At 57.3% G+C, this 57671-nt stretch carries 54 protein-coding genes, 4 tRNA genes and 1 rRNA gene (2 of these 59 running past the window's edge); 20 read left to right on the forward strand and 39 right to left on the reverse strand.

All coding sequences use genetic code 11. From position 1 onward, the window contains the following. From U9O48_RS21720 to pepQ, 5 genes are all read right to left on the reverse strand, one after another. Positions 1-138: ribosomal RNA gene (locus U9O48_RS21720) — 16S ribosomal RNA — on the reverse strand (it extends 1404 nt beyond the left edge of the window). Between the two features lie 380 nt (positions 139-518). Beyond that, positions 519-1061 (reverse strand): menaquinone-dependent protoporphyrinogen IX dehydrogenase, encoded by a 543-nt coding sequence (gene hemG, locus U9O48_RS21725; RefSeq protein ID WP_285145501.1) that lies wholly within the window; start codon positions 1059-1061, stop codon positions 519-521. Between the two features lie 11 nt (positions 1062-1072). Continuing rightward, on the reverse strand, positions 1073-2524 hold the full coding sequence (gene trkH / locus U9O48_RS21730; protein ID WP_095283848.1) for a Trk system potassium transporter TrkH: 1452 nt from the start codon (positions 2522-2524) through the stop codon (positions 1073-1075). 39 nt (positions 2525-2563) lie between these two features. Beyond that, positions 2564-3178 carry an IMPACT family protein gene (locus U9O48_RS21735; RefSeq protein WP_285145502.1) on the reverse strand — a complete coding sequence of 205 codons (615 nt, stop codon included), beginning with the start codon at positions 3176-3178 and terminating at the stop codon, positions 2564-2566. Beyond that, on the reverse strand, positions 3178-4509 hold the full coding sequence (gene pepQ / locus U9O48_RS21740; RefSeq protein WP_324724425.1) for a Xaa-Pro dipeptidase: 1332 nt from the start codon (positions 4507-4509) through the stop codon (positions 3178-3180). Before pepQ ends, U9O48_RS21735 begins: the two co-directional genes overlap by 1 nt. A gap of 188 nt (positions 4510-4697) precedes the next feature. On the opposite strand from pepQ, the gene fadB reads away from it, so the two are divergent. Beyond that, positions 4698-6887: a fatty acid oxidation complex subunit alpha FadB gene (gene fadB, locus U9O48_RS21745; protein ID WP_285145503.1), complete on the forward strand. Its 2190-nt coding sequence runs from the start codon at positions 4698-4700 to the stop codon at positions 6885-6887. A gap of 9 nt (positions 6888-6896) precedes the next feature. Next, a complete protein-coding gene (gene fadA / locus U9O48_RS21750) occupies positions 6897-8060 on the forward strand; it encodes an acetyl-CoA C-acyltransferase FadA (RefSeq protein WP_282493944.1) in 1164 nt (387 codons plus the stop codon). A gap of 131 nt (positions 8061-8191) precedes the next feature. On the opposite strand, the gene fre is transcribed toward fadA, so the two are convergent. Together fre and ubiD are read right to left on the reverse strand one after the other, a co-directional pair. Then, positions 8192-8893, reverse strand: coding sequence for an NAD(P)H-flavin reductase (fre, locus tag U9O48_RS21755; protein ID WP_282493943.1), 702 nt, complete (start codon positions 8891-8893; stop codon positions 8192-8194). Positions 8894-8923: 30 nt separating this feature from the next. Beyond that, positions 8924-10429: a 4-hydroxy-3-polyprenylbenzoate decarboxylase gene (gene ubiD / locus U9O48_RS21760; RefSeq protein ID WP_282493942.1), complete on the reverse strand. Its 1506-nt coding sequence runs from the start codon at positions 10427-10429 to the stop codon at positions 8924-8926. 170 nt (positions 10430-10599) lie between these two features. Here ubiD and rfaH point away from each other — a divergent pair, with 170 nt between their 5' ends. Further along, entirely contained in the window at positions 10600-11091 is a 492-nt protein-coding gene (gene rfaH / locus U9O48_RS21765) for a transcription/translation regulatory transformer protein RfaH (RefSeq protein ID WP_282493941.1), read from the forward strand. Here the strand turns inward: rfaH and tatD are convergent. The 9 genes from tatD to udp all read right to left on the reverse strand — a co-directional run bounded on the left by tatD (position 11088) and on the right by udp (position 18999). Continuing rightward, complete coding sequence (gene tatD / locus U9O48_RS21770; RefSeq protein ID WP_285148761.1) at positions 11088-11870, reverse strand: 3'-5' ssDNA/RNA exonuclease TatD; 783 nt, start codon at positions 11868-11870, stop codon at positions 11088-11090. The genes rfaH and tatD overlap by 4 nt on opposite strands. Before the next feature lie 41 nt (positions 11871-11911). Continuing rightward, positions 11912-12682, reverse strand: a complete 771-nt coding sequence (gene tatC, locus U9O48_RS21775; RefSeq protein WP_100778465.1) for a Sec-independent protein translocase subunit TatC — start codon at positions 12680-12682, stop codon at positions 11912-11914. A 2-nt stretch (positions 12683-12684) separates the two neighbouring features. Next, entirely contained in the window at positions 12685-13230 is a 546-nt protein-coding gene (gene tatB, locus U9O48_RS21780) for a Sec-independent protein translocase protein TatB (protein ID WP_285145505.1), read from the reverse strand. Positions 13231-13233: 3 nt separating this feature from the next. Further along, positions 13234-13488 carry a Sec-independent protein translocase subunit TatA gene (gene tatA / locus U9O48_RS21785; protein WP_282493938.1) on the reverse strand — a complete coding sequence of 85 codons (255 nt, stop codon included), beginning with the start codon at positions 13486-13488 and terminating at the stop codon, positions 13234-13236. A 75-nt stretch (positions 13489-13563) separates the two neighbouring features. Next, entirely contained in the window at positions 13564-15204 is a 1641-nt protein-coding gene (gene ubiB / locus U9O48_RS21790) for a ubiquinone biosynthesis regulatory protein kinase UbiB (RefSeq protein ID WP_282493937.1), read from the reverse strand. Continuing rightward, the gene (gene ubiJ / locus U9O48_RS21795; protein ID WP_282493936.1) at positions 15201-15806 is read right to left on the reverse strand and encodes a ubiquinone biosynthesis protein UbiJ; all 606 of its coding nucleotides are present in this window, start codon (positions 15804-15806) and stop codon (positions 15201-15203) included. Before ubiJ ends, ubiB begins: the two co-directional genes overlap by 4 nt. Before the next feature lie 13 nt (positions 15807-15819). Then, a complete protein-coding gene (ubiE, locus tag U9O48_RS21800; RefSeq protein ID WP_282493935.1) occupies positions 15820-16575 on the reverse strand; it encodes a bifunctional demethylmenaquinone methyltransferase/2-methoxy-6-polyprenyl-1,4-benzoquinol methylase UbiE in 756 nt (251 codons plus the stop codon). A gap of 66 nt (positions 16576-16641) precedes the next feature. Then, the gene (rmuC, locus tag U9O48_RS21805) at positions 16642-18099 is read right to left on the reverse strand and encodes a DNA recombination protein RmuC (RefSeq protein ID WP_285145506.1); all 1458 of its coding nucleotides are present in this window, start codon (positions 18097-18099) and stop codon (positions 16642-16644) included. Between the two features lie 138 nt (positions 18100-18237). Further along, positions 18238-18999: a uridine phosphorylase gene (udp, locus tag U9O48_RS21810; protein ID WP_154128911.1), complete on the reverse strand. Its 762-nt coding sequence runs from the start codon at positions 18997-18999 to the stop codon at positions 18238-18240. Between the two features lie 251 nt (positions 19000-19250). Between udp and U9O48_RS21815 the strand changes: the two genes are divergently transcribed. From U9O48_RS21815 to U9O48_RS21850, 8 genes are all read left to right on the forward strand, one after another. Next, positions 19251-20054, forward strand: coding sequence for a dienelactone hydrolase family protein (locus tag U9O48_RS21815; protein ID WP_285145507.1), 804 nt, complete (start codon positions 19251-19253; stop codon positions 20052-20054). 271 nt (positions 20055-20325) lie between these two features. Further along, positions 20326-20994 (forward strand): cysteine hydrolase family protein, encoded by a 669-nt coding sequence (locus tag U9O48_RS21820; RefSeq protein WP_285145508.1) that lies wholly within the window; start codon positions 20326-20328, stop codon positions 20992-20994. A 116-nt stretch (positions 20995-21110) separates the two neighbouring features. Next, a complete protein-coding gene (gene fdrA, locus U9O48_RS21825) occupies positions 21111-22667 on the forward strand; it encodes an acyl-CoA synthetase FdrA (protein ID WP_324723194.1) in 1557 nt (518 codons plus the stop codon). Next, positions 22664-24085 (forward strand): DUF1116 domain-containing protein, encoded by a 1422-nt coding sequence (locus tag U9O48_RS21830; protein ID WP_324723196.1) that lies wholly within the window; start codon positions 22664-22666, stop codon positions 24083-24085. Before fdrA ends, U9O48_RS21830 begins: the two co-directional genes overlap by 4 nt. Next, positions 24082-25041 (forward strand): carbamate kinase, encoded by a 960-nt coding sequence (arcC, locus tag U9O48_RS21835; RefSeq protein WP_285148767.1) that lies wholly within the window; start codon positions 24082-24084, stop codon positions 25039-25041. Before U9O48_RS21830 ends, arcC begins: the two co-directional genes overlap by 4 nt. A gap of 21 nt (positions 25042-25062) precedes the next feature. After that, complete coding sequence (locus U9O48_RS21840; RefSeq protein ID WP_285145512.1) at positions 25063-25452, forward strand: glutamyl-tRNA amidotransferase; 390 nt, start codon at positions 25063-25065, stop codon at positions 25450-25452. A 24-nt stretch (positions 25453-25476) separates the two neighbouring features. After that, positions 25477-26697, forward strand: coding sequence for a cytosine permease (locus U9O48_RS21845; RefSeq protein WP_285148768.1), 1221 nt, complete (start codon positions 25477-25479; stop codon positions 26695-26697). A 78-nt stretch (positions 26698-26775) separates the two neighbouring features. Next, positions 26776-27681 carry a LysR substrate-binding domain-containing protein gene (locus U9O48_RS21850; protein WP_324723197.1) on the forward strand — a complete coding sequence of 302 codons (906 nt, stop codon included), beginning with the start codon at positions 26776-26778 and terminating at the stop codon, positions 27679-27681. Between the two features lie 144 nt (positions 27682-27825). Here the strand turns inward: U9O48_RS21850 and metE are convergent, their stop codons facing one another. Next, positions 27826-30087, reverse strand: a complete 2262-nt coding sequence (gene metE, locus U9O48_RS21855; RefSeq protein ID WP_324723198.1) for a 5-methyltetrahydropteroyltriglutamate--homocysteine S-methyltransferase — start codon at positions 30085-30087, stop codon at positions 27826-27828. Between the two features lie 116 nt (positions 30088-30203). Between metE and metR the strand changes: the two genes are divergently transcribed. After that, the gene (gene metR, locus U9O48_RS21860; protein WP_282493928.1) at positions 30204-31157 is read left to right on the forward strand and encodes an HTH-type transcriptional regulator MetR; all 954 of its coding nucleotides are present in this window, start codon (positions 30204-30206) and stop codon (positions 31155-31157) included. On the opposite strand, the gene U9O48_RS21865 is transcribed toward metR, so the two are convergent. From U9O48_RS21865 to pldB, 3 genes are all read right to left on the reverse strand, one after another. Then, complete coding sequence (locus U9O48_RS21865; RefSeq protein WP_282493927.1) at positions 31045-31944, reverse strand: carboxylate/amino acid/amine transporter; 900 nt, start codon at positions 31942-31944, stop codon at positions 31045-31047. The two genes, metR and U9O48_RS21865, sit on opposite strands and share 113 nt — an antisense overlap. 82 nt (positions 31945-32026) lie before the next feature. Beyond that, complete coding sequence (gene yigL / locus U9O48_RS21870; RefSeq protein ID WP_324723200.1) at positions 32027-32827, reverse strand: sugar/pyridoxal phosphate phosphatase YigL; 801 nt, start codon at positions 32825-32827, stop codon at positions 32027-32029. A gap of 25 nt (positions 32828-32852) precedes the next feature. After that, positions 32853-33845 (reverse strand): lysophospholipase L2, encoded by a 993-nt coding sequence (gene pldB / locus U9O48_RS21875; protein ID WP_095283874.1) that lies wholly within the window; start codon positions 33843-33845, stop codon positions 32853-32855. A gap of 109 nt (positions 33846-33954) precedes the next feature. Here pldB and rhtB point away from each other — a divergent pair, with 109 nt between their 5' ends. Beyond that, the gene (rhtB, locus tag U9O48_RS21880; RefSeq protein WP_112012613.1) at positions 33955-34575 is read left to right on the forward strand and encodes a homoserine/homoserine lactone efflux protein; all 621 of its coding nucleotides are present in this window, start codon (positions 33955-33957) and stop codon (positions 34573-34575) included. 50 nt (positions 34576-34625) lie between these two features. On the opposite strand, the gene rhtC is transcribed toward rhtB, so the two are convergent. The 3 genes from rhtC to pldA form a co-directional block, all read right to left on the reverse strand. Further along, on the reverse strand, positions 34626-35249 hold the full coding sequence (gene rhtC, locus U9O48_RS21885) for a threonine export protein RhtC (protein WP_095283876.1): 624 nt from the start codon (positions 35247-35249) through the stop codon (positions 34626-34628). A 61-nt stretch (positions 35250-35310) separates the two neighbouring features. Continuing rightward, complete coding sequence (gene recQ / locus U9O48_RS21890; protein WP_324723203.1) at positions 35311-37140, reverse strand: ATP-dependent DNA helicase RecQ; 1830 nt, start codon at positions 37138-37140, stop codon at positions 35311-35313. A gap of 90 nt (positions 37141-37230) precedes the next feature. Then, on the reverse strand, positions 37231-38100 hold the full coding sequence (gene pldA, locus U9O48_RS21895; protein WP_282493922.1) for a phospholipase A: 870 nt from the start codon (positions 38098-38100) through the stop codon (positions 37231-37233). A 161-nt stretch (positions 38101-38261) separates the two neighbouring features. Here pldA and yigI point away from each other — a divergent pair, with 161 nt between their 5' ends. Both yigI and rarD read left to right on the forward strand, forming a co-directional pair. Further along, a complete protein-coding gene (yigI, locus tag U9O48_RS21900) occupies positions 38262-38729 on the forward strand; it encodes an acyl-CoA thioesterase YigI (protein ID WP_095283881.1) in 468 nt (155 codons plus the stop codon). 51 nt (positions 38730-38780) lie between these two features. Continuing rightward, a complete protein-coding gene (rarD, locus tag U9O48_RS21905) occupies positions 38781-39677 on the forward strand; it encodes an EamA family transporter RarD (protein ID WP_285148774.1) in 897 nt (298 codons plus the stop codon). An 83-nt stretch (positions 39678-39760) separates the two neighbouring features. Here rarD and corA read toward each other — a convergent pair whose 3' ends face one another. From corA to lptM, 8 genes are all read right to left on the reverse strand, one after another. Further along, a complete protein-coding gene (gene corA, locus U9O48_RS21910) occupies positions 39761-40711 on the reverse strand; it encodes a magnesium/cobalt transporter CorA (RefSeq protein ID WP_285145519.1) in 951 nt (316 codons plus the stop codon). 150 nt (positions 40712-40861) lie between these two features. Continuing rightward, positions 40862-40918: a YsgD/CorL family protein gene (ysgD, locus tag U9O48_RS21915; protein WP_212743980.1), complete on the reverse strand. Its 57-nt coding sequence runs from the start codon at positions 40916-40918 to the stop codon at positions 40862-40864. Between the two features lie 149 nt (positions 40919-41067). Then, on the reverse strand, positions 41068-43230 hold the full coding sequence (gene uvrD / locus U9O48_RS21920) for a DNA helicase II (RefSeq protein WP_285145520.1): 2163 nt from the start codon (positions 43228-43230) through the stop codon (positions 41068-41070). A gap of 40 nt (positions 43231-43270) precedes the next feature. Continuing rightward, positions 43271-43987 carry a 5-amino-6-(5-phospho-D-ribitylamino)uracil phosphatase YigB gene (gene yigB / locus U9O48_RS21925; protein WP_282493919.1) on the reverse strand — a complete coding sequence of 239 codons (717 nt, stop codon included), beginning with the start codon at positions 43985-43987 and terminating at the stop codon, positions 43271-43273. Continuing rightward, a complete protein-coding gene (gene xerC, locus U9O48_RS21930) occupies positions 43987-44889 on the reverse strand; it encodes a tyrosine recombinase XerC (protein WP_282493918.1) in 903 nt (300 codons plus the stop codon). Before xerC ends, yigB begins: the two co-directional genes overlap by 1 nt. Continuing rightward, positions 44886-45593: a DUF484 domain-containing protein gene (locus U9O48_RS21935; RefSeq protein ID WP_285145521.1), complete on the reverse strand. Its 708-nt coding sequence runs from the start codon at positions 45591-45593 to the stop codon at positions 44886-44888. The genes xerC and U9O48_RS21935 overlap by 4 nt, the downstream gene beginning before the upstream one ends. Then, the gene (gene dapF, locus U9O48_RS21940; protein ID WP_095283888.1) at positions 45590-46414 is read right to left on the reverse strand and encodes a diaminopimelate epimerase; all 825 of its coding nucleotides are present in this window, start codon (positions 46412-46414) and stop codon (positions 45590-45592) included. The genes U9O48_RS21935 and dapF overlap by 4 nt, the downstream gene beginning before the upstream one ends. A 34-nt stretch (positions 46415-46448) precedes the next feature. Next, positions 46449-46652: an LPS translocon maturation chaperone LptM gene (gene lptM / locus U9O48_RS21945; protein WP_282493916.1), complete on the reverse strand. Its 204-nt coding sequence runs from the start codon at positions 46650-46652 to the stop codon at positions 46449-46451. Positions 46653-46789: 137 nt separating this feature from the next. Here lptM and cyaY point away from each other — a divergent pair, with 137 nt between their 5' ends. Continuing rightward, entirely contained in the window at positions 46790-47110 is a 321-nt protein-coding gene (gene cyaY / locus U9O48_RS21950; RefSeq protein WP_285145522.1) for an iron donor protein CyaY, read from the forward strand. Between the two features lie 100 nt (positions 47111-47210). Here the strand turns inward: cyaY and cyaA are convergent, their stop codons facing one another. Then, positions 47211-49754: a class I adenylate cyclase gene (cyaA, locus tag U9O48_RS21955; RefSeq protein WP_282493912.1), complete on the reverse strand. Its 2544-nt coding sequence runs from the start codon at positions 49752-49754 to the stop codon at positions 47211-47213. Positions 49755-50101: 347 nt separating this feature from the next. Between cyaA and hemC the strand changes: the two genes are divergently transcribed. Genes hemC through hemY form a run of 4 tightly spaced genes read left to right on the forward strand, consistent with a single transcriptional unit; the run spans position 50102 to position 54185 of the window. After that, positions 50102-51043, forward strand: coding sequence for a hydroxymethylbilane synthase (gene hemC, locus U9O48_RS21960; RefSeq protein ID WP_324723206.1), 942 nt, complete (start codon positions 50102-50104; stop codon positions 51041-51043). Next, complete coding sequence (hemD, locus tag U9O48_RS21965; RefSeq protein WP_282493910.1) at positions 51040-51780, forward strand: uroporphyrinogen-III synthase; 741 nt, start codon at positions 51040-51042, stop codon at positions 51778-51780. The genes hemC and hemD overlap by 4 nt, the downstream gene beginning before the upstream one ends. 21 nt (positions 51781-51801) lie before the next feature. After that, positions 51802-52989 carry a uroporphyrinogen-III C-methyltransferase gene (hemX, locus tag U9O48_RS21970; RefSeq protein WP_282493909.1) on the forward strand — a complete coding sequence of 396 codons (1188 nt, stop codon included), beginning with the start codon at positions 51802-51804 and terminating at the stop codon, positions 52987-52989. 2 nt (positions 52990-52991) lie between these two features. Next, on the forward strand, positions 52992-54185 hold the full coding sequence (hemY, locus tag U9O48_RS21975; RefSeq protein WP_282493908.1) for a protoheme IX biogenesis protein HemY: 1194 nt from the start codon (positions 52992-52994) through the stop codon (positions 54183-54185). Between the two features lie 569 nt (positions 54186-54754). Here the strand turns inward: hemY and U9O48_RS21980 are convergent. From U9O48_RS21980 to wzyE, 7 genes are all read right to left on the reverse strand, one after another. Continuing rightward, positions 54755-54831 (reverse strand) — tRNA-Pro (locus U9O48_RS21980). A 43-nt stretch (positions 54832-54874) separates the two neighbouring features. After that, a tRNA-Leu gene (locus tag U9O48_RS21985) sits at positions 54875-54961 on the reverse strand. Positions 54962-54983: 22 nt separating this feature from the next. Next, a tRNA-His gene (locus U9O48_RS21990) sits at positions 54984-55059 on the reverse strand. A 65-nt stretch (positions 55060-55124) separates the two neighbouring features. Beyond that, positions 55125-55201, reverse strand: a tRNA-Arg gene (locus U9O48_RS21995). Between the two features lie 105 nt (positions 55202-55306). Continuing rightward, positions 55307-56689, reverse strand: a complete 1383-nt coding sequence (gene thrP / locus U9O48_RS22000; RefSeq protein WP_282493907.1) for a bifunctional threonine/serine APC transporter ThrP — start codon at positions 56687-56689, stop codon at positions 55307-55309. A gap of 194 nt (positions 56690-56883) precedes the next feature. After that, positions 56884-57624: a lipopolysaccharide N-acetylmannosaminouronosyltransferase gene (gene wecG / locus U9O48_RS22005; protein WP_282493906.1), complete on the reverse strand. Its 741-nt coding sequence runs from the start codon at positions 57622-57624 to the stop codon at positions 56884-56886. A gap of 12 nt (positions 57625-57636) precedes the next feature. Then, positions 57637-57671: the final stretch of an ECA oligosaccharide polymerase gene (gene wzyE, locus U9O48_RS22010; RefSeq protein ID WP_285148780.1), read on the reverse strand. Its footprint extends 1315 nt past the window's final position; the window shows 35 of its 1350 coding nt (coding positions 1316-1350); its start codon lies beyond the right edge, outside the window — the gene reads right to left on this strand; the stop codon is at positions 57637-57639.

Below are 57671 nucleotides of genomic sequence, written 5' to 3' on the forward strand. Positions count from 1 at the left end.
CAGGCAGTTTCCCAGACATTACTCACCCGTCCGCCGCTCGTCACCCGGAGAGCAAGCTCTCCTGTGCTACCGCTCGACTTGCATGTGTTAGGCCTGCCGCCAGCGTTCAATCTGAGCCATGATCAAACTCTTCAATTTAAGTTTGATGCTCGTGAATTAAACTTCGTAATGAATTACGTATGTTCACTCAGAGACTTTGGTATTCATTTAGCGTCTTTCGACGTTTAGAATCCATGTCACTTTGAGTGCCCACACAGATTGTCTGATAAATTGTTAAAGAGCAGTGCCGCTTCGTTTTTCTCAACGGCGCGGGGTGTGCATATTACGCTTTCCCGCTTTAGAGTCAAGCTTTATTTTCGCTTTTCTCTGTCGGTCTTCATCGCTGAACCCCGCTAACCCGGCGGCCTGTAAGCCGTTGTTCCGTGTCAGTGGAGGCGCATTATAGGGAGTTCTTCGGAAGTGACAAGCATAAAATTCAAAAAACTTATCGTTCGCTTATTTTTCAAACTCGACGTTGATTAAACAGGCGAATTGCCGGTTAATTGCGCGATTTCCCGGGCAAAACCGGCCACCTGCGGCCAGTCGGTATACACCACTTCTTTACGCGTATCGGTTTCGCCGCCAGTCATCTTCATAATCAAGCGGATCATAAAGCGGTCATACCAGCTATAACGTGGATAACGCAGCGCCCCCGCAAAGACGGCGCAGAGTTCTGGCTGCCACGGCGAGTTCAGCAGGAACTTACGCGTATAGCTGTTGGTCTGCGGCGTGCGCTTTTCTGGCTTGCGCGCAACGAGGTTCACGGAATAGAACGCCCCCGGCAGACTCTTTAAGGTGTCGAGGTGCTTTTTCACAAAGCGATCCAGCGCCGGATGGAAATGGCCGTAACGTATAGAGGCACCAATCACCACGCGATCGTAATCCGCCCAGTGGATCTCTTCGGTACGATTGAGATTCACCACGTCAGCATATATGCCCAGCTCTTTCAATTCAGACGCCAGATAAGAAGCAATCTCGCGCGTCTGACCGTCACGCGTCGAGAATAAAATTAATGTCTTCACCAGATAATTCCTTACTCGCGCCAGAATGTTGGGGTAAACAGCACCAGCAGCGTAAACACCTCCAGACGACCAAACAGCATGTTGGCAATCAGGATCCATTTCGCGACCGGATTCATGCTGGCAAAGTTATCCGCCACCACGCCTAGCCCTGGGCCTAGGTTATTGAGCGTCGCCACCACGGAAGCAAACGCCGAGAAATCATCCACGCCGGTGGCGATAATCGCCAGCATGCTGACGATAAAGACCAGCGCGTAGGCAGAAAAGAAGCCCCACACCGCTTCAAGGATACGTTCCGGCAGCGCACGGTTGCCAAGCTTTATGCTGTAAACCGCATTCGGGTGCACCAGACGTTTCAGTTCACGGTTGCCCTGCTTGAACAGGAGCAGAATACGGATGACCTTCAACCCCCCGCCCGTCGACCCCGCACAGCCCCCGATAAAAGCAGAACACAGAAGCAGGACCGGCAGGAACAGCGGCCAGCGGGCGATACTGTCGGTGGTAAAGCCCGCGGTAGTTGCCATCGACACTACCTGGAAGAAGGCCTGGTTAACGGTCGTGACCGCCGAGCTGTAAACATCGTGGAACCACAGCACCAGGGTGCAGATGATCACCAGCGTCAGTTGGACGCCGATAAACATTCTGAATTCCGGGTCACGCCAGTAGACCCTCAGGCTGCGCCCGCTTAATAAAGAGAAGTGCAGGCCGTAGTTACACCCCGAGATCAGCAGAAAGATAGCAATAATGGTGTTGATGGTCGGGCTATCGAAGTAGCCGACGCTGGCATCGTGAGTCGAGAACCCACCAATCGCAATCGTCGAGAAGCTGTGACCAATCGCATCGAAAGCAGGCATCCCGGCAAACCACAGGGCCAGCGCGCAGGCGACGGTCAGTAATACGTAGATAAACCAGAGCGTTTTTGCCGTCTCGGCGATACGCGGGCGCATCTTGTTATCTTTCAGCGGCCCCGGCATTTCAGCGCGATAGAGCTGCATCCCCCCGACGCCCAGTATCGGCAGGATCGCCACGGCCAGCACGATGATCCCCATCCCGCCGAACCACTGCAGCATCTGGCGATAGAAGAGAATGGCGTGCGGCAACGAGTCCAGCCCCACCAGCGTGGTGGCGCCCGTGGTCGTTAACCCGGAGAAAGATTCAAAAAAGGCGTCGGTGACGGTCAGATTTGGCTGTTCCGCGAAGATAAACGGCAGAGCACCCACGCTCCCCAGCACGGTCCAGAACAGCACCACAATGAGAAAGCCCTCGCGGGACTTAAGCTCCCCCTTCTCACGGCGGTTAGGCCACCAGAGAATCGAGCCAATCACCAGCGCGGCGAAGAAGGTCTGCGTGAACGCGCGCCCCGCGCCGTCCCGATAGATAAGCGCTACCAGCCCTGGGAGGATCATCGTCCCGGAAAAAAGTATGACCAGCAGTCCAACGATTCGGGTTATGGCACGAAAATGCATCTCTGCCGTTCCTTTGGTATTCAAAAAGTAAGGTGGGGATTATTCTTCAATCGGCAGTAATTGCAACGCACCACGACTAAAATCAGCCAGTTTTGCTGAAAAAGCCGCCCGTTCCGCCTGAGGAAGCGCCACGCGTAATTGGACCGTCGCCTGGTAATCACTCTGCACAATCACGCCGTTAAATTGCTTAAGCAGCGTTTCGACGCCAGATAACTGAGCGTAATCACACAACAAAGTATATTCGGTCAGTGGCGTTTTGCGGACTGTCTTCAGCAGATTAAGCGCCTGCTGCACACCTCCGCCGTAGGCTTTGACCAGCCCACCGGTTCCTAACAGGATGCCGCCGTAGTAGCGAACCACTACCGCGGTGATCTCTCCGACGCCGCTTCCCATCAGTTGAGAGAGCATCGGTTTCCCCGCCGTGCCTGCGGGTTCACCATCATCAGAAAAGCCAAGCTGCTGAGAATCATTCGGCGGACCGGAGACCCACGCCACGCAGTGGTGACGGGCATCGGGGTGCTCCGCGCGAACGGATTCGACAAACGCCTTCGCCGCCTCCACGCCGTTGGTATGGGCCAACAGCGTGATAAAGCGGCTCTTTTTGATCTCTTCGACGAAGATGACCGGCTCAGCCGGTATCAGCCAGCTATCCATCACGCCAGTTTCTGATCTCGCGTCATGTTCTCGATGCTGTTTTCGTGGATCACCACGTTATCTTCGATACGGATGCCCCCGAACGGTTTCAGCGCTTCAATTTTCTGCCAGTTGAAGTGTTTGCTGAACTGGCCTTCACGCCACGGCTGCAGCAGCGAATCGATAAAGTAAATCCCCGGCTCGATGGTCAGTACCATGCGCGGTTGCAGCACGCGGGTGCAGCGCAGATACGGATATTTCGACGGTGCTGCCAGATGGGTACCGGTATCATCCTGCATAAAGCCCGCCACATCGTGAACCTGCAGACCCAGCGGATGACCAATCCCGTGCGGCATAAATGGCCCAGTGAGATCGTTTTCGACCATCGCCTCTTCGCTGATGTCCGTCACAATCTGGTGCTTACGCAGCAGTTTGGCGATGCGCTGATGGAACTGAATATGGTAATCGACGTAGCTGGTTCCCGCTTTCAGGGTGCTGATAAGCGCCAGCTGCTCGTCATTCACGTCTTTGATCAGATGCGCGAAATCGGTGTCCGCGTTCGCTGCCCAGGTACGGGTCAGGTCGGCCGCATAGCCGTTGTACTCAGCGCCCGCATCCAGCAGGAAGCTGCGCATCTCGGCCGGGGCGCGGTGATCCAGTTTGGTGTAATGCAGCACGGACGCGTGCTCGTTCAGCGCCACGATATTGCTGTAAGGCACGTCGGTGTCACGATGGCCTGTGGCAGTCAGATACGCCTGATTGATGTCGAACTCGCTCATCCCGGACAGGAAGGCTTCATGAGCCGCCTGATGACCGTTCACCGCCGTTTTCTGCGCTTCACGCATGCAGGAAAGTTCATAGTCGGTCTTATACGAGCGGTAATAGTGCAGATAATCGATCACGCCTTTCGGGTTGATGTTATCCGCCGAAATCTCCAGACCCAGGGCACGTTCCGGCACCGGACCGATATAGCCGATATTACCGCGCGCAGCAGGCAGCTGGCTGCCGATCCCGTCGGCTTTTGGCAGGGCAATCACCTCCACTTCTTCGGTCCAGAAACTGGTCGGCAGCGGTTCGACGTTGTGCCAGTAATCCACCGGCAGATAGAACCACAGCTTCGGCTTGTTCACGCCATCCACCAGCAGCCAGCAGTTCGGCACCTGTGTCACCGGCACCCAGGCTTTAAACTGTGGATTGACCTTGAACGGGTACGGATGGTCGTCCAGGAAGACGTTGACCAGCTCACCGGAGTGAATCAGCAGCGCATCGAGCTTGAAGCGAGCCAGGACATCGCGGGTACGTTCCTGTAACGTAACAATATGATTTTTATAAAGTGAGGCCAGTGAGTCCATCATTCTTCCTTTCTTTATTGAGCTCAAGTCTTCGCATCTTAGCACACCTCGCTTTTACTGCGTGATTTCCACCGAGCGTGATCAATGCAGCAATTATTTAATGAGTGATTTGCATTTTATTAACATAAATTCCACACTCGACTTCATCTGGTATGACCAGATCCAATTGCTGGATTCAGGAGACTGACATGCTCTACAAAGGCGACACCCTGTACGTAGACTGGCTGGAAGATGGCATCGCCGAACTGGTGTTCGATGCCCCCGGCTCAGTCAACAAACTCGACACCGCGACGGTGGCCAGCCTCGGCCACGCGCTGGATGTCCTCGAAAAACAAGCTGATTTGAAAGGGCTGCTGCTGCGTTCCGAGAAAGCGGCCTTTATTGTCGGTGCCGACATCACCGAATTCCTCTCTCTGTTCCAGGTGCCGGAAGAACAGCTCAGCCAGTGGCTGCATTTTGCCAACAGCGTCTTTAACCGCCTGGAAGATCTTCCTGTCCCGACCATCTCTGCCGTCAACGGCTACGCGCTGGGCGGCGGCTGCGAATGCGTGCTGGCGACCGACTACCGTCTCGCCACGCCGGATCTGCGTATCGGTCTGCCGGAAACCAAGCTGGGCATCATGCCAGGCTTTGGCGGTTCCGTACGTATGCCGCGTATGCTGGGCGCGGACAGCGCACTGGAGATCATCGCTGCGGGTAAAGATGTGGGAGCGGAGCAGGCGCTGAAAATCGGCCTGATCGACGGCGTGGTGAAGCCGGAAAAACTGCGTGACGGGGCCATCGCCATTTTACGTCAGGCAATTAAGGGCGATCTCGACTGGAAAGCCAAACGCCAGCCGAAGCTCGAGCCGCTGAAACTCAGCAAAATTGAGGCCACCATGAGTTTCACCATCGCCAAAGGCATGGTGATGCAGACGGCAGGCAAACACTATCCGGCACCGATCACCGCGGTGAAAACCATCGAAGCCGCTGCACGCTTTGGGCGCGAAGAAGCCCTGAAATTAGAAAACCAAAGCTTCGTCCCGCTGGCTCACACCAGCGAAGCGCGCGCTCTGGTCGGCATTTTCCTCAACGATCAGTTCGTGAAAGGGAAAGCCAAACAGCTCACCAAAAATGTGGAAACGCCAAAACACGCGGCGGTTCTCGGCGCAGGCATTATGGGCGGCGGCATCGCCTACCAGTCGGCCTGGAAAGGCGTGCCGGTGGTGATGAAAGATATCAACGAGAAATCCCTGACGCTCGGCATGAACGAAGCGGCCAAACTGCTCAACAAGCAGCTCGAGCGCGGCAAGATTGATGGCCTGAAACTGGCGGGCGTGATTGCCACCATCCAGCCGACGCTGGACTACAGCGGTTTCGATCGCGTGGACGTGGTCGTTGAAGCGGTCGTTGAAAACCCGAAAGTGAAAAAAGCAGTGCTGGCCGAAACGGAAGAGAAAGTGCGCCCGGATACGGTTCTGGCGTCCAACACCTCGACGATTCCGATCGGCGAGCTGGCAAGCGTGCTGCAGCGCCCGGAAAACTTCTGCGGGATGCACTTCTTTAACCCGGTCCACCGTATGCCGCTGGTTGAAGTGATTCGCGGGGAAAAAACCTCCGATCAAACCATCGCCAAAGTGGTGGCGTGGGCCAGCAAAATGGGCAAAACCCCGATTGTGGTCAACGACTGCCCGGGCTTCTTCGTCAACCGCGTGCTGTTCCCGTACTTCGCCGGATTCAGCCAGCTGCTGCGCGACGGCGCGGACTTCCGCAAAGTCGACAAAGTGATGGAAAAAGTGTTCGGCTGGCCGATGGGCCCGGCTTACCTGCTGGACGTGGTCGGCATCGACACCGCGCACCACGCGCAGGCCGTCATGGCCGCTGGTTTCCCACAGCGTATGCAGAAAGATTATCGTGACGCCATCGACGCGCTGTTCGACGCCAGTCGCTTTGGGCAGAAAAACGGTCTGGGTTTCTGGCGCTATAAAGAAGACAGCAAAGGCAAGCCGAAGAAAGAGGACGATGCCGCCGTTGAAGATCTGCTGGCAGGCGTAAGCCAGGCCAAACGTGACTTCAGCGACGAAGAGATCATCGCCCGCATGATGATCCCGATGGTCAACGAAGTGGTGCGTTGTCTGGAAGAAGGCATTATCGCAAGCCCGGCCGAAGCGGATATGGCGCTGGTCTACGGCCTCGGTTTCCCTCCGTTCCACGGCGGCGCGTTCCGCTGGCTGGATACGCTCGGCAGCGCGAAGTATCTCGACATGGCGCAGCAATACCAGCATCTCGGGGCGTTGTATGAAGTGCCGGAAGGCCTGCGCGCTAAAGCGCGTCATAACGAACCGTACTATCCCCCAGTTGCGCCTGCCCGTCCGGTCGGCGAGCTGAAAACGGCTTAAGGAGTCACAATGGAACAGGTTGTCATTGTCGATGCAATTCGCACCCCGATGGGCCGTTCAAAGGGCGGCGCATTCCGGAATGTGCGCGCGGAAGATCTCTCCGCGCACCTGATGCGTAGCCTGCTGGCGCGTAACCCCGCGCTGGAAGCGGCGGCGCTGGACGATATTTACTGGGGCTGTGTGCAGCAAACCCTTGAGCAGGGCTTTAATATCGCCCGTAACGCCTCGCTGCTGGCTGAAATCCCACACTCCGTTCCGGCAGTTACCGTTAACCGCCTGTGCGGTTCGTCGATGCAGGCGCTGCACGATGCGGCCCGCATGATCATGACCGGCGATGCGCAAGTCTGTATGGTCGGTGGCGTGGAACACATGGGCCATGTGCCGATGAGCCACGGCGTCGATTTCCACCCCGGTATGAGCCGCAACGTGGCGAAAGCCGCCGGTATGATGGGGCTGACCGCCGAAATGCTCTCCCGCATGCACGGCATCAGCCGCGAAATGCAGGACGCCTTTGCCGCGCGATCTCACGCTCGCGCCTGGGCTGCGACGCAATCCGGTGCGTTTAAAAATGAGATCCTCCCGACCGGCGGCCACGACGCAGACGGCGTGCTGAAACAGTTTTTCTACGACGAAGTGATTCGCCCGGAAACCACCGTCGAAGCGCTGTCCACTCTGCGCCCGGCGTTTGACCCGGTGACCGGCACGGTGACGGCAGGTACTTCGTCTGCCCTTTCCGACGGTGCGGCGGCGATGCTGGTGATGAGCGAAAGCCGCGCCCGTGAGTTAGGCCTGAAGCCGCGCGCTCGCGTGCGTTCGATGGCAGTCGTCGGATGCGATCCGTCAATCATGGGTTATGGCCCGGTTCCGGCTTCAAAACTGGCGCTGAAAAAAGCCGGTCTGACGGCCAGCGACATCGACCTGTTTGAGATGAATGAAGCGTTCGCCGCGCAGATCCTGCCGTGCATTAAGGATCTGGGGCTGATGGAGCAGATCGACGAGAAGATCAACCTCAACGGCGGCGCGATCGCCTTGGGTCACCCGCTGGGTTGTTCCGGTGCGCGTATCAGCACCACGCTGATTAACCTGATGGAACGCAAAGACGCCCAGTTTGGTCTGGCGACGATGTGCATCGGGTTGGGTCAGGGGATCGCGACGGTGTTTGAGCGAGTGTGAGCAAAATAACCCAGGACCGATAAGCGAAGCGCCATCGGGCAACAAGCCGGGGGCGCTGCGCTTGCCCGGCCTACAACAGAATGAGTGATTTAGTTGCCGTTTTTCCCGCCTGTCAGGGGCGGGTTTTTTATTTAGATAAACGCAAACGCATCGCCGAACAGGCGGTCTTCACGCGCATCGCGCTCATGGCAGAACAGGTCGCGGGCAATCTTCGCCATTTCAAAACGACCGGCAATATAGATATCGTGCCCGGCCAGCGTACCGTGATCCTGCAACACCGCCGTCAGCACCGTACCTGAACGCCCACGCCATCCCTCTTCTGGCTGCTCAACCACCGGCTCAACGCGCAGGTTCGGGTGAGTCACGCTCAGCGCTTCCAGCTCGGACAGATCGTAGAGATGCTTCTCTTCACGACCACCCCAGTAGATGGTGATATCGCGGTTCGGGTTTTGCGAAAGCGCGGTCAGCAGAATAGAGCGCACGTAGGAGAAGCCCGTGCCACCGGCAATCAGGATCAGCGGACGGTCTTCGTCTTCGCGCAGCCAGGCTTCACCGTGCGGAATATCCACGTCGATTTCACGCTCTTTCAGAATGCGGTCCATCACCGCCATGGCATACAAATTAAGCTCTGACGCACCGATATGCAGCTCAATAAATTCCTGCTCTGCTGGCGTAGACGCCATAGAGAAAGGGCGCTTATCACGCTCGTCCATCACTACCATCAAATACTGGCCCGCGCGGAATGAAAACGCCGCCTCCGGAACCAAACGGACGCGATATACGGTGTCGGTGATAGCATCTACCGAGGTCACTTTACAGCTTAAGGTTGTCATTCGCTCTCTCTGTCGGGAAGTCTATAGGGCTTAACGGTCAGTCTCTGGCTTACCGTCATTCAATATGGCCAACTCGTCCCATATCGCGTCAATTCGCGCGGTCACTTCAGGATCTTTTTTAATCGGGCGACCCCATTCACGCTCGGTTTCGCCGGGCCATTTATTGGTGGCATCCAGTCCCATTTTTGAACCAAGCCCAGAAACCGGCGAGGCAAAATCCAGATAATCAATCGGTGTGTTTTCCACTAACACCGTGTCGCGCGCCGGGTCCATCCGCGTAGTGATGGCCCAGATAACGTCATTCCAGTCGCGGGCATTGACGTCGTCATCGCAGACAATAACAAATTTGGTATACATAAACTGGCGCAGGAATGACCACACGCCCATCATCACGCGCTTGGCGTGACCTGCGTACTGTTTCTTGATCGTCACCACCGCCAGGCGATAAGAGCACCCTTCCGGCGGCAGGTAGAAATCGACAATTTCCGGGAACTGCTTCTGCAGAATCGGGACGAACACTTCGTTCAACGCGACGCCCAACACCGCAGGCTCATCCGGCGGACGGCCGGTATAAGTCGAGTGATAAATCGCATCGTCGCGCTGGGTAATGTGCGTCACGGTAAACACCGGGAAACTATCCACTTCATTGTAGTATCCCGTGTGGTCGCCATACGGCCCTTCCGGTGCCAGTTCGCCCTGTTCGATGTAACCTTCGAGCACGATCTCCGCGCTGGCTGGCACTTCCAGGTCGTTGGATACACACTTCACCACTTCGGTTTTGGTGCCGCGCAGCAGGCCCGCGAAAGCGTATTCCGAAAGGGTATCAGGAACCGGCGTCACCGCGCCGAGAATGGTCGCCGGATCGGCACCGAGCGCCACCGAAACCGGGAAGCGCTCGCCCGGATGCGCCGCGCACCACTCCTGGAAATCAAGCGCACCGCCGCGATGCGACAGCCAGCGCATAATCAATTTGTTTTTACCAATCAGCTGCTGGCGATAGATACCGAGATTCTGGCGCTCTTTGTGCGGGCCACGGGTGACGGTCAGACCCCAGGTGATCAGCGGCGCGGCGTCTTCTGGCCAGCACTGCATAATCGGGATTTGCGTCAGATCGACGGCGTCACCTTCGAGGATTTTCTGCTGGCACGGCGCACCGCGCAGGCGTTTGGTTGGCATGTTCAACACCTGCTTAAACTGCGGCAGTTTGTCGAACAGATCGCGGAAGCCTTTTGGCGGCTCAGGCTCTTTCAGGAACGCCAGCAGTTTACCGACTTCACGTAAGGCACTGACATCCTCCTGACCCATCCCCATCGCCACACGCTTAGGCGTGCCGAAGAGGTTGCAGAGCACCGGCATGGAATAGCCTTTTGGATTTTCAAACAGCAGCGCGGGGCCACCGGCACGCAGGGTGCGGTCGGCGATTTCTGTCATTTCCAGATAAGGATCAACAGGGAGCGTAATGCGTTTAAGTTCGCCCTGCTTTTCCAGCAGCGCCAGGAAGTCGCGTAGATCGTGGTATTTCATGCAGTTAGTCATGGCCTCTCGGTAAGCGCTTCATTATACGGCGTTCGTCATCATGACGCTGTAATTTTGTTAAATAAGCGTGAAGTTCTGCCTCAACTTCCCCTTTCGGCCATTATAATCACCTTAGCGATCCCGTCGGGGTTTTGATATGCTTGCGCCGCGAACAAAGGGAAAGAGTGATTATGCAAGCCTGGTATTTACTGTATTGCAAGCGTGGGCAGATTCAGCGCGCGCAAGAACATCTGGAGCGTCAGGCAGTCAATTGTCTGATGCCCGTCATTACGCTTGAAAAAATGCTGCGCGGCAAGCGGACGATGGTCAGTGAACCCCTGTTCCCCAACTACCTTTTCGTTGAGTTCGACCCGGAAGTGATTCACACCACCACCATCAACGCCACGCGCGGCGTGAGCCACTTCGTGCGTTTTGGCTCGAACCCGGCGACCGTGCCTTCGAAGGTGATCCATCAGCTATCCGTCTACCAGCAGCCGGAAGATATTACCGATCCTGAAACCCCCTACCCGGGCGATAACGTGGTGATCACCGAGGGCGCGTTCGAAGGATTTCAGGCGATCTTCGCGGAGCCAGACGGCGAAGCGCGTTCCATGCTGCTGCTGAACTTCCTCAACAAGCAGGTGCGTCAGAGCGTCAAAAACACCGAGTTCCGCAAAGTTTAAAACGCGACGCCGAACAGACGGCGTACGTTGTCATCCGTTTGCGCGTCCAGCCATTGCACCTCTTCGCCCCGCCAGTGCGCAATCCGCTCCAGGATATGCCCGAGATAAGCCGGTTCGTTGCGTCGCGACGCAGGTTTGGGGCGCATATCGCGCGGCAGAAGATACGGCGCATCCGTTTCGACTAACAGCCGATCGGCCGGAATGACCGGCAACAGCTCGCGCAGTTCCAGCCCGCGACGCTCGTCGCACACCCAGCCGGTAATGCCCAGATACAGCCCGCGATTCAGGCAATCCATCGCCTCCTGACGGGAGCCGGTAAAGCAGTGCAGTACCGCGCCTGGGAGTTTATCCAGCCAGGGTTCCAGCAGCGCGAGAAAGCGCTCGTGGGCATCGCGACAGTGCATAAACACCGGCATGCCAAGTTCTGCCGCCAGCGCCAGCTGCGCGGTAAAGGCTCGTTCCTGCTCGGCCGGAGTCGAAAAATTGCGGTTAAAATCGAGACCACATTCGCCGATGGCTACCACTTCTGGCATTTTCGCCAGCGCATACAGCGTCGCGGCGCTTTCATTAGTCCAGTGGCTGCTGTCGTGAGGATGCACGCCTGCGGTTGACCAGCAGCGTTCGAAGCCTTGCGCCAGCTGCAGCGCTCGCTCGCTCTCCTGCAGATTAGTTCCCGTCAGCAGCAAGCCTTTGACGCCCGCGGCAAACGCGCGCGCCACGACTTCATCACGGTCTTTCGCGAACTGCGAACTGGTCAGATTCAACCCAATATCAAACATGCTCTCTCCCATATGACAACCGCCCTGTCGGGCGGCTGGTTTTACTCTTCTGTCGGATTCTCTGGCTCATCTTCTTCGTCATCCCGCGAGCGACGTTTGCCCACGTAGAAGCGCGAGAAGAACACGCCGACCTCAAACAGGCAGTACATCGGTATCGCCAGCAGGGTTTGCGAGAAGACGTCCGGCGGCGTCAGCAGCATCCCGACCACGAACGCACCGACCAGCATGTACGGGCGCTTTTTACGCAGATCTTCTGGCGTCGTCACGCCCATCCAGCAAAGCAATACAATCGCGACCGGCACTTCGAAGGCCACGCCAAACGCCATGAACAGCGCCATCACAAAGCTGAGATAGCTGGCGATATCCGTCGAGACCTGCACCCCTTCCGGCGCAGTGTGCGTCAGGAAGCCAAAGGCCAGCGGGAAGACGACGAAGTAGGCGAAAGCCATACCGATGTAAAACAGCAGCGAACTGGAGACCAGCAGCGGGATGACCAGCTTGCGCTCATGCTTGTACAGCGCAGGGGCCACAAACGCCCACACCTGGTACAGAATCACCGGCGCAGAGGCGATCAGCGACACCCAGAAGGTCAGCTTGATTGGCGTGAAGAACGGCGACGCCACGTCGGTGGCAATCATGGTCGCGCCGAGCGGCATCTGCTTAATCAGCGGCGCGGAGACCACCTGATAGATGTCGTTGGCGAAATAGACCAGGCATAAGAAAATCAGGAAAACGGCAATAATGCAGTTTAACAGACGCTTACGCAGCTCAATGAGGTGCGTAATAAGTGGTTGAGTATCATCTACTGCCATGTTTACGCTTTATCACTCGACGAGGGGGCGGATTCGGAAACGGGCGCGGCGGCTTTAGCTTCTGCAGCCTTCGGTTTCACCACAGGCTCTGGTGCAGGAGCAGGCTCGGGCTCTTGTGCCGCAGGAGCTTGCGCGGGCGCACTGGCCTGATGCTCGGCATCGGCAGGCGTCACACCTTCATGCTGCGCTTCGTTACCCTTCACTAACGGATTACGAATGGTGTTCGCTTCGTCGCTCGCTTTTTCAGGGTCATTGACGCTGTAGGAGCGCTTCATGGACTCTGCGGCTTCTCGCAGTTCATCCATTGAGGCTTTCAGCTCAGGCGACAGGTTATCCATGCTCGCCTTCTCAACCTTTTTCAGGCTGTCCTGAAACTCCTGGAGCTTGAGTTCCTGCGCCAGTTCATTTTGCACCGTCGTTGCCAGCGAGCGCAGCGCGCGCACCCAGCCTGCGACAGTTTTTACTGCCACCGGCAGACGTTGCGGGCCCAGTACAATCAGGCCAATCACGAACACCAGCAGCAGTTCACCAAAACCAATATCGAACACGACTTACACCTGCTCTTTATCGTGGCGTTTAGCGTCTTCCTTTTTGGCTTCGTCCTGTTTGTCTGCGATGGATTTAGCCGTGAAATCCGCATCCTGGCTGGATTTTTCCTGCTTGTCTTCATCATCGCTGATGGCTTTTTTGAAGCCTTTGATGGACGCGCCAAGGTCGGAACCGATAGAACCGAGCTTTTTAGTGCCGAACAGCAGCACGACGATGACGGCAATGATTAACAATTGCCAGATACTGATACCACCCATACTACATCCTCGATAGATGATGATTAATTAATCAGGTTGCATTATACGTATGCAACCTGGCGATAGCGACGCAATTCAGCGCGTTTTTCTCCAGCCGATCAGCCAGACCACAAGGCCTGCGGCCATCACCCAGGCGGGCATCATCTCCCAGTCCGGACGATTGATCAGCAGCAGCGTGCCGCTCAGCAGCAAGGTTGCGCCTATCCCGAAGAGATAGCGGGATTGTCCCTGACGCACGCGGTTTGACTGAAGCTCGCGGGCGATTTTATCCATGCTGTGCTGAAGGTTCTTGCTCTGACGCAAAGTGTCGTAAACCAGTTCAGGAATCTCTGGCATTTTTTCGATCCAGAACGGCGCTTTCTCTTTGAACGCCCGCACCAGGGAAGGAATACCGACCTGATCTTTGATCCACGACTCAAGGAAAGGTTTCGCCGTCTTCCATAAGTCTAACTGAGGATAGAGCTGGCGGCCTACGCCCTCAACGTAAAGTAGTGTTTTCTGAAGTAAAACTAACTGCGGCTGCACTTCCATATTGAAGCGACGCGCGGTGTTGAAGAGATTCAGCAGCACGTGACCAAATGAGATTTCCGACAGCGGCTTTTCGAAAATCGGCTCGCAAACAGTGCGGATCGCAAACTCGAACTCTTCGACGTTGGTATCCGGCGGAACCCAGCCGGAGTCGACGTGCAGCTCGGCCACCTTGCGGTAATCGCGATTGAAGAAGGCGATGAAGTTCTCCGCCAGGTAGCGCTTATCTTCTTTATTCAGCGAGCCGACAATCCCGCAGTCGATGCCGATATACTTCGGATCTTCCGGGTGTTCGTAGCTAACAAAGATGTTGCCCGGGTGCATGTCCGCATGGAAAAAGCTGTCGCGGAACACCTGGGTGAAGAACACCTGCACGCCGCGTTCGGCCAGCAGTTTCATGTTGGTGCCCTGTTTTTCCAGCGCCACCACATCCGACACGGGAATGCCGTAGATACGTTCCATCACCATCATATTCTGACTGCAGTAGTCGGAATAGACTTCTGGCACATAGAGCATCGGGCTGTTTTCAAAGTTGCGGCGCAGCTGGATGGCGTTGGCCGACTCACGCAGTAAGTTCAGCTCATCGATCAGCGTCTTTTCATATTCGCGTACCACTTCCATCGGACGCAGACGGCGCCCATCCGGCAACAGGCGCGGAACCCAGCGTGCCAGACGGTAAATCAGTTTCATGTCCGCTTTGATGACCGGCAGAATGTCCGGGCGGATCACCTTGATGACGATCTCTTTGCCGTTCTCTTTCAGGCGCGCGGTGTGCACCTGCGCAATGGACGCTGAGGCCAGCGGCGTGATTTCAAAATCATCAAACCAGGTTTCAACCGGAATGCCGCCCATCGCCTCTTCAATCTGCTGTTTGGCGCGCGCACCGTCGAAGGGTGCCACGCGGTCCTGTAACAGCGCCAGCTGATCGGCAATCTGCGGCGGGAAGAGATCGCGGCGGGTGGAGAGCATCTGCCCGAATTTTATCCAGACCGGACCGAGCTCCTGCAATGCCAGGCGTAACCGCTCGCCAAGAGGCTGGCCTTTGTGACGGTTTGGCATCCAGAACAGCATGCGCCGCCCGATTCGCAGCGGCAGCGTGATACGCATTTTGGGGATAAGCTCGTCGAGCCCGTAACTCAAAAAGGTGCGAACGATAAAGTAGAGGCGCCGAATTTCACCAGGCGTCATTTGCCCTCCAGTTTTTCCAGGCGTTTGGTGAACGCGTCAACCGCACGTTCAACGGCAGCAGACTCTTCCGCAAACCACGCCATCTCCAGCGGGCCGGGCGCCATGCGCCACTCTTCGGTCAGTACTTCGGCAACGTAGCGTTGCTGGCGCTGTACGCCCTTACGCAAGAATGACGAGCCGCCGCGCAGAAACTTGCCAATGCCTTCGGCCACGATGTCACCGGTATAAGGAGCCAGTAGCTCCGCCGGATCAAACTCGGCCAGATCGGCCAGCGCGACGAAGTTTTGCACCACCTGAATATCGCCTTCGACTTCCAGCTCACCGCTGCGGATCAGCGCCGTCAGCTGCTGGCGGTCACGCAGTTTGGGCAGGACGCTCATGTGCGTGATGACGGAACAATCCGCCTCGCCTTCCCATTCGCCCACCACGTCGAGCTGGCGCTCGCTGAACACCAGCACCAGCGGCGTGGAGAACTCTTTTAAGACGACACGCAGCACCTTGCCGTTCAGCCGCTGACGCGCCGTTTTCAGCGCAGGCGAGCGGTACAGGAAACTATTCAGGACATTCTCGATGCCCGCGGTGACTAACGGTTTAAAAGGCATAATTTGCCTCCACTCAGAACTTGTAGCCGCGATGCAGCGCGACAACACCCGCCGTCAGGTTGAAGTACTCCACGTTTTCAAACTCGGCGTCCTGCATCATGGCTTTCAGGGTGTCCTGATCCGGGTGCATACGGATAGATTCCGCCAGATAGCGATAGCTTTCTGCGTCATTGGCCACCATTTCGCCAATGCGCGGCAGAATATGGAACGAGTAGGCGTCGTAGGCTTTGCTCAGCGGTTCGATAATCGGTTTGGAGAACTCCAGCACCAGCAGACGTCCACCCGGTTTCAGCACACGGTACATGGAACGCAGGGCTTTCTCTTTTTCGGTCACGTTACGCAGACCGAAAGAGATGGTGATGCAGTCAAAGGTGTTATCCGGGAACGGCAGGGCTTCGGCGTTAGCCTGAACGTATTCCACGTTACCCACTACGCCGATGTTGCGCAGTTTTTCACGCCCCATTTTCAGCATGGAGTCGTTGATATCCGCCAGCACCACGCGGCCGGTTTCACCGACCATACGGGAGAATTTAGCCGTCAGATCGCCGGTACCCCCCGCAAGATCCAGAACGGTTTGACCACGGCGAACACCGCTACAGTCGATAGTGAAACGCTTCCACAAGCGATGAATGCCGAATGACATCAGGTCATTCATGACATCGTACTTCGACGCCACGGAATGGAATACGTGGGCCACCATGTCAGCTTTCTGCTCTTTGGCGACAGTCTGGAAGCCAAAGTGCGTTGTTTCTTGTGAATCTTCAACCATCTCAGTGCCTGCTAATCAGTCAAATGTTCGTGAAGTGTATCAGATTGGACGCGATTGCCCTACGATTCAACCACCCTGAAAGAATCGTTCTGACGCCGTTTCGGGCGCCGCTTGCGCGGCTAAATCATTGTCATCACAGTCCATATTTTGTTCATCGACGCCTTCGCGCAGACGGTATTCTTCATCCTGCGCCGTGGCCTGTTCCGCCAGTTCCGGATTAATCTCGCGCTTCACCTCCACGCCCAGCGTGCGGAAGGCCTCGGCCTGCGAAAGCAAATTACCGCGCCCGGAAGCGAGTTTTTTCATTGCCTGGCGATAGTTATCCTGCGCGCGATCCAGGCTTTGCCCTACAGAGGACATATCGTCGACAAACAGGCGCATTTTGTCGTACAGCTTGCTGGCGCGGTCAGCGATCTGCTGCGCGTTGCGGCTCTGATGTTCGTAACGCCACAGGTTGGCAATAGTACGCAGCGCCACCAGTAGCGTGGTCGGGCTAACCAGCATAATGTTGTTTTTCAGCGCCTCGGTAATCAGCTCCGGCTGCCTGTCGAGGGCCAGCAGGAACGCCGGTTCGACGGGGATAAACATCAGCACATAGTCCAGCGAACGCAGACCGGGCAGTTGCTGGTAATCCTTGCGGCCCAGCATGCGGATGTGGTTTCGCACCGAGGCGATGTGCTCCTGCAGCGCGGATTCACGGGTGAAATCGTCTTCGGCATTGAAGTAACGCTCGTAGGCGACCAGCGTCATTTTGGCGTCAATCACCACGTCTTTGCCCTGCGGCAGCCGCACGATCACATCGGGCTGCATGCGCGAACGGGTATCGGTTTCGATGCTGACCTGGGTTTGATATTCATAGCCTTCACGCAGGCCGGACGCTTCCAGCACGCGGGTCAACACCACTTCTCCCCAGTTGCCCTGAGTTTTGTTGTCACCCTTCAGCGCCCGCGTCAGGTTAACCGCCTCCTGCGCCATTTGCGCATTCAGCTGCTGGAGATTACGGATTTCGTGGGCCAGCGTGTGGCGCTCGCGCGCTTCCATACCAAAGCTGTCCTGCACCTGTTTGCGAAAACCGTCGAGCTGTTCGCGCAGGGGGGTCAGCAGGCCGTTCAGACTCTGGCGGTTTTGTTCGTCGACGCGGCGGTTGCTCTGCTCGAATATGCGGTTGGCGAGGTTTTCGAACTGCTCGCTGAGGCGCTGTTCGCTGTTGATCATCTGGCGGATTTTGTCTTCCGCATGCAGTTGGGTAGATTCCAGACGGGTGGTGACTTCGCGGAGATCCGCTTCGAGGGAGGTGTTGATGTCGCGCAGGTTGCGCAGTTCGTTGTTGAGCAGCTCACACTCATCGCGCCAGTGGGCGCTCTGGGCCAGCTGCTGTTTCGTCGCGCTCAGCTCCGCGACCATCTCTTCGCGGTCAATCAGCTGTTCCGCTTTATGCTGCGCATGTTGGTAGCCTGAAATCAGCCAGCCAATGGCCAGCCCCGCCAACGCTATCGCCGCATAAATGATGATTGAGATATCCACACCGCCTCCTGCATCAAACCGTTACCGCACAAAATAGAATTGTGCTGTATAAACGTCCAGTTTAAAAGGGTTTTCCTGCGAGGCGCTACGCAAAAAGAAAAGGCCGAACGCGTCGGCCTTATACAGAATGCAGTGTGATTAGATCAGGCGGCGAGCCGCTTCAACCACGATTTTCACCGCGTGGCTTTCGGTCTGCTTCATGGTTTCAGCGTTCGGGATCTCTTGCTGAGTACGGTTGACGATCACGCCCGCCACCATGCCCGCACGCAGACCCTGGCTTGCGCACATGGTCAGCAGCGTTGCCGATTCCATCTCATAGTTCATGACGCCCATTGACTGCCACTCTTCCATGGAGCCTTTGAAACGGCTGACTACACGACCAGAGAAGGTGTCGTAGCGCTCCTGGCCAGGGTAGAAGGTGTCAGAAGAGGCGGTCACGCCGATGTGGGTGGTTGCACCGATAGATTTAGCCGCTTCAACCAGCGCTGTCGTACATTCGAAGTCCGCAACCGCCGGGAATTCCATTGGCGCGAAGTGCAGGCTTGCCCCATCCAGACGCACAGACGCGGTGGTCACCAGAACGTCACCGACGTTGATGTGCGGCTGAATCGCACCGGTCGTACCGATACGCAGGAAAGTACGAATGCCCAGCTGCGCCAGCTCTTCCACAGCAATAGAGGTAGACGGGCCGCCGATACCGGTCGAGCACACGATAACCGCTTTGCCGTCCAGCTCTGCACGCCAGGTGGTGAATTCACGATGCGCTGCCAGCTTGACCGGCTTATCCATCAGCGCGGCGATCTTTTCCACACGCTCAGGATCGCCCGGGACGATAGCCAGCGTAGCCCCTTGTAGATCGTTTTTAGTGAGGCCGAGATGAAAAACATCAGACTTAGACATAGGTGACTCCTCTGTGGGTCGGTGTGTCAGAAGAAGTAAAACGGTACTTTACAGAAGCACCAGGCTTAATTTCGTGACACACCTCACCATGAATGAAAATGGTTGCAGTTAATTTCCATAAAATAGTGATTTACATCACATTAACAAGTTATATCGTTCAGCGCTGCACAAAAGATAGCCCGTTTCGGGCACTGTGAGTTGTTAACTTGAGGTCTATATTTACTTTTGCGCTAACAGGTACGGAGAATACCATGACACAAAAGACCCATTTTGCACCTGCTGCAGCCCCTCACGCCGCGACCATCGTCTCCACCTCAGAAGAAGCCATTTCCGCAGGCGAAACCTCGATCCCCACGCAGGGTGAGAACATGCCCGCCTACCACGCTCGCCCGAAAGAGGCGGACGGTCCGCTGCCAATCGTGATTGTGGTGCAGGAGATTTTTGGCGTTCACGAACACATTCGCGATATTTGCCGCCGTCTGGCGCTGGAAGGTTATCTGGCCGTCGCACCAGAGCTCTATTTCCGCCAGGGCGACCCCAACGACTACAGCGATATCCCGACCCTTTTCAGTAATCTGGTCAGCAAAGTGCCGGATGCACAGGTGCTGGCCGATCTGGACCACGTCGCCAGTTGGGCCGCGCGCAACGGCGGCGATCCGCATCGTCTGCTGGTCACCGGTTTTTGCTGGGGCGGGCGCATCAGCTGGCTGTATGCCGCCCACAATCCGCAGCTGAAGGCTGCCGTGGCCTGGTATGGCAAACTGGTCGGTGAGAAAACGCTGAATTCGCCGAAGCATCCGGTGGATATCGCCACCGATCTCAACGCGCCGGTGCTGGGGCTGTACGGCGGGCAGGATACCGGGATCACCCTGGAGAGCGTGGACACCATGCGCCAGGCACTCCGCGCCGCCAATGCGAAAGCCGAGATCGTGGTCTATCCCGACGCGGGCCACGCCTTTAACGCCGACTATCGCCCGAGCTATCACGAAGAGTCCGCCAAAGACGGCTGGCAGAGAATGCTGGCGTGGTTCAGGCAGTATGGCGTCAAAAAGTGATTATCTGGCCCTGGTACACACCGGGGCCAAATTAAGTGTATCTGATCACAGACTTGCGACAATTTTTTTCATGGAAACCACCTCACGCATCAACTTTTTTGTTGCTGGCTCCAATGTTATGACTCCCCTCACACTCCCCCTGCGCTGCACTCGTCTGATACAAAAAATTCGTTGCTGTGCGTAAAACTATTTTCCTGTTTAACCCTACTTTTCTCCTGGATACTCAGTACCAGACCAAATGAATCGTCATTCTGCGAACAGGAGATTTACCATGACGCAACACGAGTTTCATGCCCAACCTTTTGCGCTGCCTTTTGATCCGCAAACTACGGCGCTGGTGATGATTGATATGCAGCGCGACTTTGTCGAAGCCGGTGGTTTTGGCGAAGCGCTGGGCAACGATGTTTCACTGGTTCGAACGGCGATTGAACCCTGCAAAAGAGTGCTGGCAGCAGCCCGCGACCAGGGCGTGCTGGTGATCCATACCCGTGAAGGCCATCGCGCCGATCTGAGTGATTGCCCGGCGGCGAAACTGACGCGCGGCGGTAAAACCTTTATTGGCGAACCCGGTCCGATGGGCCGCATTCTGGTTCGCGGCGAAGCGGGCCACGATATTATCCCTGAGCTTTACCCCGTTGCCGGTGAACCGGTCATCGACAAGCCCGGCAAAGGCGCGTTCTATCAGACCGACCTGCATCTGATTTTGCAAAACCACGGTATCAAAACCCTGATCGTCTGCGGCGTCACCACCGAAGTGTGCGTCACCACAACCGTGCGTGAAGCCAACGACCGCGGCTACGAGTGCATCATTCCCGAAGATTGCGTCGGCTCCTACTTCCCTGAATTCCAGAAATACGCGCTGGAGATGATCAAAGCCCAGGGGGCGATTTTCGGCTGGGTCAGCGATGCCAGCGCCATCATCGAAGGGCTGAAAGGCTAACTCACCGCTCCACACTTTCGCACCACCGTTAATTTTCCGTAGCGCCCGATAACCCGCTATGCGGGTTTCTGTTGCCGTCATTCGACCATCGGGCCGCAACCACCAGGCATAATGCTATGAATGTTAAGCACAAGATTTTTAAAAACCTCTATCAGGACTCCGTCTCCCTGATGCAGATCTCCGCGCGCATCAGTAAATTGCCGGGGATCCAAAACGCGTCAGTGGTGATGGGTACGCCCACCAACCTCGACCAGATCCGCGATGCCGGGATGGGCGACGATCTGCCCGCCGGTCCTAACGACCTGATTATCGCGGTGATGGGCGAGGAAGCCGCCTGCACAGAGGCGCTCACGCTCGCAGAAGAACGACTGAAAAGTAAGCCAGACGAAGGCCAGGCCGATACCAAGGCCCCGGATGTGGTGAGCATGGAGATGGCGCTGGAGCAAGTGCCGGACGCGAATCTGGCGCTGATTTCCGTCCCTGGTGATTACGCCGCAGCCGAAGCCATTAAAGCGCTGAACCTCGGCATGAACGTGATGATGTTCAGCGATAACGTCAGCGTTGAGCAGGAAAAAGCGATCAAAATCCTCGCCCGGGAACGCAACCGTATCGTGATGGGGCCAGACTGCGGAACGGCGATTATCAACGGGATCCCTTTAGGCTTCGCCAACGTCGTGAAACGCGGCGAAATTGGCGTGGTTGCCGCGTCGGGTACGGGTTTGCAGGAAGTGACCTGCCGTATCGATCAGCTCGGGGCAGGGATTTCTCAGGCGCTGGGCACCGGCGGGCACGATTTGAGCGAGCACATTGGCGGAATTTCTATGCTGTTCGGCCTGCAGGCGCTGGCTGAGGACGAGTCGACCCGCGTCATTGTGCTGATCTCCAAGCCTCCTTCACAGGCGGTTGCCGAGCGCATTCTTGAGCTGGCGCAGTCCGCCGGGAAACCGGTGGTGGTGAATTTCCTCGGCGCAGATCCACAAACGGTGAACCGCCCGAATGTCACCGCTGCCACCACGCTGGCGGGCACCGCGGACCTCGCCGTCGCACTGCTCAACAACCAGCCACTGCCAGAGACGCATATCGAATCCTCGCAGGCGGAGCTCGCCATGCTGCAACAGTTCAGCCAGCACCTGTCCGCCAGCCACCAGCTTATTCGCGGCGTTTTTGCAGGCGGGACGTTCTGCTATGAAGCCCAGCTGATCTGCCAGCAAAACGGCTTTACCGCCTCGTCAAACACGCCGGTGTCAGGCAATCTCAAACTGGCAGATATCTGGCAGAGCAGCGGCCATACGCTGATCGACATGGGCGACGATGATTTCACGCGCGGTAAGCCGCACCCGATGATCGACCCTACCCTGCGCAACCAACGCCTGATCGCCGAGATCAAGGACCCGCATACCGCCGTGGTGTTGTTCGATTTGGTGCTGGGCTACGGCGCATCGGAGGCTCCGGCTACCGAACTCCTTGAGCAGCTGGCTCATATCGATAAACAACATGCGCCCGTTCTGATTGCCCACGTCTGCGGCACAGAAAGCGACCCTCAACAACGTAGCCGTCAAATCAGCGCTCTGCGCGAGGCGGGCGTGATCATCGCCAGCAGCAATGCTCAGGCCGCCTTTTGGGCAAGCCAGGTGGCGCAGATTCAGATGCAAAAGAAGGAAATCAGCGAATGAACACCCTATTTACCCAACCGCTGAAAGTGGTCAACGCCGGGCTTCAGAGCTTCGCCAGTAATATTCAAAAAGTGGGTGGTGACGTGACGGCGCTCAGTTGGCAGCCACCCGCTCAGGGCGATGTCGCCGCAGGGTTAGATCTGGCCGCGTTGCTGCGCCATCCGCGGGTTGAGAAGGCGAATCAGATCGCCATGGAGCGTTATCTCAACGCCCAACCGGCTCTTGTCGACGTGATGTTCGCCCACGAAGCGATCCCCGCCATGGCCGAGCGGAAGCTGATTCTGCACTCTGGTCCGCCGATTAGTTGGGAGAACATGTGCGGCCCGGTGAAAGGGGCAATTGTCGGCGCGATGCTGTTTGAAGGCTGGGCCACCAGCCACGAGCAGGCCGAGTGTCTGATTCTGGCGGGCGATATCAGCCTGGAACCCTGCCACCACTACCACGCCGTCGGCCCGATGGCGGGGATCATCAGCCCGTCGATGCCGCTGTGGGTGATTGAGAACAAAACCAACGGCCAGCGGGCTTTCAGTAATTTCAACGAAGGGCTGGGCAAGGTGCTGCGCTTCGGGGCCAATAACGACGAAGTGCTCAATCGCCTGAGCTGGATGCGCGACGAGCTGGCCCCGGCGCTAAAAGCCGCCGTCCACCAACTGGGCGAGCTGGAGCTGAAACCGCTGATGGCGCAGGCGCTGCACATGGGCGATGAGGTTCACAACCGCAACGCCGCGGCGACCGGGCTGCTGATTAAACGTCTGCTGCCCGCCCTGCTGAGCTGCAATCTGCCCCTCGACAATGTGCAACGCGTGGTCGCCTTTATCACCGGCAACGACCACTTCTTCCTCAACCTGTCGATGGCCGCCTGTAAAGCGATGATGGATGCCGCCGCCAACGTACCGTTCAGCTCGATGGTGACGGTGATGGCACGCAACGGCGTGAACTTCGGGATCCGTCTGTCGGGCACGGGTGACCAGTGGTTCCAGGCCCCGGCTAACGCCGTCGAAGGGTTGTTCTTCCCAGGCTACGGCGTGAATGACGCCGCCGCCGATCTGGGCGACAGCGCGATCACTGAAACCGCAGGCGTCGGCGGGTTTGCGATGGCCTCCTCTCCGGCGATTGTGAAATTCGTCGGCGGTACACCGGCTGACGCCACCAATAACAGCCGCCGCATGCAGGCTATCACCCTGGGCGGGAATCCGGCCTTTACCCTGCCCGCACTGAATTTCGCGCCCACCGCCGCCGGGATTGATGCCCGCAAAGTGGCCGACCGCGGCATTCTGCCGGTGATCAACACCGGGATCGCCCATAAACAGGCGGGCGTCGGCCAGATAGGGGCTGGCATCACCACCGCGCCGATGACCTGCTTCGTCGAGGCGATTAGGGTCCTGGCGAAAGAAGTTCAGAACGGAGATAAAGCATGAGTAAGCCTCTGGCTGTGGTCGCCGTCGGCGGCAACGCGCTGATCCAGGACGATCGCCGCAACAGCATTCCCGATCAATATGCCGCGGTGATGGAGAGCGTCACGCACATCACCGACATGGTAGAAGCAGGCTGGGATCTGGTTCTCACCCACGGTAACGGCCCGCAGGTGGGCTTTATCCTGCGCCGCTCCGAGCTGGCAAGCGGTGAAGTTTCGCCGGTGCCACTGGATTACGCCGTCGGCGATACCCAGGGCGCAATCGGCTACATGTTCCAGAAAGCGCTGCACAACGAACTGGCGCGCCGCGGCATTCACAAACCGGTGGTGACGCTGGTCACCCAGACCCTGGTGAGCCAGCACGATGACGCCTTTTCCAACCCGAGCAAACCCATCGGCGCTTTTCTGGATGAAGCCACAGCGCTGGAACGACAGCAGCAGCTGGGCTGGACGCTGATGGAGGACGCCGGACGCGGCTGGCGGCGCACGGTGCCGTCTCCGGCGCCGCTGGAGATCATCGAGCGCGACACCATCGCGCAGCTGGTCCGCCAGGGTTACATCGTCATCGCCTGCGGCGGCGGCGGGATCCCGGTGATCCGCGATGAACATCAGCAGCTGACAGGCGTGGAAGCGGTCATCGACAAAGATCTCGCCTCCGCCCTGCTCGCCAGCCAGCTGGGGGCCGATCTGCTGGTCATCCCGACCGGCGTGGAGAAAGTGGCGATCAATTTTGGCACTCCAGAGCAGCAATGGCTGGATTCACTCGACACCGCTGAAGCGCGAACACTTTTACAGGCAGGCCAGTTTGGCGTGGGCAGTATGCAGCCGAAGGTCGAGGCAATTCTCGATTTCGTGACCGCCAGCCAGCAGCAGGGCAAACAGGCCAGCGGCCTGATCACCAGCCCACAGGCTATCAAAGCGGCGCTGGCCCATCAGAACGGCACCTGGATTACCCCTTAAAATTTACCGGAGAAAATGATGATGAAAACCACCCTGCTGGCCGTCAATGGCACCCTGATGCGCGGCCTCGAACTGAACAAGAATATGCAAAAAGCGGGCGGCGTCTTCGTGCGCGAAGACCGTACCGACGCCCATTACCGTCTGTGGAGTATTCAGGATCGCCATCCGGGTATGATCCGCGTGGCAACGGGCGGCACTCACGTTGAGCTGGAGATCTGGGAGCTGCCGCTGGCGAGTTTCGCTGACCTGCTGATGAGCGAACCCGCCGGGCTGGCCATCGGGAAAGTGAAGCTCGAAGACGGCAGCGAAGTGCTGGGCGTGCTGGCGGAAAACTGGCTGACCGAAGGGCAACGGGAAATCACCGAACTGGGAAGCTGGCGCAAGTACACCGGGCATTTCCATATCGCGTAACGCGCGTTTCAGAGGGAATAAGATATGCGTAAAGCAGAAGAAAACAGCAATACCGCCTCCGGGTTACGCATTGCCATGATTTTGCTGGGCATTGCCGTGACGCCGGTCCTGCTGTCGTCCTCAAGCCTCGGCAACCAGCTCTCCAGCAGCAGCCTGATGAGCGTGCTGCTGTTAGGCGGGCTGATTCTGGCGATCCTTTCCGCCATCACCATCAGCGTCGGCGAAAAAGCGCGTCTGCCGACCTACGGGATTGTGAAGTATGCCTTTGGCGAAAAAGGGGCGATTGCGATCAACATCCTGATGGCGATTAGCCTTTTCGGCTGGATCTCGGTCACGGCCAATATGTTCGGCCACTCGGTACATGATGTGCTGGCCCAGCACGGGCTGGAGCTGCCTGTGCCGCTGCTGGTCGCGGCGGGCTGCGTGATTTTCGTCGCCTCCACCGCCTTTGGTTTTGCCGTGCTGGGGAAAGTGGCGCAGGTGGCGGTGCCCGTTATTGCGCTGGTGCTGTGTTATATCCTCTATGTGGCGACGCACAGCGCCGTGGCCGCACCTGCCGCGGTCAACAGCATGAACACCGGCGTGGCGGTCTCTACCGTGGTCGGGACGATTATCGTGTTGGTCGCCACACTGCCCGATTTCGGCAGCTTTGTGCATAACCGCAAACACGCGCTGATTGCCGCGGGCGTGACGTTCCTTGTCGCCTACCCGCTGCTGTACTGGGCAGGCGCGACGCCGGGTGCGATCAGTGGGAAGGGTTCGCTGTTGGGGGCCATGGCGGTGTTTGGCGCGGTGCTTCCCGCTGCCCTGCTGCTGATTTTCGCCTGCATCACCGGTAACGCCGGGAACATGTTCCAGGGAACATTAGTGGTTTCCACGCTGCTGACCCGCTTCCCGAAATGGCAGATTACCGTGGCGCTGGGCGTGCTTTCGGCCATCGTCGGCAGTCTGGATATCATGGCGTGGTTTATTCCGTTCCTGCTGTTCCTCGGGATCGCCACCCCGCCGGTGGCCGGGATTTATATCGCCGACTTTTTCCTTTATCGCCGCAACGGCTATCAGGAATCGGTGCTGACGCAAGAACCTCAGGTCAAAGTGCTGACGTTTATCGCGTGGATTGCGGGCGCGGCGGTCGGGTTTATGACGGTAAAAGGCCTGTTCACCCTGACCACCATTCCGTCTGTGGATTCGATTGTTGTGGCCTGCGTCGCTTACGCATTACTGAGTCGGATAGGTCGCAGCTAGTTCCTGAGTATAATTGGCATCATCTTCACGGCTGAATCGGTCACCGGTTCAGCCGCACTTTGCCGACCAGGAATGCTTATGTTTATCTCTGACGAAACTCTCCGCGTGATTCATCTGGTCGCCAGATACCAGAGCATCACCTCCGCCGCGGAACAGCTCAACAAAGTGCCCTCCGCCATCAGCTATACCATCAAGAAAGCCGAAGAGGCGCTGGGCGCGGATCTTTTCATTCGTAAAGGTCGCTACATTGAGCTGACTCCCGCGGGCTCGTATTTCATCGAACACAGTAAAACAATTCTGACCGATATGGACGCGCTGCGGCGCAACACCGTGCTGGTGCACGACGGCATTGAGCGTGAGCTCACGATCGCCGCCAATAACATTATCCCACCGGCGGTTCTGGCCGCGTTTATTGCCGATTTCGAGCGCCAGTTTACCTCCACCACCCTGACGGTGAGCCTTGAGGTGTACAACGGCTGCTGGGATGCGCTCTACAGCCGACGCGCCGATCTGGTGGTGGGCGCGCCGCATGCGGTGCCGAGTACGGAGGGGATCATCAGCGAGCCGATTGGTCAGATGGAGTGGGATTTTGTCGTCAGCCCGCAGCATCCGCTCGCCGGGGCGCGCCATCCGCTGGAAAACACCGAGCTGCGCCAGTTTTCCGCCATCTGCATTCGCGATACGTCCGTCAACTTTACGCCGCTCCATGCATGGCTGCTGGAAGGACAAAAGCCGCTGTTCGTCCCGGATTTTGCGATGGCGATTGCGCTGATTGAGCAGAATGTGGGGATCGGCTACATCCCGCATCATCTGGCATTGCCGCTGTTAAATAGCGGGACGTTGTTGAAAAAACCGATGCGCGAACATAAGCATGCGACGAAGCTGTTTCTGGCCGCGCGTTCAGACGGGATGGGGAAGGTGTGCCGCTGGTGTATGGATTATTTCCAGCAGCCGGAGACGCGAGCGCGGTTGAGCGGGGGATAGTTTGTTGCCGGGTGGCGGCCTACGGGTTGGTTTTGTAGGCCCGGTAAGCGCAGCGCCACCGGGCGGAATACCGCACGAACATCAACATTGAGCCGGGTGGCGGCTTCGCCTTACCCGGCCTACAAGTGCTGCCTCGTCGCTGGGTTACGCCTGACGCAAATTCTGCGCAGCTTTCACCATATTCGCCAGCGCGGCGCGAGTCTCAGGCCAGCCGCGGGTTTTCAGGCCGCAGTCCGGGTTAACCCAAAGACGCTCCGCCGGAATGCGCTGGGCGGCTTTCTGCAGCAGGGCTTCAATCCACTCCACGCTTGGCACGTTCGGGGAGTGAATGTCGTACACGCCCGGCCCGATTTCGTTCGGGTAGTCGAACTCTTCGAACGACTCCAGCAGCTCCATATCGGAACGCGAGGTTTCGATGGTGATCACGTCCGCATCCAGCGCGGCGATGGAGTCCATGATGTCGTTAAATTCGCAGTAACACATGTGGGTGTGGATCTGTGTGTCGTTCTTTGCCACCGCCGCGTTGATGCGGAAGGCTTCCACGCCCCACTCCAGGTACGCCGCCCAGTCGCTGCGACGCAGCGGGAGACCTTCGCGCAGTGCCGGTTCGTCAATCTGGATGATGCCAATCCCGGCCGCTTCCAGATCCGCCACTTCATCGCGCAGCGCCAGAGCAATCTGTTTGGCGATGGTTTCGCGGGTCACGTCTTCACGCGGGAAGGACCAGCACAGAATGGTCACCGGACCCGTCAGCATGCCTTTCACCGGTTTGTCGGTCAGAGACTGAGCGTATTTCGCCCACTCAACGGTGATCGCTTCCGGGCGGCTGACGTCGCCGATGACGACCGGTGGTTTCACGCAGCGGGAGCCGTAGCTCTGCACCCAGCCGTTCTGGGTAAAGACGAACCCGTCCAGGTGCTCGCCGAAATACTCGACCATGTCGTTACGCTCGGCTTCACCGTGGACCAGTACGTCCAGACCCAGACGCTCCTGCTCAACAATCGCCTGCTTGATGTGTTCCGCGATGCCGGTGCGGTAGTTGTTGGCGTCCAGATTGCCTTTTTTGAAGTCCAGGCGCAGGCCGCGGATTTCAGTGGTCTGCGGGAAGGAGCCGATGGTCGTCGTCGGCCAGGCCGGCAGATTAAAGCGCGCACGCTGAGCTTCAGCACGCACTTCGTAGGCGTTTTCACGCTGGCTGTCTTTGGCGGTGATCGCCGCCAGACGTTTTTCCACCGCCGCGTTGTGAACGCGAGTCGAGTGACGACGCGCCTGAATAGGAGCGCTCCATTCGGTGATCGCCGCCGTGTCGCCGCTGTTCAGCGCATCGCGCAGCAGGGCCAGCTCTTCACATTTCTGCAGGGCGAAGGCAAACCAGCTCTTCACTTCCGCATCCAGACGCGTTTCGACGCTCAGGTCGATCGGGCTGTGCAGCAGGGAGCAAGACGACGCCACCCACAGATCACGTTTCCCGACGATGTCTTTAATCTGCGCGTATTTCTCGGTGAGATCGGCGCGCCAGACGTTACGACCGTTCACCAGACCGGCAGAGAGCAGCCAGTCAGACGGCAGACGCTTATGAATTTCCGCCACGTCATCTTTGCCGTGAACCAGATCCACATGCAGGCCCTGCACCGGCAGCGCGGTAATGGTGTCGAGGTTCGGCGTGACGCCTTCGAAATAGGTGGTCAGCAACAGTTTGACCTGGCCTGCCAGCGCGTCGTACGCCGGTTTGAAGGCATCCAGCCACTCCTGCGGCAGCTCCAGCACCAGCGCCGGTTCGTCGATTTGCACCCACTCGATGCCGCGTTTTGCCAGCTCAGCCAGCACCTGCTGATAGACCGGCAGGATATCTTTCAGCAGGCTCAGGCGGTCAAACTGTTCGCCTTTCACTTTGCCCAGCCACAGGTAGGTCACCGGGCCGAGCAGCACAGGTTTGATTTTATGGCCCAGCGCCAGGGCTTCGTCGACTTCATCCAGGATCTGGGTCCAGGTCAGTTTAAACTGCTGGCCCTTCACGAACTCCGGCACCATGTAGTGGTAGTTGGTGTTAAACCATTTGGTCATTTCCGCGGCGGCGGCGGGCTCACCGGTCGGTGCGCGGCCACGGCCCAGACGGAACAGGGTGTCGATATCTACCGATCCATCGTTGTTCTGATGACGAGCCGGCACGTTGCCGAGCAGCAGGCTGGTGGTCAGAACATGGTCGTACCAGGCGAAATCGCCCACCGGCAGCAGATCCACGCCTGCCTGTTTTTGCTGATCCCAGTGGCGAGCGCGCAGTTCACGCCCCACCGCCAGCAGTTCGTCACGCGTGGCGTTGCCCGCCCAGTAACTTTCTTGTGCTTTTTTCAGCTCGCGGCGCAGGCCAACGCGAGGGAAACCGAGGGTGTGGTTAATAATTGTCATGTCGCTGCCTCTTAGGGAATTCGTTATTTAGCCGTCCAGATGTTTACACATCTATAATTGGCAGGTACTGTATATTCCTCAAGCGCAAAATGTTCATGGCGAAGTGAAGGACTTTCATGATCGAGATAAAACACCTGAAAACGCTACAAGCGTTGCGGAACTGCGGTTCGCTCGCAGCGGCTGCGGCCACGCTGCATCAAACACAATCCGCCCTGTCACACCAGTTCAGCGATCTGGAACAACGCCTTGGCTTCCGTCTGTTCGTGCGTAAGAGCCAGCCGCTGCGCTTTACGCCGCAGGGCGAGATTTTGCTGCAGCTGGCGAATCAGGTGCTGCCGCAGATCGCCAGCGCGTTGCAATCCTGCAATGAACCGCAGCAGACGCGCCTGCGCATCGCCATCGAGTGTCACAGCTGTATTCAGTGGCTGACGCCCGCGCTGGAGAATTTCCGCCAGAACTGGCCGCAGGTGGAGATGGACTTCAAATCGGGCGTGACCTTTGATCCGCAGCCGTCCCTCCAGCAGGGCGAGCTGGATCTGGTCCTGACTTCCGATATTCTGCCGCGCAGCGGTCTGCACTATTCGCCGATGTTTGATTATGAGGTGCGCCTGGTGCTGGCCCCGGATCATCCGTTAGCGCTGAAAACCCGCGTGACGCCGGAAGATCTGGCGACCGAAACCCTGCTGATCTATCCGGTCCAGCGCAGTCGCCTGGATATCTGGCGTCATTTCCTGCAACCGGCAGGCATCAGCCCGAACCTGAAGAGCGTCGATAACACCCTGCTGTTGATTCAGATGGTGGCGGCGAAAATGGGGATCGCGGCGCTGCCGCACTGGGTAGTGGAGAGTTTTGAACGCCAGGGTCTGGTAGTGACCAAAACCCTGGGCGAGGGACTGTGGAGCCGACTGTACGCCGCCGTGCGCGATGGCGAGCAGCGCCAGCCGGTGACGGAGGCCTTTATTCGCTCAGCGCGGAATCACGCTTGCGACCACCTGCCGTTTGTTCGGAGCGCGGAGCGACCCAATGGCGATGCACCCATAGCGAAGCCAGGATCACCGTCCCCCCAATAATAAAGCTTGGCCAGTGCGGTTGTTCCTGCCAGATCGCCAGGTTCACCAGCAGCCCTGCGGGCACGTGAACGTTGTTCATGATGCCCAGCGTCCCGGCGTCCACCTGTGTGGCTCCGTAGTTCCACATAAAATAGCCCAGCCCTGATGCGACCACGCCCAGCCAGACAAGCACGCTCCACTGCAGCGTGGTGGTCGGTAGTTTTTGCGGATTGCCGAGCATAAACCACGCCACCACCGCGACGATGAACGCCCCCATGTAGAACCAGGCGAAGGCGTTGTGCTGCGGCATCGGGTGGATCTCCATCAGGCGTTTGTAGCCCACCATACCAATCGCAAAGCTGATGTTCGCCAGCTGGACAAACATCAGCCCGGTCCAGAAGTGATCGCTCACTTTGTCGTAGCGAATAATCGCCGCACCGGCCACCGCCAGCAGCGCGCTCAGCACGTAGCCCCAGCGCAGGCGGCGTTTGCTCAGCAGGTCATAAATCAGGGTGATATAGAGCGGCGTCAGCACTGTGAAAAGCAGGAACTCCGAGACCGACAGATAGACATACGCGCGGAAGCTGAACAGGTACATGACGCCGAGCTGCATCGCGCCCACCAGCATGTACAGCAGAATGGTTTTGAGCGTCTGCCCGCGCAGGCGCAGGAACGGCAGGAACACCAGCGCCGCCAGCCCGACGCGCATCAGCACCGAGAAATAGCTGTCGACGTGTCCGGCAAGGTATTCACCGATCAGGCTGAACGAGAAGGCCCACAGAATAGTGGTGATAATGAGTAGCGCCACAATGCATGTCTCTCAGAAAGAAGGACTGGCATTGTAGCGAACTCCCCAGTTGACAACTGAGCAATAAACAATCAAATGAAGATTATTCAAGGAACAGCTTGCGCAGGTAGTTCGGCACGGCGTTGTCGGCGTTGGTGCCGATCACTTCCAGCTCAGGATGCATGTCTTTCAGACGCTGGTGCGCGTTTTCCATGATGCAGCCTTTCCCGGCCATCGACAGCATTTCCGCGTCGTTCATACCGTCGCCAAAGGCGATACAATCTTTCAGCTTGTAGCCCATGCGTTTCGCGACCGCTTCCAGCGCGTGGCCTTTCGACACGCCGCCCGCCATCACTTCCAGACAGGTCAGGGTGGAGAAGCTGACGTTGACGCGATCGCCCCAGCGCGCGTTAATCGCCTGCTCCAGCGGGAGCAATTCTTCGTGGCTTTCGCAGGTGAAGAACACTTTGCTGATCCCTTCCGGCTCAAGCAAACCTGGCTCATACAGGGTGTAGTTGAATACCGCTTCCTTGAAGAAACGCATCTCATCCGGGCGATGACGGTTCATAAACCAGTCGTCGTTGCGGTAGACGTTAGTGACGATCTTCGGGTTGCTGTGCACCACGCCAAACAGGTCGGCGGCGATGTCGCGGTCGAGGTTATGGGTGAAGATCAGGTTGCCGTCGGTGTCGTGTACGCGCGCACCGTTGGAGGTGATCATGTACGCTTTGATGTCCAGATTATCGCGGATCTGCCCCACATCCACGTGGTGGCGGCCCGTCGCGAAAACGAAGTTCACGCCACGAGCAGTCAGGAGTTTTAAGGTTTCTTTCGCGTAAGGCGACAGGGTGTGATCGGGGGAAAGCAGCGTGCCATCTAAATCAGATGCGACAACCTGGTACATAGGAAAATTTAACCTCAATAGGAAATCAGTTATGCCTGTCGAAAAACTCGACGATGGCGTTGAGCGCGACTGAGCGCATGGTGTCCTTTTCAAAAAGGATCTCATGGTACGCACCCTTTATGACCAGCGGTTTTTCCCCTTCACAGGGATGCCCGGCGGCGGCGCGCAATTCACAAAAACGGTCGTGCATGCGGTTATCCACCACACGCTCTTCTTCGGCCTGAATCAGAAGCGTCGGCGTCGCATCTTTATTGACACCCGCGAGCGCTGATTCACCCGCGCGGATGCCCTCACGCACCCAGTGGTACGTTGGCCCACCGACGCGCAGACGCGGCTCATCGGCGTAGAAGCGCAGGTTGCGGCGATAGCGCTGTCGGCTGTGCGTCAGCACGTTCATGGCAAACGGCAGCGCGCGCCAGCGACCGGTGCCGATCGCGTAGCCTTCACGAATGCGCTGATGGCCCTCAGCCCAGTCGAGAATATGGCGCACCATCCAGTCCGGGAAGCGCATCACGATGCCAAACATCGGCGCGGTGAGCGCAATGGCGTCGCACTGATGCGGGTGACGTTGTAAAAACAGCGTCGCAATCGCCCCACCCATCGAGTGAGCCAGAATGTAGCGTTTGCGCCACGGACCCGGCTGCACTTCCTGCTCCCAGAACGCAGCGAGATCGTCGACATAATCGCTGAAATTCACCACATGCCCGCGGTGCGTGTCCGATAGCAACCGCCCGGAGCGACCTTGCCCACGATGGTCGATAATCAGTACATCAAAACCAAGATGGAAAAGGTCGTAAGCCAGTTCAGCGTATTTGACGTAACTTTCGATTCGACCGGGACAGACGACGATCACGCGGTCGTTTTTGACATCCCGAAAACGCACAAAGCGCACCGGAACATTATCCACGCCGGTAATTTCGGCCTCTTCGCGCTGACGCCAGAAATCGGTCAGCGGCCCCATGGAGAAAGCAGCAAATGCGTTCTCGCGTGTTTCCCAGTCCTTTTTCTGCTGAAACATCGGGTTTCCACCCCTGTAAGCCAAGGAATATCGTTTTTTCAGGACGCATCGCACAACGACGCGACAATAGCGTATTGTGGCATAAAAATAGACGATTCGGGAGTTTCAAATGACCTTCGAGTGGTGGTTCGCTTACCTGCTCACATCCATCATCCTGAGCCTTTCCCCAGGCTCCGGCGCGATCAATACCATGACCACATCCATTAACCACGGCTATCGCGGCGCGGCTGCGTCCATTGCCGGACTACAAACCGGGCTGGGGATTCATATCGTGCTGGTCGGGATTGGCCTTGGGACTTTGTTCTCGCGTTCGGTGCTGGCGTTTGAAGTGCTGAAATGGGCGGGCGCGGCCTATCTGATTTGGCTGGGCATCCAGCAGTGGCGCGCGGCGGGCTCGATTGACCTGAATACTCTCGCCCACACGCAGACGCGCGGTCGTCTGTTCAAGCGCGCGGTGTTTGTGAACCTGACCAACCCGAAAAGCATCGTGTTTCTCGCCGCCCTCTTCCCGCAGTTTATCGTCCCGCATCAGCCCCAGGTGATGCAGTACGTGGTGCTGGGTGCCACGACCATTATTGTCGATATCATCGTGATGATTGGTTACGCGACGCTGGCGCAGCGGATTGCGGCGTGGATTAAGGGGCCTAAGCAGATGAAGGCATTGAATAAAGTGTTTGGGTCGTTGTTTATGCTGGTGGGGGCGTTATTGGCTTCGGCGAGGCATGCCTGAATAAGAAAAGCCGGATGGCGGTGCACGCACCTTATCCGGCCTACGAAAACTTAGCGCGAAATAATCAGGTGGATACCAAACCCTGCAAACAGCGCACCCGCAAAGCCGTCGATCCACTTCGCCAGACGCTGATAGCCGCGACGCATGGACGGTAAGGCGAACAGGCTCGCCACCACGGTGAACCACGCGAAAGTTTCGACGACGATCAGCAGGAAAATACCCCAGCGCGCGCCTGCGCCGACGTCGTCACCGACGAACAGAGAGAACACCGAGCCGAAGTAGATAATCGCTTTTGGGTTGGCGAGGTTGGTCAGTAAACCGCGCACAAAGCTGCGACCGCCGGTTGCCAGCTCCACTTTCGGCTCTGGTGCAGCAACGCCCTCTTCTTTCTTCAGCGCACCGCGCAGCATCTGGTAGCCCATCCAGCACAGATACAGGCCGCCGCCGACCATAATGATGTTATGCAGCCAGGCCATTTTCGCGAGGATCAGGTTCAGGCCGAGCAGCGCCACGGCAGCCCAGACCATTACGCCCATAGTAATCCCGAGCACGCCCATCATCGCCTCTTTACGGGAGCGGCTGACGGCGGTCTGCGAAACGAAGAAAAAGTCAGGGCCAGGGCTCATCAGCGCAACGATGTGCACCAACGCCACAGTGAGGAATAGCATCAACATAATTAACTCGCGGGAAAATAGTTCAGTGAGTCACCATCCTGGCACTTTTTAGCCGGGCTGACTACTCCTCATCGTCACCATCCGCATGAGAGCGGATCAGCGCCATGAACTCTTTGCCGAAGCGCTCAAGTTTGCGCGTCCCGACGCCGTTAACGCTGAGCATTTCACCGGCGCTGAGCGGTATCTGCTCGGCCATTTCAATCAGCGTCGCATCGTTAAACACCACATATGGCGGGATGTTCTCTTCGTCGGCGATCGCCTTACGCAGCTTGCGCAGTTTGGCAAACAGCTTGCGGTCGTAGTTGCCGCCGTAGGATTTTTGCGCCACGCGTGGTTTCAGGGCAATGACGCGCGGAACCGCGAGCTGGAGTTCTAACTCGCCGCGCAGCACCGGGCGCGCCGCTTCCGTGAGCTGGAGCGCAGAGTGCTGGGCAATGTTTTGCGTGGCGAAGCCGAGGTGAATCAGCTGGCGGATAATGCTCACCCAGTGCTCGTGGCTCTGTTCGCGGCCAATGCCATAGACCGGCAGCTTGTCGTGGCCCATCTCGCGGATACGCTGGTTATTCGCCCCGCGCAGCACTTCAACCACGTAGCCCATACCAAAGCGCTGGTTCACGCGGTAAATGGTTGAGAGCGCCTTACGCGCGTCCATCAGGCCATCGTACTGCTTCGGCGGGTCGAGACAGACATCGCAGTTGCCGCACGGCTCCTGACGCCCCTCACCAAAATAGTTAAGCAGCACCAGACGACGGCAGGTTTGCGCTTCGGCAAACGCGCCCATCGCATTGAGCTTGTGACGTTCAATATCCAGCAGCTGACCCTGCGGTTTTTCTTCCAGACAGCGGCGCAGCCACGCCATATCCGCCGGATCATAAAACAGCATCGCTTCAGCAGGCAGACCGTCGCGTCCGGCGCGGCCCGTCTCCTGATAGTAAGATTCGATATTGCGCGGGATGTCGAAATGCACCACAAAGCGCACGTTCGGCTTGTTGATCCCCATCCCGAAGGCCACGGTCGCGACCACGATTTGCAGATCGTCGCGCTGGAATTTCTCCTGCACGTCGGCACGGATGTGGTTTTCTAAACCGGCGTGATAGGCCGCGGCGCTAAAGCCACGGTTTTGCAGACGCGCGGCGGTGTCTTCCACCTTCGCGCGGCTGTTGCAGTAGATAATGCCGGATTTGCCGCGCTGTTCCTGGACGTAGCGCAGAAGCTGGTCCGTCGGCTTGAATTTTTCCATCAGCATGTAGCGGATGTTCGGGCGGTCGAAGCTGCTGACCTGAATGAACGGATCGTTCAGCCCGAGCAGACGCACGATATCCAGACGCGTGGTGTCATCCGCCGTAGCGGTGAGCGCCATAAACGGCAGCGCCGGGAATCGCTGACGCAGCTGGCCGAGCGCGGCGTATTCCGGACGGAAATCGTGTCCCCACTGGGAGATACAGTGCGCTTCGTCGACTGCCAGCAGCACCGGATTCCAGTGCGCCAAATGATCGAGGAAGTTATCCAGCATCAGGCGTTCAGGGGCGATGTACAGCAGGCGAATCTGCCCGGTACGACAGCCCGCCATCACGTCCTGCTGCTGTTCGCGGGTCTGGGTGGAGTTGATACAGGCAGCGGCAACGCCGTTCGCCAGCAGCTGATCCACCTGGTCTTTCATCAGGGAAATGAGCGGCGATACGACGACCGTGAGGCCGTCCAGCACCAGCGCGGGCACCTGATAGCAGAGCGATTTCCCGCCGCCTGTCGGCATGACCACCAGACAGTCACGACCTTCCAGCACGGTTTCAATGATGGTTTCCTGGCCAGGGCGGAACTGCTGATAGCCAAAGGTTTCCTGCAAAACCTGTTTAGCCAGCGATTCCTGATTCATTACTTCCGCCTGCGCCACGTTAACCCCATTTGCCAGATACAAAACAGGCGCTATTTTCAGCGCCTGAGAGAGAAACTTCAACGTTTAACGCAAAAACATTCGAGCAGGCTAGAAAAGATCGTTCAGCATCACGCCCACGCCGACGCGCGTTTGATTAAAGTTGTAGTCGATCAGCGACTCGCCGTAACCGCTGTACACCTGCGTATAGATACGCACGTGTTTGGTCATCGGGTAGCTTAAGCCCAGCTCTGCGCCGCCGTAGCCGGTGTTCCAGTTGTACTGACCTTTGGCGCTCAGCACCGCGTCGCCCAGCTGATAGCCGATTTTGAGCTGGTAGTAGCCCATGTATTTGGTGATATCCGGGTTGTCATCCGTATCGCCAATCACATACCACGGCTTCACTTCCACCATCCAGTTGCCGTTTTGCGCCATCAGGCGGGTGTAGAGACGGTTCCAGCTGCGGGAAGTCGGGTCGGAACGCCCGTTGGAGTCGTGGTTGAAGCCAAACTCCACGTCGCGCAGCGTCCAGCCCGCGAATTCGTCGTCGGTGGCGAAGCCGAGGAACAGCTGCGGCTCATAGTTGGTTTCACGGAACGGAGAGGATTCGCCGCTGTTGGAGAGCTGCCACCAGGATTTCTGCGTGTAAGAGCCGCCCAGAACCGAGTTCGGCCCCAGAATGCCGCGCCAGAACGGGAACGCCAGGCTGAGCTGGAATTTCACTTCGTCTTTGCGCGCATTATCGGACCAGTTGTAGGAGCTGATCGCTTCTTTGTTCAGATCGCTGGTCTGGGTGTAGATCACATAGTTAGTGTCGTACGGGTAGAGCGTGAACGGATTGTCATGCTCCTGAAGCAGGTTAGCGATAATGCTGCCGCGCACGGCGGGCTTATCGTGTACCTCTTTGAGCGTCGCTTCCTGCGCAAATGCTGTGAGGGGCAGCGCAACCGCCGCCAGTAACCAACCCAGATACATCCGCATCGGTGGTGTTCTCCTGCAAATTAGAAATTATGTGAATAGTTATGTGCGACACATTCTACCTATTTCTCAATTAACTTCCCCTCCTCGTTTCTGAAAGTGGAAATCCTTATCCTTGAAGCATAAAATCAACATTTTGTTAACAACGAAGGATGCGACTGTTCATGTCAGCCACGCTTACCGCTGAAGAAGCTTTGAAACTGGTGGGAGAGATTTTTGTCTACCACATGCCCTTTAACCGCGCGCTGGGGCTGGAGCTGGAGCGTTACGAGAAGGGCTTCGCGCAGCTGAGTTTTAATAATCAGCCGATGATGGTCGGAAACTGGGCGCAAAGCATTTTGCACGGCGGGGTGATCGCCTCGGCGCTGGACGTCGCCGCCGGGCTGGTCTGCGTTGGCAGCACGCTGGCGCGTCATGACACCATCAATGAAGATGAGCTGCGCCAGCGCTTATCAAGGATGGGCACCATCGATCTGCGCGTGGACTACCTGCGTCCGGGTCGCGGGAATCGTTTTACCGCCACCAGCAGCCTACTGCGCGCGGGCAATAAGGTCGCCGTCGCTCGCGTCGAATTGCATAACGAAGAGCAGGTTTACATCGCCAGCGCAACCGCCACTTATATGGTGGGTTGAGACGGTTTAATCGGGTAAAATGAATTTACTTTCTTGTAACGGATTATCCCGATGGATGCTAAACAGACGCGGCAGGGCGTTTTACTCGCCCTTGCCGCTTATTTTATTTGGGGTATCGCGCCCGCGTACTTCAAGCTGATCTACTTTGTCCCGGCTGACGAAATCCTGACCCACCGCGTGATCTGGTCGTTTTTCTTTATGATCGCGTTGATGAGCGTGAGCCGTCAGTGGTCAGGCGTGAAAACCCTGCTGCAAACCCCGAAGAAAATATTCCTGCTGGCGCTGTCGGCGGTGCTGATCGGCGGCAACTGGCTGCTGTTCATCTGGGCGGTGAATAACCACCACATGCTGGAAGCAAGTCTGGGGTACTTCATTAACCCGCTGGTGAATATCGTGCTGGGGATGCTGTTCCTCGGCGAACGCTTCCGCCGGATGCAGTGGGTAGCGGTGCTGCTGGCACTCTGCGGCGTGCTGGTACAGCTCTGGACCTTCGGCTCGCTGCCGATCATCGCCCTGGGGCTGGCGTTTAGCTTCGCGTTTTATGGTCTGGTGCGTAAGAAAATCGCCGTGGAAGCGCAAACCGGGATGCTGTTCGAAACCCTGTGGCTGCTGCCGCTGGCCGCGATTTACCTGTTCGGCATCGCCGACAGCAGCACCAGCCATATGGCGAATAACCCATGGTCGCTGAACCTGATGCTGATTGCCGCGGGCGTGGTCACGACCATTCCGCTGCTGTGCTTCACCGGGGCCGCCACGCGCCTGCGCCTGTCGACGCTCGGCTTCTTCCAGTACATCGGCCCGACGCTGATGTTCCTGCTGGCGGTGGTGTTCTACGGCGAAGTGCCGGGGGCGGATAAGATGGTGACCTTCGCGTTCATCTGGGTCGCGCTGGCGGTATTTGTTGCTGATGCGATTTATACCCAGCGTAGGGTGCGGAAAGGGTTGTAGTGGTTTTTTGCCGGATGGCGGCTTCGCCTATCCGGCCTACAAAGATTGTAGGGCGGGTAAGCGCAGCGCCACCCGCCAGATTTTCAAAGCCAGTTACGACGTTTGAAATAGAGATACGGCGCCAGTCCGGCGAGGATCATAAAGATAATCGCGCCTGGGTAGCCGAAGCTCCAGCGCAGTTCCGGCATAAATTCGAAGTTCATCCCGTAGCTCGACGCCACCAGCGTCGGCGGCAGGAACACCACGGATACCACCGAGAAGATCTTGATGATGCGGTTCTGCTCGATGTTGATAAAGCCCATCGCCGCCTGCATCAGGAAGTTCACCTTCTGGAACAGGGATTCGTTGTGCGGCAGCAGGGATTCGATATCGCGCAGGATCTCGCGCGCCTGCTCCAGCTGACCGCCCGGCAAACGCGCTTTACGCACCAGGAAGTTCAACGCGCGCTGGGTATCCATCAGACACAAACGCACTTTCCAGCCGATATCTTCCTGCTCCGCCAGCGTAGAGAGCGCTTCGTCGTACTCATCGCCCTGATGGCCTTCCATGATTACGCGGCTCAGCTTTTCCAGATCGCTGTAGATGTTTTCGATTTCGTCCGCCAGCTGTTCGATTTTGGTTTCGAACAGATCGAGCAGCAGCTCGTAGGCGTTGCCGTCGACCATCGCCTGGCTACGGGCACGCATACGATAGAGACGAAACGCAGGCAGTTCGCGCTCGCGCAGGGTGAACAGGCGGCCATCGCGAATGGTAAACGCGACGGTGGAGTTACCGGCGTGGTCTTCCGCATCTTCAAAAAAGAAGAAGGAGTGGATATGCAGGCCGTCTTCGTCTTCAAAGAAACGCGCGGAGGCCTCGATGTCTTCCAGTTCCGGGCGGGTTGCCAGGCTTTGCCCGAGCTCTGACTGTACGCGAAGGCGTTCATCGTCGTCCGGCTCGACCAGATCCACCCATACGGCATCAATGAGGGGCTGTGACTCTTCAGCTTCAAGCCGAATCAGTCGGTTTTTTTCCAGTTGAAATGCGCTCAACATGACCGGGACTCCCAATGCAAAAAATATCGGACAGTTCGGTGGGCACACAGAAACAATATGGGTTTCAGACCATTAAAAGCCTGACTCAGCGCGACGGGAATTAAGCAGGTCGCTGACAACCACTAAGGCCATCAGCAAGAGGAGATAGCCTTAGGAGTTGTTCCTGGATGACAGGGAATTGAGCCAGTATCTACTGGGTGTGTCCAAGGCGAATGTCCTCTTAGCGTAATCGTGCGCGCATGTTACGCCAGCAATAACTGCGGCGTCAACACGCAACGGGACGCTGAAGGGCAATAAATAGCCTTACGCTTATAAGGCTAGCAGATTATTACAAAATAATGATATTTTTCTGAACGTTACACTGTTTCCAGCTTCGCGTAGGCCGCGACCAGCCATTTGATCCCCTGGCCCTGGAACGCCACCTGCAGGCGGCTGTGCTCGCCGCTGCCTTCCAGATTGACGATGGTGCCTTCGCCAAATTTTGAGTGGCGAACGCGCTGGCCCAGCTTGTAACCGGTATCGTTTTCCGAGATGGGCGTGCCCATCCGCTGATGGTTCACCGGACGGCTGATGCTGGCGCGCAGACGCACCTCTTCCACGCACTCTTCCGGCAGCTCGCCAATGAAGCGTGACGGACGGTGATACACCTCTTTGCCGTACAGGCGGCGGGTTTCCGCGTAGGTCAGGGTCAGTTTTTGCATCGCACGGGTGACGCCGACGTAGGCCAGGCGACGCTCCTCTTCCAGACGCCCGCCTTCATCGAGCGACATCTGGCTCGGGAACATCCCCTCTTCCATCCCGACGATAAACACCTGCGGGAACTCCAGCCCTTTCGCCGAGTGCAGCGTCATCAGCTGCACCGCATCCTGCCAGGTATCCGCCTGCCCTTCGCCCGCTTCCAGCGCCGCGTGGGAGAGGAATGCCTGCAGCGGCATCAGATCTTCGTCTTCTTCGTTGTAGCTGAACTGGCGCGTTGCCGTCACCAGTTCCTCTAAGTTCTCAATACGCGTCTGGCCTTTCTCGCCTTTTTCCTGCTCGTACATCATGCGCAGGCCGGAATCTTTCACCACCCGATCGGTTTGCACGTGCAGCGGCATGTCAGCCGTTTCCTGCGCCAGAGCGTCGATCAGTTCCATAAAGCGCTGTAATGCGCTCGCGGCGCGTCCTGCCAGCGCTTTTTCCTGCAACAGCTCACGGCACGCCTGCCACAGCGTCAGCTGGCGGTCACGGGAAGCCTGACGAACCACGTCGAGGGTGCGATCGCCGATGCCGCGCGTTGGCGTGTTCACCACGCGCTCAAAGGCCGCGTCGTCGTTGCGGTTGGCAATCAGGCGCAGATACGAGAGCGCATCTTTGATCTCCTGGCGTTCGAAGAAGCGCATCCCGCCGTAAATACGGTACGGCATGCTGACCTGTAACAGCGCCTCTTCCAGCACGCGCGACTGGGCGTTGCTGCGATAGAGAATGGCACACTGCTCCAGCGCTCCGCCGTTCTCCTGCCAGGTTTTAATGCGGTTCACCACAAAGCGGGCTTCGTCCAGCTCGTTGAATGCGCAGTAAAGGGAGATCGGTTCGCCGTCGACGCCGTCGGTCCACAGCTTTTTGCCCAGACGCCCGTTGTTGTTCTCAATCAGGGCGTTGGCGGCGCTGAGGATGTTACTAGTCGAACGGTAGTTCTGTTCCAGACGGATGGTTTCGGCACCGGGGAAGTCGTTGAGGAAGCGCTGGATGTTTTCCACCTGCGCACCGCGCCAGCCGTAGATCGACTGGTCGTCATCGCCGACGATCATCACTTTGCCGGTGTCGCCCGCCAGCAGGCGGATCCACGCGTACTGAATGTTGTTGGTATCCTGGAATTCGTCCACCAGGATATTGGTGAAGCGTTCGCGATAGTGCTGAAGAATATGCGGTTTATTGAGCCACAGTTCGTGGGCGCGCAGCAGCAGCTCGGCGAAATCCACCAGCCCGGCGCGATCGCAGGCTTCCTGGTAGGCCTGATAAACCTTCTGCCAGGTTTGCTCCACCGGATTGCCGAAGCTCTGAATATGGTGCGGGCGTAACCCTTCGTCTTTCTGGCCGTTGATGTACCACATCGCCTGTCGCGGCGGCCACTGCTTCTCGTCGAGGTTCATCGCTTTGATCAGGCGCTTGAGCAGACGCAGCTGATCTTCGCTGTCGAGGATCTGGAAATCCTGCGGCAGGTTGGCGTCCATGTGATGCGCGCGCAGCAGACGGTGCGCCAGCCCGTGGAAAGTCCCGACCCACATGCCGCCCTGACTGGTGCCCATCAGCTGGGCGATACGGTGACGCATCTCCGCCGCCGCTTTGTTGGTGAAGGTCACGGCCATGATGGAATACGGCGAGCAGTTTTCTACGCTCTGCAGCCACGCGATGCGATGCACCAGAACACGTGTCTTACCACTGCCCGCTCCAGCCAGCACCAGCATATTGGTCCGCGTCGCGGCAACCGCGTCACGCTGTTTGTCATTAAGGCTGTCGAGAAGGTAAGAAACGTCCATTGGCACCAAAACCTGGTTATTTATACAATACTGCTGGTGATTATATCAGCGTGGTCAGGGATGCCAACCGCGAAATTTCAACGTGCGGCAACAGGCGGCTGTCGGCGGTCTGCATCAGGTCGGCATTTTCCGGTTTGATCCAGCAGGCCTGCATCCCGCAGCGGATCGCGCCTGCTACGTCGGTGGTCAGGTCATCGCCCACGTGCAAAATCTCGCCGAGCGGCAGGCTAAGTTTTTCCGCGGCCAGGTGATACATATCGTTAAACGGCTTCGCCCGCCCGTGCGGACCGGCGCGCAGGACAAACTCGAAATAGTCGCCGAGACCAAACAGCTCCGGCTGCGCGTTGCCATTGGTGATCGCCACCAGCGGCCATTTTTTAGCCAGCAATGCCAGGGTGTCGTGGGTTTCCTGCGGCACGTCGATGCGACTACGCCATTTGGCAAAGTTCGCCATCGAGGCCTCTGCGCCCAGCGCCGCCTCTTGCGCGCTCAGCCCGGCGTTCAGCATCGCCTGCTCAACGGCACGACGACGCCACTCGGTCACGTCGTGGTAGATCTCCGGTTCGGTTTCGCGCAGTAACTGGCGCAGGCGCTGGAAATCTTTGTTTTGCAGCGTTTTCAAAGAGGGATGATAGTTTTGCACAAACGCCAGCGCTTCCTGCTCGGTTCGCAGGATCACTTCGCGGTTGTCGTAAAGGGTGTCATCAAGGTCAAACGTCAGGGCAGAGATCTGACCCAGTGGGCGGTAAAAACGCATTATTTCCCCCGTTTTGCGCGTGGATGCGCCGAGTCATACACCGAAGCAAGGTGTTGAAAATCAAGATGGGTATAGATTTGGGTGGTCGATAAATTGGCGTGGCCTAACAGCTCCTGCACGCCGCGCAGATCGCCGCTGGACTCCAGCATATGGGTCGCAAAGGAGTGGCGCAGTTTATGCGGGTGAACGTGGCTATTCAGCCCCTGCTTGATGCCCCATTCGGCAAAACGCTTCTGCACGTTTCGCGCGGAGATACGTTTCCCGAGCTTCGAGAGAAACAGCGCGTTCTCTTCTGCGCCAAACAGCCCGCGCAGATCCAGCCAGTGTTCAATCCACGCCACCGCATTGCGGCCAATGGGTAAACGGCGCTCTTTGCTGCCCTTCCCCATCACCCACACTTCGCCGGTATCGAGATCGAGATGTTTAAGATCCAAACCCACCAGCTCAGAAAGACGTAATCCCGCGCCGTACATCACCTCCAGCATGGCACGGTCGCGCACCGCCAGCGGATCGTTAAGATCGATATCCAGCAGACGATTCACATCATCGACGTCGATATTTTTTGGCAGATGACGCGGGGCTTTCGGGGTGGAGATGCCTTTCGCCGGATTGGCTTTGAGTTCGCCCTGGCTCACCAGCCAGTCGAAGAAACTGCGAAGGGCAGAAAGACGTAACGCGAGGCTCGCCGGGCCTAAGCCTTTGCGGCGGCTGCGCACCACAAACCCGCGTACGGTCGCAGCATCACAGTGTTGCCAGCTCTTCAGGCCGATCTCGTCGGCAATCTGCATGATGGCATCAAGCTGACGCTGGTAGTTCAGCAGCGTGATAGGGCTCAGCTGGCGTTCAACGCCCAGATAGCGCAGGAAACGCGCTACCAGAGGCGCAAGCAGGGAATCCGTCATACGCGCTCAATCCAGCGCTCCAGCAGCTCAGGGAGCATCAGGGCGATTTCCTGCAGCAGATGCGTGCCTTGTCCCTGCTCGTAATGATGCGCGTCGCGGCTGGTGAATAACATCACGCCCAGATCGCCTTCGCGCCCCATCAGGGACATGGCGACTGAACCGATGGCTTTGGCCTCAGGCAGCACCACCAGCAGTTCCGGTCCGTTCAGCGGGCCGAGATAGTGATGTTCATGCCCAAGACGCTGAATGCGCAGCGGCTCAAACGCCTGACGGCTTATCGCCAGATGGGTGAACCCGGAGGGTGCGCCGATGCGCCAGCGGTCGGGGAACAGACGAATCGTCGCCCCTGCCAGGCCAAGCTCGCGCGCCCAGCGATGAAAACGGCTGAGAAACTCTTCCAGACTGTGCGCCGACGCCAGCCGCGCCTGCAGATGCAGCAGACGATAAAACAGGCTTTCGTTGTTGCTGGCCTGTTCCATCAGCAGGGTCATGTTCTCTTCCAGCTGATCGATGTGTTTGCGCGAGCGCGCCATGTGCCATTCGACCAGTGAGACGGTGTCGCGCACCGGATGCGGCACGCGCATCTGTTCGACCACGCGTGCATTGCGGATAAAAAACTCAGGATTGCGCAGCAGATAATCCACAACCGTCCTGTCATCCAGTTCCGTTATGAGTTCCTGCAGTTCTTCCCCTGGTTGTTTCATAGATGGATAAACCCGTCGTATACATGTGCCGCCGGACCAGTCATATACAGTGGATGACCCGGACCTTTCCAGGCGATATCAAGACGACCGCCTGGCAATTCCACGCGAACCTCTTCTGCCAGTAACCCTTGCGAGATGCCGACAGCCACAGCCGCGCACGCGCCGCTGCCACAGGCACGCGTTTCGCCCGCGCCGCGCTCATACACGCGCAGGCGGATGTGTTCGCGTTTCACCACCTGCATGAAACCGATATTGGCGCGTTCCGGGAAGCGTTCGTGGCTTTCCATTATCGGGCCTAAGGTTTCGACGGCGGCGATATCCACATCATCAACCTGAATCACGCAGTGGGGATTGCCCATCGAGACAACGCCGCACAATACTGTCTGCTCGGCCGCCCGCATAATATAGGTCTTTTCCGCTTTGATGGCGCGGAAGGGAACCGCCGATGGCTCGAAGTTGGGCTCACCCATGTTGACGCGCACCAGCTCGTCGTCGGTGACGCTGAGCACCATGCGACCATTCGCCGTGCTGACGCGAATATCGCGCTTGTTGGTCAGCCCTTTCAGGCGCACGAAGCGCGCAAAGCAGCGCGCACCGTTGCCGCACTGGGAGACTTCGCTACCGTCGGCATTAAAGATGCGGTAGTGAAAATCGAGATCGGGATCGTAGGGCGGTTCGACCACCAGCAGCTGATCAAACCCCACTCCCAGATGCCTGTCCGCCAGGCGACGAATCAGCTCAGGGGAAAAAAAGACATTCTGCGTTACCGCGTCGACGACCATAAAATCGTTGCCAAGGCCATGCATTTTAGAGAACTGCATCATTTACTCCATTGCGCGGTTGAACAACTGATTGTCAGAAGTTGACCTGGCTTGGGCCACCGTTGTCGCCGCGATCGTTGCTCACCGGTGTCGATGACTCTATCTGGCTTGGCACGGGTTTGGTTGGCGGCGGAGCGGTTTTATCTGCCGGCGGGAAGTACAACGGCCCTTTCAGACCACAGCCAGTCAGACTAAACAAAGTGATGAGAACGGCAAGCGTTCGAAAAACGTTTTTCATTATAGGTTGCCCGTAAGTTCATGCTTTCTGTTTCTATCATCGCAGGAGAAGGCACAAAAGCAAGAGTTAGCCGCTTTCCTGCAACGGGAATTATTTAGCGTTATACTGCCGCCATCACGAAAAACAGGAACAAAACCATGAATGACAGTGAATTCCATCGCCTGGCCGATACCTTGTGGCAGACCATTGAAGAGCGTCTGGACGACTGGGATGGCGACAGCGATATCGATTGTGAGATCAACGGCGGCGTGCTGACGCTGAGCTTCGAAAACGGCAGCAAGATTATTATTAACCGCCAGGAGCCTCTGCACCAGGTGTGGCTGGCGACAAAACAGGGCGGCTACCATTTTGATCTGAAAGGTGACGAGTGGATTTGCGACCGTAGCGGCGAAGCGTTCTGGGATTTGCTGGAGCAGGCTGCTACTGCGCAGGCGGGTGAGGAAGTGAGTTTCCGCTAAGTCTGTTGCCCGGTGGCGCTGCGCTTACCGGGCCTACGTTCGAGTCGTTGTAGGCCAGAAACGTAGGCCGGATAAACAAAGCGCATCCGGTAATCGCGCCTCAGGAGAAATACTGCTGCAACAGCGGCTGATTGGCGTCCTCATTCATCGGCACCGGAGCAATCGTCTGGGTGCGGAACGGGATCACCTGGGCGCGGCCATCAACTTTCACAATCTGATAGAACTGCGGCAGGTTGAAGTTGATGAAGCTTGAGCCGTAGGTAAAGCGATCGTGTGAGGACGAATAGAAGCGGCTGACGTCGCGCACCAGCTCCTCTTTGCTGCCTTCGCAGTGGTGATACACCTCAGCGCGGTTGGTCTCATCCAGAATATAAATATTAAACCCGGATTCATCCCCCGCCTCTTCGAAGAAGAACTGAATAATCCCTTCGCTGGCAAAGCCATCCACCACCTGCGGCAGTTTGACGTGGTTGGTTTCCACCTGCACGGACAGGCCATGCAGCTTGTTGTGGGAAATCGCGCCGTAAAACTCAATCGCGTTTTCCAGCTTCTGCACCGACACGTTCAGACGTTCAAAGAACAGACCCCAGGTCTGGCCGGAGACGCGCAGCGCTTTGAAGCGTCCGGTTTCCTGACGCGTACTCGACAGGCGCAGTTCGATGCATTCGGACACCAGCTGCTGCACGCGGGTGCGAATCAGACCGCGCAGATGCTGGCTGTAGCAGAACACTTCCACGCTATCCGGCGGTGCGGCGTCCTGGTGCATTTTGCCGAGAATGGTTTTCAGGGCTTCGATCATCGCCTGCTCGCCGTTGAAATGCAGAGTACGCACTTCGTTCCACGAGTTGCGATACAGCAGGTCAACGCTGCCCACCAGACAGTTTTGCTGCTCGCCAAAGCTAAAGACATCCAGCTTGCGGAAATCAAAATGGACCACCTGATTGCGGAAGGCCGCCGTCGGGTCGTATTCCAGGTTGACGATAATCGCCAGATGGCGAATTTCACACGGGCTGTAGAGCGCTTTTGGCGTCGGCGCGGGCAGACGCAGCGGGAAGTGGTGCGACACATCGGCGACCATTTCCTGCAATTTGGCGAGATCGACGACGTCGTTGCCTTTGATAAACAGGCGGGTACGCGACGTCAACAGGCCGTTAAACCAGGCCCAGGCCACCAGCTTGTTCAGATAGCGGTTATATTCCAGCGGCTGATGGCTGATAATCGAATCCATGCTTGGCGCACGGTTGTACAAATACCAGCCGGTGCGATTGGCGCGGCCCGGCGGAACATAGATAAAGGTCAGGTTCGGTTCTGACAGGTCGGGCGAAATCTGCGGGTTCACCAGCGTGACTTTGCCTGGCAGCGCTTCGAACGCGGCGTACAGTTTACGGGTCAAGACACCGATATCCTGCGGGCTGGCGGAAACGCTGAGGTTGTTACGGCGGGCGAAGCGAATCAGGTTGCGGTAGCTCTGCATCATCGCATCGAGCAGTTCGTTGTGCGCTTCACGCACCTGATCGATTTTCCAGTTGGCGCGGTTATCGAGCATGGACAGACGCTCTTCGTCCCATCCCCACTCTTTGACTAACTGACTGACTACTTCACGTCGCCAGCCAACGCATGCGCGTTCGCGGCTGAGTTTTTCACAGACTTTGAGATAGAAACATCGACGCACCAGGTCGAGACGCGTGGTGTCATCAATGGCTTTCAGGTATTCGGTGACGCGTTCGAGCATCATGCAGTAGGCATCAAGGCCGAAGGAGACAATCTCCCCGTCGTGCAGACGCTGTTTGATATCTTTCGCCAGCAGGCGTGGCGTTGGGTATTCCCAGGAGTAGGCTTCGAGCAGCAGCGTTTTCAGCACCGCTTTGTACGGTGAATCGATACTTTTATAGAGCTGCCACAGGCTCGCGCCAAAATACTCTTCGGCGGACAGGGAGCTTAAACCGCCCAGATCCAGCCATTCGTTTGGCGTCAGTACGCCCTGAGAGTAAAGCGACATGACGTAGTCGTCGTAATGCTCTTCTTCTTCGCACGGCACCATATTCCACAGAATACGCTTCCCGGCGAGACGCACGGCGCTACGGTAAAATTCGTCGAGCAGCAAAATGTGCTGCGTGGAGCCGCAGTCTTCACCGCCGAGACTGCCACTTTCGTTATGGCGGAAACGGTTCTCATCAATCAGGAAGAAGCTCACTTCCACGCCGAGCGACGCCGCCCAGCTTTCCAGCAGGCTGCATTTACGCTGCAGCAGCTGACGCTCGTCGTTATCGAGCCAGGATTGATGGCAGACCCAGATATCCAGGTCAGAAGAGCAGCTTTGTCCTACGGACGAGGTACTCCCCATGGTGTAGACGCCGGTAATCGGCAGCTCACCTTTCGGGGATTCTTGCGGCGGCATACCGCGGTAGAGTTCCAGCTCGCTCAGATAGTGCTGCTGGGTTTCATCAGGCGTGAAAATACATATGCCCTGGGGAACGTTACCATCAAGGTAACCCGGCATCAGCGGATGGTGATAGTGCAGTAATGTTGGCAGCAGACTGTAAACCTGTTGGAAAGCAGGTCCCATGGCAGCAAGCGCACGATCCACGCGCAATTGATTTATGGCATCCAGTCTCTGTTTCAGAGTCTCAATATAGAGGTACAAGACATATCGCCTGATGTTGCCGGACGTAGCAATCGTTCAAAAGAGCGAATGATTACGAGCCCGCAGTATTTCAAAAAAGAACCGTTACCCTTTTTCGTCTCTCACTTTATGGTGGTAGCGACGAAAAAATGGTCTAAAACGTGATCAATTTAACACCTTGCCGATTGACCGTAAAGAAAGATGCGCTACATACAAGTGTAGCACCGTTCTGTACGTGTAAATTCCTTAATACGGCAGCGGGTGTCCTGCGCACCGCCTTGTCCCTCACCCCTTCATCGACCGTAAAACTGACATCCCAGAGTCAACAATGTTAGGATGGTCAGCGATTGATAATGACGGTAACAAGCATGTTAGACAATGTTTTGAGAATTGCCACACGCCAAAGCCCCCTTGCGCTCTGGCAGGCACAATATGTTAAGCAGCGCCTCGAAGCCTGCCATTCCGGGCTGCGTGTCGAACTGGTTCCGATGGTGACGCGCGGCGATGTGATCCTTGATACCCCTCTCGCGAAAGTGGGCGGAAAAGGCTTGTTTGTCAAAGAGCTGGAAGTTGCATTGCTTGAGAACCGCGCCGATATCGCCGTCCATTCCATGAAAGATGTTCCGGTCGAATTCCCTGAGGGATTGGGCCTGGTGACGATTTGCGAGCGCGAAGATCCGCGCGATGCGTTCGTCTCCAACCACTACGCCTCCTTCGATGATTTACCTCTCGGGAGCGTGGTTGGCACGTCAAGTTTACGCCGCCAGTGTCAGCTGGCTGAACGCCGCCCGGATCTGGTGATTCGCTCCCTGCGCGGTAACGTCGGGACGCGTCTCGGCAAACTGGATAACGGCGATTACGACGCCATTATTCTGGCGGTTGCGGGCCTGAAGCGTCTGGGGCTGGAATCTCGTGTGCGTGTCGCCCTTCCGCCTGAGCTTTCACTTCCGGCTGTCGGCCAGGGCGCGGTAGGAATTGAGTGTCGTCTTGATGATGATCGCACCCGCAGCCTGCTTGCCCCGCTCAATCACGACGAGACCGCGATTCGCGTTCAGGCAGAGCGTGCGATGAATACCCGTCTGGAAGGCGGCTGTCAGGTGCCGATTGGCAGCTATGCTGAATTAACCGACGGTGAACTGTGGCTGCGTGCGCTGGTTGGCGCGCCGGACGGTTCACAGATGGTGCGCGGTGAACGCCGCGGCCCGGCAGCAGACGCCGAAGCGCTCGGCATTTCTCTGGCCGAAGAGCTGCTGAATAACGGCGCACGTGAGATCCTGGCAGACGTCTACAATGGAGAGCCACCAGCATGAGTATTCTCGTCACCCGCCCTTCTCCCGCAGGAGAGCAGTTAGTGAGCCGTCTGCGCGCACTGGGGCAGGTGGCATGGAGTTTTCCGCTGATTGAGTTCTCCCCGGGTCGGCAGCTCTCTGCGCTCGCCGACCATCTTTATGCCCTGAAGGAAGGCGATTTGGTTTTCGCCTTATCGCAACACGCCGTGGAATTTGCTCACGCCCAACTGCAGCAAGAGAAGCAAAGCTGGCCGACTGCGCCACGCTATTTCGCCATTGGACGCACCACCGCCCTGGCCCTGCATGCGGTCAGCGGAATTGACGTTCAATACCCGTTAGATCGGGAAATCAGCGAAATCTTGCTACAATTACCTGAATTACAAACTGTTGCGGGCAAGCGCGCGCTGATCCTTCGCGGGAACGGTGGTCGTGAATTACTGGGTGAAACCTTAAGCGCCCGTGGGGCTGACGTGACCTTCTGCGAATGCTACCAACGCTGTGCCAAATATTATGACGGTGCAGAGGAAGCGATGCGCTGGCACACGCGCGGCGTGGATACGGTGGTCATCACCAGCGGCGAAATGCTCCAGCAGCTCTGGTCGCTGATTCCGCAATGGTATCGTGAAAACTGGTTACTCCGCTGTCGACTTCTGGTCGTCAGCGAGCGTCTGGCGAACCTCGCCCGGGAACTGGGCTGGCAAGATATTCGGATCGCTGATAACGCCGACAACGATGCGCTGCTGCGCGCATTACAATAACTCTCATAATGGGAAGCCATAATGACGGAACAAGAAAAATCCTCCGCCGTGGTTGAAGAGACCAGGGAGACTGTGGCCACCCCGCCGCAGCCAGAGAAGACTGAACAGATTGTTGAGAAAAAAAACGGCAGCAATAAAACCAGCCTCGCGCTGAGCGCGATCGCTATCGCCATTGCGCTGGCGGCCGGTGTCGGCTTGTACGGTCTGGTGAAAAAGCAGGCCACTAACCAGACGATGACCAGCGATGCGCTGGTGAATCAAATTACTGCCCTGCAAAAAGCGCAGGAGACGCAGAAAACCGAGCTGGAAGGCGTGATCAAGCAGCAATCTACGCAGCTTGCCGAAGCCCATTCCCGTCAGGAAGAGCTGACCAAACAGCTCGGCGAAGTGCAGCAGAAAGTGGCGACCATTTCCGGGACCGATGCCAAAACCTGGCTGCTCTCTCAGGCCGATTTCCTGGTCAAACTGGCCGGACGTAAGCTGTGGAGCGATCAGGATGTCACCACTGCCGCCGCGCTGCTGAAAAGCGCCGACGCCAGCCTGGCCGATATGAACGACCCAAGCCTGATCGTCGCCCGTCGCGCGATTACCGAAGACATCGCCAGCCTCGGCGCGGTTTCGCAGGTGGATTACGACGGCATTATCCTCAAAGTTAATCAGCTGGCGAACTCGATTGATAACCTGCGTCTCGCGGATAACAACGACGACGACTCCCCGATGGATTCCGACGGCACCGAGCTGTCGAGCTCCCTGAGCGAGTGGCGCATCAACCTGCAGAAAAGCTGGCAGAACTTCATGGACAGCTTTATCACCGTCCGCCGCCGCGATGAAACTGCCGTTCCGCTGTTAGCGCCGAATCAGGACGTCTATCTGCGCGAGAATATTCGCTCCCGTCTGCTAGTCGCCGCGCAGGCCGTACCGCGTCATCAGGAAGAGACCTACAAACAGGCGCTGGATAATGTTTCGACGTGGGTGCGTGCTTACTACGACACCAGCGACGCCACCACCACTGCGTTCCTGGACGATGTCGATAAGCTCAGTCAGCAAAACATCACCATGAACGTCCCGGACAAACTGGAAAGCCAGCCGATTCTGGAGAAACTGATGCAAACCCGCGTGCGCAATCTGCTGGCTCAGCCAGGCGTGGCCGCACAACCGGATGCAGCAGCCCCTGCGCCAGCCCCTGAAAGCGCACCTCAAGGAGAGTGATCATGTTAAAAGTCTTATTACTCTTCTTATTGCTGATCGCCGGGATCGTCCTTGGACCTCTGATTGCAGGTCACCAGGGCTATGTCCTGATCCAGACCGATAACTACAACATCGAAACCAGCGTCACGGGTCTGGTGATCATCTTGATCCTGACCATGGTGGTGCTGTTTGCGATCGAATGGATCCTGCGCCGCATCTTCCGTACCGGGGCGCATACCCGCGGCTGGTTCGTCGGACGCAAACGCCGTCGCGCGCGCAAACAGACCGAACAGGCGCTGCTCAAACTCGCGGAAGGCGATTATCAGCAGGTTGAAAAGCTGATGTCGAAAAATGCCGATCACGCCGAGCAGCCGGTGGTGAACTATCTGTTAGCCGCCGAAGCCGCTCAGCAACGTGGGGATGAAGCGCGCGCGAATCAGCATCTTGAGCGCGCGTCGGAGCTGTCATCGAACGATCAGATCCCGGTAGAAATTACCCGCGTGCGCATTCAGCTGGCGCGTAACGAGAATCACGCTGCGCGTCATGGCGTTGACCGTCTGCTGGAGATCACCCCGCGTCATCCGGAAGTGCTGCGTCTGGCCGAGCAGGCTTATATCCGCACCGGCGCATGGGGTTCACTGCTGGATATCATTCCGTCGATGGCGAAAGCCGACGTGGGCGATGACGAACATCGCGATGCGCTGCAGCGTCAGGCGTGGATTGGTCTGATGGATCAGGCGCGAGCCGATCTGGGCAGCGACGGTCTGAAAACCTGGTGGAAAAATCAGAGTCGCAAAACGCGTCAGCAGGTTCCCCTGCAGGTGGCGATGGCAGAGCATCTCATCGAATGTGACGATCATGACACGGCGCAGGAGATCATCCTTGATGGCCTGAAACGTCAGTATGATGACCGTCTGGTGATGGTGATCCCACGTCTTCGGACCAACAATCCTGAGCAGATGGAAAAAATGCTGCGCCAGCAGATCAAAACCGTGGGCGACCGCCCGCTGCTGTGGAGCACGCTGGGCCAGTCGCTGATGAAGCACGGCGAATGGCAGGAGGCGAGCCTCGCCTTCCGCGCAGCGCTGAAACAGCGCCCGGACGCGTTTGATTACGCCTGGCTGGCTGACACGCTGGACAAGCAGCACAAGCCGGAAGAAGCCGCAGCAATGCGTCGCGACGGCCTGCTGTTAACCTTGCAGAATAACGGTCAGTAAACTCAAGCACCGCGCATCAGGAGGCCTCTGGGCCTCCTTTTTTATGGCCGCTATTCCGGGAATCGCCCATAAAAAAACGCCTGCTATAAAAGCAGGCGTTAAGCAGGTCTGTTTGACAACATATGTGGTGCTTCACTCAACGTTATGTCCATGGTGTTTGATGAGGCCGAAGCGACATCTGTCTGTGGACGATAAGCACCTTAAATGGCTCTGCGTCATTCCTGAGTTTATGAGGCACTAAGGCGAACATAAGAGATGGAATGAGCATCTACACGTATATTATTGCACGTAACGTGCCAGGGTTACAGAAAGAAGTTTTACATTTCGCAACATGATAAGAAAAAAGGAATTTTTCTTTTGATGAGGTACTCAGGGCAGCAGAAAAAGCGTCAAAACTGGTGCAAGTGTCTCCTGAGAGCGACACAAATACCAATAAAGAAAAATAGTGATATAAAACAGTGAATTAGCTGTCTCTGAATCGCGACAAAGAGGGATGGCGTTGTCGGGAAATGACAACAGAGGCATAAACCGCAGAAAACAAAAAACCCCGCCGAAGCGGGGTTCAAAATTGGTCGGCGAGAGAGGATTCGAACCTCCGACCCACTGGTCCCAAACCAGTTGCGCTACCAAGCTGCGCTACTCGCCGATGTACTGCTTTTTTTGAATTTTTAGTTCAATTCTGTAAGTCGTGGTGCGAGGGGGGGGACTTGAACCCCCACGTCCGTTAAGACACTAACACCTGAAGCTAGCGCGTCTACCAATTCCGCCACCGTCGCAATGTCACAACTTATCAAATAATGGGGTGGCTAATGGGATTCGAACCCACGACAACTGGAATCACAATCCAGGGCTCTACCAACTGAGCTATAGCCACCACTACTTATTCTTTCACGCGGTATGTACTACTACCACCGCAGCTCGAACGCCAGACTACTTAATTGGCGCGCCCGACAGGATTCGAACCTGAGACCTCTGCCTCCGGAGGGCAGCGCTCTATCCAGCTGAGCTACGGGCGCTTAGCGCCGTTGCGGGGCTGGATATTACGGAGGTCTCGGTCTGCTGTCTAGTGCTTTTTCGAAAAAAATGCGCGTTTGGTTACGCTTTGTGCATTTTGTCGCTTATTACTCCACTTTCTGGATTTCAGCATGGCGGCTGAGGCCAAAAAGCTTGTAGCCAATCGACACGGCGGCCATAAAGATAATCCCGACAAACAGCGACATGCGGGTGTCTTCATTGAAGTACATCCCGATCAGCACGCAAATCAGGAACGCCATCGTCGCATAGTTCGCCCATGGGAACAAAATGGAGCGGAACGGGTGGCTGGCAATCGCCTCTTTGTGCGCCTGACGGAAGCGCAGCTGGCTTATCAGAATCACAAACCACGGCACCATGCCCGGCAGCACGCTGGCGCTGTAGACGTAAACGAACACACGCTGCGGATTCGGGATAATGTAGTTCAGGCAGGATCCAATAAGCAGAATGACGATAGAGACCGTCACACCCGCCACAGGCACGCCAGCGCGTGAGACTTTACCCATTGCCGCCGGAAGCTGACGGTTTTTCGCCAGCGCGTAAAGCATACGACCACAGCTGTACATCCCGCTGTTACAGCCCGACAGCGCCGCCGTCAGCACCACGAAGTTGATAATCCCTGCCGCCGCGGTAATCCCAATTTTGGCGAAGGTCAGCACGAACGGGCTGCCGGTGGTGCCAATCTGGTTCCACGGGAAGATGGTGACGATAACGAAAATCGCACCCACATAGAAAATCAGGATGCGCCACAGGACTTTGCCCACCGCGCTACGCAGGGTGACCTGCGGGTTTTTCGCTTCACCGGCAGTGATGCCGATCAGCTCCACGCCCTGATAGGACGCCACCACGATACAGAGCGCCGTCAGGAAGCCCTTCCAGCCGCCGGCAAAGAAGCCGCCGTGCTCGGTCAGGTTGCCAAAGCCAATCGACTGCCCGCCGTTGCCGAAGCCGAAGAAGATCACGCCAAGGCCAACCACAATCATCACGATAATGGTGGTGACTTTGATCATCGCAAACCAGAACTCAATTTCCCCGTACAGTCGTACGGCCGCCAGGTTCGCGAGCGCCACCAGCCCCACGGCGATGAGCGCGGGTATCCACTGCGCCATTTCTGGGAACCAGAACTGGACGTAGACCCCAATCGCGGTGATCTCCGATATCCCCACCGCCATCCACATAAACCAGTACGACCAGGCCGTGAGATAGCCAAAGAACGGGCTCATGTATTTGTGCGCGTAAACGGCGAATGAACCGGCGACCGGCTCAAGGAACAGCATTTCGCCCATTGAGCGCATGATGAAGAAGACGAACAGCCCGGCGACGATATACGCCAACAGTACAGACGGGCCAGCCCATTTGAGCGTGCTGGCGGAGCCCATAAACAGGCCAACGCCGATAGTGCCGCCCAGCGCTATCAATTCTATGTGACGAGCTTCCAGCCCACGCTGAAGCTCAGGTTTTTTCTCTGCCATAAATCCTCGGTTGTGTTTGCTGTTGCCCGGCTTTTGCCGGTTATTATTTTTGGGTACTGAAATACGGGGAGGAATGGTTTCTTAAATCCTGCCAAATGGCAAACGAAGCATTAAAAAAATGAACGTATTGCACAGAAACGCAGCAGTTTTGCAGGTGGGTTGCAGCGCGAATAGCACATCGCGCTACATTTTGATTACATTTTGCCGGTGTAGTGCCAGGCGAGGTAGCGCAGGAGTTTGATCTGTCGTTTGATGCGGCTCGGCTGGGACAGGAGTCGATACAACCATTCCAGGCCTAAGTTCTGCCACACTTTTGGCGCACGCTTCACATGGCCAGTAAAGACGTCGTAGGTGCCGCCAACGCCCATATACAGCGCATTCGGGCAAACCAGACGGCAGTCGCGCATCAGGATTTCCTGGCGCGGTGAGCCCATCGCCACGGTCACGATTTTCGCCCCGCTGTCGCGGATGCGCTCAAACAGCGCCTGCCTGTCTTCCGGTTTGAAGTAGCCGTCCTGACTGCCCACGATGTTAACATTCCACTGCGCGCGGAGCTTTTGCTCCGTCTGCGCCAGCACATCGGGTTTGCCGCCAATCAGGAATACCGGTGTGCCGTCCTGCCCTGCCCGCGCCATCAGCTCTTCCCAAAGATCGGCCCCGGCGACGCGCGAAACCTGCGCCTGCGGGAACTTCTTGCGGATCGAACGGACGACGCTGATACCGTCGGCGTATTTAAACTCGGCGGCTTCAATCAGGCTTTTCACTTCGGCGTTATCTTCAACGGCCAGCATTTTTTCGGCGTTAATCGCCACCAGCGTACCGGATTTGATCTGCCCATCAGCGCAGAGATAATCCAGCGCGTGCTGCATATCGCGCCAGCCAATCAGTTTCAGTCCGCGCAGGGTATACACTGGCGCAGAGGTATTGTCAGTCATGATTATCCTTACTCAGACCTGGGAAAGTGTTCGGGTTGTGCGCGTCA

Origin of the sequence: Lelliottia sp. JS-SCA-14 (assembly GCF_035593345.1) — a bacterium.
GTDB classification, from domain to species: Bacteria; Pseudomonadota; Gammaproteobacteria; order Enterobacterales; family Enterobacteriaceae; genus Enterobacter; species Enterobacter wanjuensis.

Bases quoted from the DNA above. Each gene is read 5' to 3' on its own strand.
- metR (WP_282493928.1), top strand. From the start codon at position 30,204: ATGATCGAGATAAAACACCTGAAAACGCTACAAGCGTTGCGGAACTGC.
- wecG (WP_282493906.1), bottom strand. From the start codon at position 57,624: ATGACTGACAATACCTCTGCGCCAGTGTATACCCTGCGCGGACTGAAA.
- pldB (WP_095283874.1), bottom strand. From the start codon at position 33,845: ATGTTTCAGCAGAAAAAGGACTGGGAAACACGCGAGAACGCATTTGCT.
- trkH (WP_095283848.1), bottom strand. From the start codon at position 2,524: ATGCATTTTCGTGCCATAACCCGAATCGTTGGACTGCTGGTCATACTT.
- fre (WP_282493943.1), bottom strand. From the start codon at position 8,893: ATGACAACCTTAAGCTGTAAAGTGACCTCGGTAGATGCTATCACCGAC.
- udp (WP_154128911.1), bottom strand. From the start codon at position 18,999: ATGTCTAAGTCTGATGTTTTTCATCTCGGCCTCACTAAAAACGATCTA.
- pldA (WP_282493922.1), bottom strand. From the start codon at position 38,100: ATGCGGATGTATCTGGGTTGGTTACTGGCGGCGGTTGCGCTGCCCCTC.
- corA (WP_285145519.1), bottom strand. From the start codon at position 40,711: ATGTTGAGCGCATTTCAACTGGAAAAAAACCGACTGATTCGGCTTGAA.
- thrP (WP_282493907.1), bottom strand. From the start codon at position 56,689: ATGGCAGAGAAAAAACCTGAGCTTCAGCGTGGGCTGGAAGCTCGTCAC.
- ubiJ (WP_282493936.1), bottom strand. From the start codon at position 15,806: ATGCCTTTTAAACCGTTAGTCACCGCGGGCATCGAGAATGTCCTGAAT.
- rfaH (WP_282493941.1), top strand. From the start codon at position 10,600: ATGCAAGCCTGGTATTTACTGTATTGCAAGCGTGGGCAGATTCAGCGC.
- ubiB (WP_282493937.1), bottom strand. From the start codon at position 15,204: ATGACGCCTGGTGAAATTCGGCGCCTCTACTTTATCGTTCGCACCTTT.
- yigI (WP_095283881.1), top strand. From the start codon at position 38,262: ATGTCAGCCACGCTTACCGCTGAAGAAGCTTTGAAACTGGTGGGAGAG.
- U9O48_RS21815 (WP_285145507.1), top strand. From the start codon at position 19,251: ATGACACAAAAGACCCATTTTGCACCTGCTGCAGCCCCTCACGCCGCG.
- uvrD (WP_285145520.1), bottom strand. From the start codon at position 43,230: ATGGACGTTTCTTACCTTCTCGACAGCCTTAATGACAAACAGCGTGAC.
- tatC (WP_100778465.1), bottom strand. From the start codon at position 12,682: ATGGCAGTAGATGATACTCAACCACTTATTACGCACCTCATTGAGCTG.
- ubiD (WP_282493942.1), bottom strand. From the start codon at position 10,429: ATGACTAACTGCATGAAATACCACGATCTACGCGACTTCCTGGCGCTG.
- arcC (WP_285148767.1), top strand. From the start codon at position 24,082: ATGAGTAAGCCTCTGGCTGTGGTCGCCGTCGGCGGCAACGCGCTGATC.
- fadA (WP_282493944.1), top strand. From the start codon at position 6,897: ATGGAACAGGTTGTCATTGTCGATGCAATTCGCACCCCGATGGGCCGT.
- U9O48_RS21830 (WP_324723196.1), top strand. From the start codon at position 22,664: ATGAACACCCTATTTACCCAACCGCTGAAAGTGGTCAACGCCGGGCTT.
- U9O48_RS21735 (WP_285145502.1), bottom strand. From the start codon at position 3,178: ATGGATAGCTGGCTGATACCGGCTGAGCCGGTCATCTTCGTCGAAGAG.
- hemC (WP_324723206.1), top strand. From the start codon at position 50,102: ATGTTAGACAATGTTTTGAGAATTGCCACACGCCAAAGCCCCCTTGCG.
- ubiE (WP_282493935.1), bottom strand. From the start codon at position 16,575: ATGGTTGAAGATTCACAAGAAACAACGCACTTTGGCTTCCAGACTGTC.
- cyaY (WP_285145522.1), top strand. From the start codon at position 46,790: ATGAATGACAGTGAATTCCATCGCCTGGCCGATACCTTGTGGCAGACC.
- xerC (WP_282493918.1), bottom strand. From the start codon at position 44,889: ATGACGGATTCCCTGCTTGCGCCTCTGGTAGCGCGTTTCCTGCGCTAT.
- yigB (WP_282493919.1), bottom strand. From the start codon at position 43,987: ATGCGTTTTTACCGCCCACTGGGTCAGATCTCTGCCCTGACGTTTGAC.
- fadB (WP_285145503.1), top strand. From the start codon at position 4,698: ATGCTCTACAAAGGCGACACCCTGTACGTAGACTGGCTGGAAGATGGC.
- U9O48_RS21820 (WP_285145508.1), top strand. From the start codon at position 20,326: ATGACGCAACACGAGTTTCATGCCCAACCTTTTGCGCTGCCTTTTGAT.
- pepQ (WP_324724425.1), bottom strand. From the start codon at position 4,509: ATGGACTCACTGGCCTCACTTTATAAAAATCATATTGTTACGTTACAG.
- hemD (WP_282493910.1), top strand. From the start codon at position 51,040: ATGAGTATTCTCGTCACCCGCCCTTCTCCCGCAGGAGAGCAGTTAGTG.
- yigL (WP_324723200.1), bottom strand. From the start codon at position 32,827: ATGTACCAGGTTGTCGCATCTGATTTAGATGGCACGCTGCTTTCCCCC.
- U9O48_RS21935 (WP_285145521.1), bottom strand. From the start codon at position 45,593: ATGAAACAACCAGGGGAAGAACTGCAGGAACTCATAACGGAACTGGAT.
- tatA (WP_282493938.1), bottom strand. From the start codon at position 13,488: ATGGGTGGTATCAGTATCTGGCAATTGTTAATCATTGCCGTCATCGTC.
- lptM (WP_282493916.1), bottom strand. From the start codon at position 46,652: ATGAAAAACGTTTTTCGAACGCTTGCCGTTCTCATCACTTTGTTTAGT.
- U9O48_RS21850 (WP_324723197.1), top strand. From the start codon at position 26,776: ATGTTTATCTCTGACGAAACTCTCCGCGTGATTCATCTGGTCGCCAGA.
- U9O48_RS21845 (WP_285148768.1), top strand. From the start codon at position 25,477: ATGCGTAAAGCAGAAGAAAACAGCAATACCGCCTCCGGGTTACGCATT.
- U9O48_RS21840 (WP_285145512.1), top strand. From the start codon at position 25,063: ATGAAAACCACCCTGCTGGCCGTCAATGGCACCCTGATGCGCGGCCTC.
- metE (WP_324723198.1), bottom strand. From the start codon at position 30,087: ATGACAATTATTAACCACACCCTCGGTTTCCCTCGCGTTGGCCTGCGC.
- fdrA (WP_324723194.1), top strand. From the start codon at position 21,111: ATGAATGTTAAGCACAAGATTTTTAAAAACCTCTATCAGGACTCCGTC.
- hemX (WP_282493909.1), top strand. From the start codon at position 51,802: ATGACGGAACAAGAAAAATCCTCCGCCGTGGTTGAAGAGACCAGGGAG.
- hemY (WP_282493908.1), top strand. From the start codon at position 52,992: ATGTTAAAAGTCTTATTACTCTTCTTATTGCTGATCGCCGGGATCGTC.
- dapF (WP_095283888.1), bottom strand. From the start codon at position 46,414: ATGCAGTTCTCTAAAATGCATGGCCTTGGCAACGATTTTATGGTCGTC.
- rhtB (WP_112012613.1), top strand. From the start codon at position 33,955: ATGACCTTCGAGTGGTGGTTCGCTTACCTGCTCACATCCATCATCCTG.
- rarD (WP_285148774.1), top strand. From the start codon at position 38,781: ATGGATGCTAAACAGACGCGGCAGGGCGTTTTACTCGCCCTTGCCGCT.
- rhtC (WP_095283876.1), bottom strand. From the start codon at position 35,249: ATGTTGATGCTATTCCTCACTGTGGCGTTGGTGCACATCGTTGCGCTG.
- tatD (WP_285148761.1), bottom strand. From the start codon at position 11,870: ATGTTTGATATTGGGTTGAATCTGACCAGTTCGCAGTTCGCGAAAGAC.